Consider the following 57,671-nt stretch of genomic DNA (forward strand, 5'->3'; position numbering starts at 1 on the left):
CTACGGTAGAGCGAAGTGTCGGCGCGCTGCGTCCGCACAGCAGACCCGCACACAGAGCAGCAGAACACAGACAAGTTGGAGGACACGTGCCCAGGGACACCGAGAGCATCGAACGCGAGATCGAGAAGGCGCGTAACCAGCTCGCGAGCACACTCGACGAACTGACGGTCCGCACCAACCCGAAGCGGCTGGTCGAGAACACCAAGAAGACGGTGCTCGCCAAGCTCAACGAGCCGGCAGTGAAGTACGCGCTGATCGCAGTCGGTTCAGTGGTGGGAATACTCGTGGTCCGGAAGATCATTCGCTGACCCGAGTTGTCGAAGACAGAACATGAAGAAGGCCCCCACCTGGTGAGGTGGGGGCCTTCTTGCAAGTGCGCCCACAGGGACTCGAACCCCGGACCCAGTGATTAAGAGTCACTTGCTCTACCAACTGAGCTATAGGCGCTCGCTCTTGCGAGACAGAACATTAGCCGACAGGCTCAGGAGTTTGCAAAACGCGTGTTCATCGTGGTGACGATGGTTACATCGCTTCCGGAATTCACGAGTGTGGAGGGTGCGAATCCGGCCAGCGGACGGTGCTTTCCAACTGCTGTGCGACGGCGAGAATCGTCGGTTCACCACCGCTGCGCCCGACCAGTTGGACGCTCAGGGGGAGTCCGCGTTCGGAGAACCCGGCGGGCACAGCGGCCGCCGGGTTGCCGCAGACATTCCAGATCGAACAGTAGGCGGCGATCGGCAACGCCTTGCGGACTGCTGACAGAAGGCCGGTTCCTTCGAGTTGTCCGATCGGGCGTGGCAGCGCGGGCGTGGTCGGCATCAGGACCAGGTCGAAGGTGTCGAAGACCTGGTTGACCGTCGCTGCGATTCGCTCACCTTTGCGGTAAGCGAATTTCCCGACGCGCGCGGGAGCGGCTATCCGGCCGATGGACGCGAGTGCGCGCGTGCGCTTTTCGAGGAGCGCCGGATGATCGACGCGCAGTGCTTCGTCGCGGACGCCGCCGAGTACCTGCGGGAGAAATGCTGCAGTTGCGTCCGGGTACTCGGGGTCGTGTTCTTCGACGTGATGTCCCAACGCGCTCAACATCTCTGCGATCGAATGCACCGCGGCAACGACCTCCGGGGACGGGCGGACGCGCCGGACCGGACTCCGGGTGGACACTGCAATGCGAAGCGGCCCGGGCGCCGACGCGGCTGACTCGGCAAAGCTGGTGCGGAGCGTTTCGGCTGTGTAGTCGTCGGTCCCGGTGGTACCGGTGATCGCGTCGTACACGAGCGCGCTGTCCTCGACGGAACGAGTGAGAGGGCCTAGCGTGCCGAGTCCGCGCCAGAGGTTGCGGTTCGGCGCGGTGCTCACCCGACCGCGCTGCGGTTTGAGTCCGAACAACCCGCAGAACGCCGAAGGCAGTCGGATGGAACCGCCGCCGTCGCCACCGATTGCCGCTGCGACCATGCCTGACGCGACGGCCGACGCAGATCCTCCGCTCGATCCGCCCGTGGATACGCCGGTGTCCCAAGGGTTTCTGGTGTAGCCGTTTGCAGCAGTCTCCGTGAAGGGCCAGATGCCGAACTCGGGCATCGTCGTCTTGCCGACGATCACCGCGCCGGCCTCGCGCAACCGCCGGACGACCTCTGAATCGGCCGATGCGATGCGAGTTGCTGCCGCACCGCCGTACGTCGTCGGCGTTCCGGCGACGTCGTTCTCGTCTTTGATCGCGATCGGAACTCCGTGCAGTGGGCCCAGGCTGTGGCCGTCGGCCTGGCGCTGATCGAGACGTGTCGCTTCGTCGAGCGCTTCGTCTGCGAGAACTCGCACAAAAGCATTGAGCGTCGAATCGAGGCGTTCGATACGGCGAAGTGTGTTCTCGGTGAGCTCGCGGGCCGATAATTCTCCGGACCGGATCAGAGCGGCCTGACCCGCAACCCCGGCAAATGCCAGCTCGCTGCCCGGTGTGGTTTCGCGCTCGGTCATCAATCCTCCAGGCCGTGGTTCCGATAACTGTGAAGTCTATTCACCACAACCTGTCCACCACGACACAAAGAAAAATCCCCACCTTCCGAAGAAGGTGGGGACCTTTGCAAGTGCGCCCACAGGGACTCGAACCCCGGACCCAGTGATTAAGAGTCACTTGCTCTACCAACTGAGCTATAGGCGCTCGCTCTTGCGAGACAGAACATTAGCCGAATCGCCGGTTCGGGAGCAAATCGCCAGGTGAAGGCGTCACCGCTGTAGTCCGATCGGAGGAAATCCGCTGAAAGCGGTAACAAAACGGACGGTTCGGAGCGATTGATACTTGAACGTTACTGACGGCGTGGCCTTTCATGACCGTTGGTAACGAGCGCGCCTGGCATCATTGGTGCAGCGCAGTCATACCGCAAGTCCCACTTGCCTTCCGGTAAGTGGGATTCGCATGTGACGCGGAAGTTAGTCGGTGAAATTGTGAAGCGGAGTCGAACGATGAGTCGTCAAAGGTGGGGTCTGTCCGTGCGCGGGGGGAACGGTCGAGCGTCGAAGGGCGCGGCGATGATCGCGGCGTCTCTCGGTGCTCTCGTTCTGATGACCGCGTGCACGTCGGGCGGCAAGGACGTCAGTACCGAAGGGTCGGCGCCGATCGATTCCAATCCGCTCACCGAACTCATCAAGCCGAAACTCAGCTCGACCGCTGCCGACGGCGCTGTCGGCTTCTCGCCGGGCGACCCGGTCAAGATCAACGTCGCTGACGGCGCTCTGTCCGACGTGACGATGGTCAATCAGGACGGCAAGGCAGTTGCCGGCGCGATTGCTGCCGACGGTGCGTCGTGGACCACCACCGAGCCACTCGGCTACAACCGCAAGTACAAAATCGAGGCCCGCGCATTCGGATTGGGTGGCGCCAGTACGACGGTCACGTCCTTCACCACCAGCGCGCCCGGCAACGTCACCAAGCCGTATGTCTTGCCCAACGAGGGTGACGTGGTCGGCATCGGTCAGCCCATCGCGGTGCAGTTCGACGAGAACATCCCCGATCGCAAGGCTGCCGAAGCTGCGATCACCGTCACCACGACTCCGGCCGTCGAAGGTGCGTTCTACTGGGTCAACAATCGTGAGGTCCGTTGGCGTCCGGAGAACTACTGGGCACCGGGCACCAAGGTCGACGTGAGCGTCAACGTGTACGGGCGCAATCTCGGCAAGGGAGTCTTCGGGCAGGAAGACGCGAAGAGTTCCTTCACCATCGGTGATGCCGTCATCGCCACGGCGGACGACAACACCAAGCAGGTCACTTTCCAGGTCAACGGTGAGACTGTCATGACCATGCCCACCTCCATGGGCAAGGACAGCACTCCTACCGACAACGGCGTCTACATCATCGGTGACCGCTTCGCGAACATGATCATGGACTCGTCCACGTACGGCGTCCCGGTCACCTCGGCGCAGGGTTACAAGACCCCCGTCGACTGGGCGACCCGAATGTCCTACAGCGGCATCTTCTTCCACTCGGCGCCGTGGTCGGTCGGGCAGCAGGGCTACTCCAACACCAGTCACGGCTGCCTCAACCTGAGCCCGTCCAACGCCAAGTGGGTCTACGACAACACCAAGCGTGGGGACATCGTCGTCGTCAAGAACACCGTCGGCGGCACTCTCTCCGGCACCGACGGCCTCGGTGACTGGAACATCCCCTGGAGCGTCTGGAAGACCGGCAACGCGGACGTCTGAGTGCGTTCCTGAAGCGCTGAACGCCAGAATGCCCCCGACCGTCCGGTTGGGGGCATTTCTGCATCTGCACACCTTTTGTGAGCGAAAGTGCCTCTCGGTCTATCTGAGGCGACGGGAGGTACGTTCGCTCGGTGTCAGCGTCGACCGAACGCGTCCACTCCGGTCATCTCAGCGGACAGTGTCCACAATCTGCGTGCGTCGGCGGGATCGGTAGCCCAAGGTTTCACTCCGCCGACGCTCATGTCATCGGTCTGCGCGACGTCCGCGATGTTGCAGTCCTGGAGATACGCGCCGGAGTGATCGGCGAGTATCGGTGCCGTCGCTGCCCACACCGTTGTAGCGGCGCCCTGGGAGGGAGTCTTGAACCCCGGCACGGCGTCGCCATTCGACGTCGTCCATCCGAGATCGTGTTTCTCCAATGTGGAGAAGTGACGTTGAAGCGGAGTGAGGATGCTCCCGGGATGGACGGAGAACGCACTGATACCGCGTGAAGCACCGGAGCTCGCCAGCTGTACAGCGAATAGAGCATTTGCAGTCTTGGCTTGACCGTACGCAAGCCAGCGGTCGTAACCGTTGCGGAAATTTATGTCATTCCAACGCACTCCCGACAGAAAATGTCCCGCCGACGAGACAGCGACTACGTGAGAACCGTTTGCGGGCATGGCTGGCACAAGCAGGTTCACCAGTACAAAGTGCCCGAGGTGATTGATCGCGAATTGTGATTCCCATCCGGAGCCGACACGGAGTTCCGGGCAGGCCATGACCCCCGCATTGCAGATGATGATGTCCGGAGTGATCCGGGATTCGAGAATTTCTCGCGCACACGATCTGACACTGCTCGGGTCCGACAGGTCGCACGCTCGCACTTCGATACCCGGAAGGTCGGCCACCGCCCTCCGTGCCTGTTCTGGTCGGCGGGCAAGAACTACAACTCGCGCGCCGACCGAAGAAAGTGACTGCGAAATCTCATATCCGAGTCCGGAGTACCCGCCGGTGACCAAAGCCGTAGTGCCTGTTAAATCTTGTCCGGCAAGTACGTCGTCGGCAGTGGAGACTCGGGAGTATCCGGTGCTGATTTTGCGCTGGATGGAATTCATGACTGCGACCGTAAAATCTGGAGTGCACTCCAGGTCAAGGAAAGGTCGCCAGGTAATGCGCGAACTGTCAATCGGTGACGTCGCTGTCCAGACCGGAATCAGTATCGATTCCCTTCGATACTTCGAACGTGAGGAATTGCTCGTTCACGAGGTGGCGCGCTCGGCAGGTGGGCGTCGGGTGTACTCCGAAAGCGATGTCTCTTGGTTGAAGCTGTGCAATCGATTCCGAGACTCGGGTATGCCGATCGCAACGATCCGCGAATTCGCCGCTCTCGTCAGGTCAGGGCCGGGAAACGAGAAGGAACGGCTTTCACTTTTACAGTCGCATGAGGAGTTGATTCGATCCAGGATCGCTGCGATGCAGGAAAACCTGAACGTCATCCACGACAAGGTTTCGGCGTACGAGCGACATGTTCGCGAGGGGACCGTCGTAGGTGTCTGGGAGCCGCAACCGTCGCCCGAGTGATCGTCGGGTGGGTGATTTGCGGCCATTCCGGCCGCCCCGATGTGAGCGAAAGTGGCTTTCGGTCTATCTGAAGCGACCAGAGGTACGTTCGCTCAGCTCGGGCACGGGTTGCTCGGGAGCGCGCGATTTGTCGCGGTCGCCACCCCACCCACTTCGGGTGAACGTATCGCTGCCCCCGTCAGAGAAGGGGAGCGATACGTTCACCCGGCGGTGGAAGGGGAGATTGGGGCTGGCGCACAAACCAAAAGAACCCCCGAAAATGTCTTTCGACATCTTCGGGGGTTCCGCTTGGGTGAGCGACGGGACTCGAACCCGCGACAGCCAGGATCACAACCTGGTGCTCTACCAACTGAACTACGCCCACCATTGCCTCGGCCACCGGTTTGACCCGGCTGCTTTGACGAAAGAGATACTAGCGCGAAAGTCGGTCAGGAAGCCAATCGGCAGGTCAGGCGGGACCCAAGCCCTCTACGACGGCTGCAATCTCCGCGCTCGACGGTCCGGGCGCCGCGACGAATGCAGTGCCGCGGTAGTACTTGAGTTCGCGGATGGATTCCTTGATGTCGGCGAGTGCCCGGTGGGCGAGACCTTTTTCGGGCTGGCCGAAGTAGATTCGCGGGTACCAGCGGCGGGAGAGTTCTTTGATGGAGCTGACGTCGATCATCCGGTAGTGCAGGTATGTGTCCAGTGCCGTCATGTCGCGTGAGATGAATCCGCGGTCGGTGGCGATGGAATTACCCGCCAAGGGAGCCGTACCGGCGACGGGAACGTGCTTGCGGATGTACGCGAGCACCTCTTTCTCCGCCTCGGCGAGGGTGACCGTCGACTTACGAACCTCTTCGGTCAGTCCCGACTTTGCGTGCATCTTCTTCACGACGTCGGGCATTGCAGCCAACGCGTCGTCGTCGGCGTGGATGACGATGTCCACACCTTCGCCCAAGATGTTCAAGTCGCTGTCGGTCACCAGAGCCGCAATCTCGATGAGTTTGTCCGACTCGAGTCGCAGCCCGGTCATTTCGCAATCGATCCATACCAATTTGTCCTGCACCAGGAACACAGTAGTGCGCGCGGGCGCGGGATAAGGTCTGCGGTGGAAACTCGACGTGTGTGAGACGGCGTTCGGGTGATGACAAGAACTTCGCCGCATTGCAACGAGGAGGGCTTTTCGATGACCGTGGATCCGAAGGACGGAGCCGCGCCGCCGACGCCGGCGGAGAAGGCGAAAGCTGCCAAGGCTGCCGCTGCCGAAGCCGCTCGGATTGCAGCTGAAGCCGCTGCAGCAGCTGAGGAAGCAGAGAAGGAAGCGGCTGCCGCTGAGGCCGAAGCATCGGCCGGAGCCACCCCCGCTGCTCAGGCGCCCTCGGGTGCTGCCGCTGAAATCGCGGCGGGCTATTCATCCGAGGGGCGGGCACTCGAGCTCGGCTCGGTGGTGATCGACGGTGTGGCAGATCCCACCGCGCGGGTGCGGATTCCGTTGGCGACGATCAACCGTCACGGTCTGATCGCCGGTGCGACGGGTACCGGCAAGACCAAGACGTTGCAGGGGATCGCCGAGCAGCTGTCCGCCGCGGGTGTGCCGGTTGTGATGGCCGACGTCAAGGGCGATCTCTCGGGTCTGTCGAAGGCGGGGGATCCGAGCGAGAAGATGAAGTCTCGCGCAGTCGAGACGGGCGACGATTCGTGGACTCCCGCTGGGATGCCAGTCGAGTTCTTGTCGTTGGGTACCGACGGAATCGGTATCCCGGTGCGCGCGACCATCACCAGTTTCGGGCCGATCCTGCTCAGTAAAGTGTTGGGCCTCAACGAGACCCAGGAGTCGACTCTAGGGCTGATCTTCCACTGGGCCGACACTCAGGGCCTGGCCCTGCTGGACCTCAAGGATCTGCGTTCGGTCATCGCCCACCTGACGAGCGCTGAGGGCAAAGCGGATCTGAAGGGTATCGGCGGAGTTTCCTCCGCGACGGCGGGAGTGATTCTGCGCGCGTTGGTCAACCTCGAAGCCGACGGCGGTGACACCTTCTTCGGCGAACCGGAACTCGAAACCGAGGATCTGCTGCGTGTCGTCGGCGGTGCCGGTGTGATCACGCTGTTCGAACTCGGTGCCCAGGCGGCGCGCCCGGCAATGTTCTCCACCTTCCTGATGTGGGTGCTCGCGGACCTGTTCCAGACGCTGCCCGAAGAGGGAGATCTGGACAAGCCGAAGCTCGTGTTCATCTTCGACGAGGCGCACCTTCTGTTCGCGGACGCGTCGACGGCCTTCCTGCAGCAGGTGGAACAGACGGTCAAGCTCATTCGTTCCAAGGGCGTCGGCGTGTTCTTCTGCACGCAACTTCCGACCGACATTCCGAATTCGGTGCTGTCACAGTTGGGTGCGCGGGTTCAGCACGCCCTGCGTGCCTTCACGCCCGACGATCAGAAAGCCCTCAACAAGACCGTCCGCACGTACCCGAAAACCGAGCACTACGACCTGGAAAAGGCACTGACTTCACTCGGCATCGGTGAAGCCATCGTGACCGTACTCTCGGAAAAAGGTGCGCCGACGCCGGTGGCCTGGACCAAGATTCGTCCGCCGAGGTCGCTGATGGACACCATCGGCAACGACGCGATCAAGGCGGCAGCGTCGTCGAGTCCGCTGAATCAGAAGTACGGCCAGACCATCGACCGCGAGTCGGCGTACGAGAAGCTGACGGCCAAGGTGGCCGGTGCTCCGACAGCGGATCAGTCCCTGGATCTTCCGTCGCTGCCCGATCTGCCGCCACCGCCGCCGGCCGAGCCGGAGGGCCCCAACATCGCCGAGCAGATCTTGGGCAACTCGGCTGTCAAGAGTTTCCTGCGCTCGGCGGCTTCGGCTGCGGGACGCGAGATTTCGCGAAACATCTTCGGCACCGGTAGTCGCCGCAGGCGCTGAGGCTCAGGCGCCCGCGAGGTCAGATGCCGACCTCGCGGGCCAGCAGGTCGTTGATCGATTCGCGCCTGATCAACGGCCGCGCAATCCCGCCCAGCACGGCGACGACCGGCGGCCGGCCGACGCTGTTGTAGGTGGAGGCCATGCTGTGGTGGTATGCGCCCGTACACGGCACTGCCAACAGGTCACCTTCATGTAGGTCGGCGGGAAGCCTTGCTCCGACGGCAATTTCGTCGCCCGATTCGCAGTGGCGCCCGGCGACGGTGACTTCCTGGAGCGGTGCGCGCGAATGTCGGTTCACCAGTTCGACGTCGTAGTGGCTGTCGTACAACGACACCCGAGGGTTGTCGCTCATCCCGCCGTCGACGGAGACGAAGGTTCGTCCCCCGCTGATCGACTTGATGTTCTGTACGCGATAGAGCGTGACTCCGGCCCGCGCAGCGATCGCTCGGCCAGGCTCGAGCACGATTTCGGGGCGAGGGAAGCGGTTTCGGGTGCACGCGTCGTCGAGAGTTTCGTCGATGACGTGAGCGAGGAGGGTCAGATCCAATTGGGCATCTCCCGGCACGTAGGCGATCCCATGGCCACCGCCGAGATCGAGTTCGGTGAGGATGATTCGATGCGTGCGTCGTATGTCGTCCATCTGTGCGATCATCGTCTCGATCGCGGGGCGGAAGAGTTCGGGATCGTTGATCTGGGAGCCGAGATGGCAATGCAGGCCGATGAGCTGCAGGTGCGTCGCGTTGGCGACGACGGATACCGTATGTTCCAGTTCTTCGGAAAACGCTGGTAGGCCGAACTTTTGGTCCACGATGCCCGTGGACACTGCCTTGTGTCCGTGTATGTCGATGCCGGGTGTGACTCTGACCAACACCTTCTGTCGGTGGGTGCACACCGACGCGAGCCGTACCGCTTCGCTGGGGGAGTCGAGGACGATCCGGCCGACACCCGCGTTGACCGCCGCCCTCAGTTCGGAAACCGATTTGGCATTGCCGTGCAGGATGATTCGGTGGGGGTCCACGCCCGCGGCAAGCGCGACGGCGAGTTCACCGGCGGAACAGACATCCACCCCGAGTCCCTCGTCGGAGACCCAGGTAGCCATCGCTCGAATCATCAGTGCCTTGCCGGCGTACACGATCTCCGAGTCGGGGAAGATCTCTCGATACGTGCGGCAGCGGTGCCGCACGTCCGCCTCGTCGACGACGTACGTCGGTGTGCCGTACTGGTCCGCGATCTCTTCGAGGGAGACGTCGCCGATGCAGACACGCCCGCTGTGGTCGTGGCGAGTACTGATGGGCCACAACGCAGGATCCATACGCGGTGTCATTGCGCCGCGTAGGGAGGGGAAGATTTCGAGTAGCGTCACGTCGATCTCCTGAAGGTGACCCGCCGTGTTGCGGGCTACCTTCAGATCTACTCCCGAAGATCACCGGTGGGGCGAATCTTGACGCTTACTTGACGCGCCGCCGAACGAGGTTGACGCGGCCCTGACGGGCTCGACTCACTGTGCCTGTCGACTCACTGTGCTCGCCGCCGCCTCCATCCGAACCAACCGAGCACCGCGAGCAATGCCACTGCGGCGCCTCTGCCGATGACCGTCGATCGGTCGGCGGACACACCAACGGACGGAGTTCCGCCGGGGCTCGGGGCGTAACCGGCGCCGTACACGGACTCGACCGCCGCTTGGATGTCGAACCCGGTTTCGGTAGCCGGCCCGCAGCTGTGCCCCTCGTGCTCGGCGTCGACGTCGTACGGCGCAGAAACGAACATCAGCTGCTCGGTGCCGAGCACGTAGCTTGTGCCACAACCGTTCCCGTTCGCGAGTGTCCCCACCGACGTCACCGATGCCAGATCGCCTTTGTAGACCCGGCTGACGTCGAACAGGTAGGTGTCCTCGAACCCGTCCGAAGTTTTCTCCGTCGGAGTCCCGAGGAAAACGGTGCTGGAGACGCTCACGGCTTCTTCCGGGGTAGCCGATGATGCGCACGAACATGCATTCGCTGCCGTGGGCAGCAGTAAGGGCAACCCTCCGGTCAAAAGAAGGATTGCCCCGACTGCCAGTGTTCTTCGCATCGCCATTAACCGACTATATGGTCTGCTATGGCCTGCTCTGAGAAGTTTGAGTGAATCAGCCGCCAAGCTTCTTGTAGAACGTGCCCACGATCGGCGCAACGACGGCACGCGGGCTGTAACCGCCCGCGACGGACATCGCCTTGCTCAAGATGCCCGGTACGACGCGCATCTTGTTCTCGGCCAGGCCGTCGAGCGAGACCTTGGCGGTGTACTCGCTCGAGATCCAGAAGAAGTCCGGGACGAGCTTGTCGACGATCGACGCTTCGGCCGGGTCCGGGGTTTCGGTGCGTACGGGGCCTGGGGCGAGCAGGGTGACGTTCACTCCGGTGCCCTTGAGTTCACCTCGCAACGATTCCGCGAAGGTGTTCACGAACGCCTTGGTGGCGGCGTACGTCGCGTTGTTGGGGATCGGCATGTTTCCGGCCGCGGACCCGACCATCAGGATGGCTCCGGACTTGCGCGCGAGCATGCCCGGCAGCACGGCCAGCGTGAGATCGTGCACTGCAACGGCGTTGAGCTCGACCTGGTCGCGCTCGTATGTCGGGTCCAGCTCGGCGATCGGCCCGAAGGTGGCGATACCGGCGTTGTTGCACAGGATGCTGATGTCGCGGCCACCGAGTTCCTCGACCAGAACGGCACGCGCCGCGCTGTCGGAGAGGTCCGATGCACGGACCTCCACCTCGACGCCGTGCGCGGCGCGAAGCTTCTCGGCGAGGACCTCCATGACCTCGCCACGACGGGCAACGAGGATCAGGGAGTGTCCGCGTGATGCCAGATCAGCGGCCAGTGCCTCTCCGATGCCGGAGGAGGCGCCGGTCACTACGGCGCGGGCTGTGGTTGTGGGTGTCGGCAGGCTCACGATCAGTCAGCGTAGCCGGTCAGATCTTCGCGGCCAGTCGTGTGCCCTGTTCGATGGCACGCTTGGCGTCGAGTTCTCCAGCGACATCCGCGCCGCCGATGATGTGGGTCACCACGCCCGCGACGGTCAGTTCGTCCACTAGATCGCGAACCGACTCCTGCCCGGCGCAGATGACGATGGTGTCGACCTCGAGAAGTCGGGGCTTCTCGTGCTTCTCACCGAAGGTGATGTGCAGGCCGGCGTCGTCGATGCGCTCGTAGTTGACGCCCGAGAGCTCGTGGACGCCCTTGTTCTTGAGGGCCGCCCGGTGGACCCAGCCGGTGGTCTTCGCGAGGCCGGCGCCGATGCGTCCTGACTTGCGTTGGAGGAGGTAGACCTCCCGCTCGGAGAGCTCTGGTACCGGAGTGGTGAGAGCGCCCGGGGCCATTTCGGGTTCGGTGACGCCCCATTCCTGCTTCCACTCCTTGAGATGAAGAGTGGGGGAAGTGGGGTGCGTGAGGAATTCGCTCACGTCGACGCCGATGCCGCCGGCACCGATGACGGCGACGGACTTGCCGACGGGCTTGCCCTCTCGGACGACCTCGGCGTAGGTCAGCACCTTCGAGTTCTCGATGCCGGGGATCTTGGGAACGCGCGGCGTCACGCCGGTGGCAACCACCACTTCGTCGAAGGATCCGATGAGATCTGCTGGTGCGACGCGGGTTTCGAGCTTGACTGTCACTCCGGCCACGTCCAGCATGCGGGTGTAGTAGCGAATGGTTTCGGCGAACTCTTCCTTACCCGGAATGAGCTGTGCGATCCCGAACTGTCCGCCGATCTTGTCCGAGGCCTCGAACAACGTGACCGAATGACCACGCTGAGCAAGATTGAGTGCTGCGGAAAGTCCGGCAGGACCGGCGCCGACGACGGCGAGGTTCTTGGTCCGCCGGGTGGGGGAGAGGATCAACGTGGTCTCACGGCCCGCGCGCGGATTGAGCAGGCAGGAGACCTGCTTGTGAACGAAGGCGTGGTCGAGGCAGGCTTGGTTGCAGGCAATGCACGTGTTGATCTCGTCGGACGCTCCGCGTTCTGCCTTGTTCACCCAGTCGGGATCGGCGAGCATCGGCCTGGCCATCGAAATCAACTGCGCGTCACCGCGGTTGAGGATCTCTTCGGCAGTCTCGGGCATGTTGATCCGATTCGAGGCGGCTACCGGAATGTCGACGTGCTTCTCGAGCTTGCTCGTGATGTCCACGAAGGCTGCTCGGGGAACCGAGGTGACGATGGTGGGCACCCGTGACTCGTGCCATCCGATGTCGGTGTTGATGATCGTGGCGCCGGCAGCTTCGACTTCCTTTGCCAATGAGACGATTTCATCCCAGGTCTGACCGCCCTCGACCAGGTCTGCCATCGACAACCGGAACACGATGATGAAGTTCGGGCCGACGGCCTTGCGTGTGCGTCGCACGATTTCGACTGCCATGCGTCGACGGTTCTCGGAACTGCCGCCCCACTGGTCGGTGCGCTTGTTCGTGCGCTCGCAGAGGAACTGGTTGATGAAGTAGCCCTCACCGCCCATGATTTCGACGCCGTCGTAACCCGCGGACTTGGCCAGACGCGCGCAGCGAACATAGTTCCGGATCTGCCAACGCACCCCACGGCCGGTCAGCTTGCGCGGACGGAACGGATTGATGGGCGCCTTGATCGACGACGCGGAGACACTGAACGGCTGGTAGCTGTAGCGGCCGGCGTGCAGGATCTGCATGGCGATCTTTCCGCCCGTGTCGTGAACCGCCTTGGTGATCCGGCGGTGACGGCGCGCTTCGATGCGGTTGGTCAGCTTGGCACCGAAGGGCAAGAGCCAACCGGTGCGGTTGGGCGCGTAGCCGCCGGTGATGATCAAGCCGACACCGCCACGGGCACGTTCGGCGAAGTACTCGGCCAAGCGGTCGGTGTCCTTCGCGCGATCTTCGAGGCCGGTGTGGATCGATCCCATGACGACGCGGTTCTTCAGCGTCGTGAATCCGAGGTCGAGCGGTTCGAGCAGGCGGGGAAACTGTGTATCCGTCATGACTGAAGATGTCCTTCCGTGGCGTACTCGCCGGTGTCTTCGGTGGCGGGCTCGCCAGTGTCTTCGGTGGCGTACTCGCCGGTGTCTTCGGTGGCGTACTCGCCAGTGGGCAATGCGTCCAGAACTTCCTGGCACCAGTCGGTGAATCCTTCCTCGACGCGGATGCCGCCGCGAAGTACGAGGTACTGGTGCAGTGAAGAGCCGGAAAGCGCTGCTGGATTGGGGAAGTCACGCTTTTCGATGAGTCGGTAGACGTCGAGGCGGGCGGCGTGGCCGTCGCGGTGGCGAGCGACTTCGCGTCGTAGAGCGGGGAGATCGGCGTGCGCAGCGGCCCTGATCTTGATGGCCAACTCGTTGCGCAGGTGGTTCGGTTCGGACGGCTCTGCGATCCATCGGGTCAGTTCGGCGCGGCCGGCATCGCTGACGCGGTACATCTTCTTGTCCGGTCGGCCGTCCTGCGCGATGGCCTCCACCTCCACCCAGCCTGCCTCGTCCATTCGCTTGAGGACTCGGTAGATCTGCTGGTGCGTCGCGCTGTGGAAGAAGCCGATCGACTTGTCGAACCGGCGTGTGAGGTCGTATCCCGACGCATCCTGTTCGGAAAGGGAGACGAGCAACGCATGTTCGAGTGCCATGGAAAAAGTATCTATGCACTCAGGTGCGTATGCAACTAAGTGCGTACTAACTCGGGTGCATAGAGCGTCTTGTATGTCGACTTCGGAGAGAGGCGCCGAGTCGCCCGCGCGCAGTTAGGCTTCGCCGTATGAGCGCCGAGTCCACGAGCACGCAGGCAGAGCCACCCGCAGGCATCGGCGGTGCGGCCACGAAGAGTCAAGTGTTCGCATGGGGGCTGTGGGATTGGGGATCGGCCGCATTCAACGCAGTGATCCTCACGTTCGTCTTCTCGGTTTATCTCACCGACGCGGTCGGCGACGACCTTCCCGGCACGATTTCGGCAACTACGTGGCTCAGCTGGGCACTCGGAATCGCCGGCTTCTTCATCGCGATTCTCGCTCCGATCACCGGACAACGTTTCGATGCGTCGGGTAAACGTAAACTCTCGCTCGCGATACTGACCGGCATCACCGTGCTCTCGATGGCGGGCCTCTACTTCGTCGAAGACAACTACCGCTATCTGTGGCTCGGATTGGTTCTGCTCGCAATCGGTTCGGTGATCTTCGAACTGGCCGGCGTTCCCTACAACGCCATGATGCGGCAGGTGTCGACACCGGAGAATCTGGGTAGAGTCTCCGGCTTCGGCTGGGCCATGGGATATTTCGGCGGAATCGTGCTGCTGTTGCTGTGCTACTTCGGGTTCATCGTCGGCGACGGCGACACTCGGGGATTCCTCGGATTTACCACCGACGGCGGCATGAACATCCGGATGGTGGCACTGCTGGCTGCAGTGTGGTTCGCGGTCTTCGCGATTCCGGTGTTCTTCAAGGTTCCCGAGTTGCCCAGCCCCGCGGTCGATCCGGGAGCGTCCAAGGCCGGGTTCCTCGACTCCTATCGGGTGTTGTGGCGCGATCTGCGCGAACTCTGGAACGTCGACAGGCGCACGATCTGGTACCTGATCGCGAGCGCGCTCTTTCGTGACGGTCTCGCGGGCGTGTTCACCTTCGGAGCCGTGCTGGCTGTCAACGTCTACGGAATCAGTGCGGCCGACGTGCTGTTGTTCGGTGTTGCGGCCAACGTGATTTCCGCAATCGGTGCATTGGTGGCCGGACGTTTCGACGATCGGATCGGACCGAAACAGGTCATCACCGTCTCGCTGGCGTCGATGATCGTGGTCGGCGCGATCCTGATCGCGGTGTCAGGGCCGGTGATGTTCTGGATCTTCGGTCTCGCGCTCTGCCTCTTCGTCGGGCCCGCTCAGTCTTCGGCACGAACCTTCCTGGCGCGCATCACCCCGCCTGGTCGTGAAGGTCAGATGTTCGGCCTGTATGCGACCACAGGCCGAGCAGTGTCGTTTTTGGCACCGACACTGTTCGGCCTGTTCGCATGGCTCTTCGGTGCAGACCGTGCCGGCATCATCGGACTGCTGGTGGTTCTCGGCGTCGGCCTTGCCGCATTGTCGATGGTGAAGGCGCCGGAAGGGGACAGTGCGCTTCCCGTCAATCCTTGAAGTAGACCAACTGGTGTGTCGTAGCGAGCAATGCGCCGTCACTGCCCCAAATTTCGGCCGACTGATCGAAGTACCCGTTGCCGAACCGTTGGGTCCGCGCGGTTCCCAGCACGGAATTGTCTGCCTGTTCGGTCAGCGTCTGAGCGTCGGCGTGGAAGTAGATGGTCATCGAGACCGTCCCAGCCGGAGCCATCTTGCCTCGGCGCAAGAAAACTCGTGGGAAGAAGACATCGCACAGTGCGGTCAGCGACGTGAAGTCGAGAGCGCGTGCCGGTTGATCGCGCACCCAGAGCGTCGTTGTCGAGTCGGGATGCTCGCCCGACTCCAGGTCGGGGATCGCACCCTCGACAAAGCGCATCTCGTAGTTCTGTGCCCAGGCGATGAACTCGGGGAACGGCAGCAGCGTAACGTCTTCGGCCGACGGAACTTCCGGCATTGTGATCTCGGTAGACGACCAGGTTTCACGCCTGGTACCGAACACTGCCGTCGCGGTAGTGGCGACGGTTCCGTCCTGAGACAGTTCGATGGACCAGTGCTGCGTCGAGCGGTTGGTGCGCACCGGCCGGGCGGAGATCTCGAAGGCGCCCTCGGTGATCGGACCGGCAAAGTTGACGGTCAACGACAGCGGATCGCCGAGGCGTTCGGGGTGCTTCAGTACGGATTCGAGCAACGTGGCAGCGGTGACGCCGCCGAATGGCCCGACCATGTTGTTGTACGCCGGATTGGTCTCGCCGGTCGACAAGCCGGCGGTGAGTGGCGTCAATCCGACAGCAGCGTCGAAAGGATGGGGTGGTGCAACGGTCTCGGTCATCGCAGAACTCCTGGTGATGGAATCAATTCGGCTCTATGTATGACAACATACATAGAGTCGAATTCGTCGCGGCGATCAGGATCCTGCACGTGCGAGGATCGCCTCGGCCAACTCTTCGGCTCGCTCTTCCGGAATCCAGTGACTTCCGCCGTCGAGCACGACGAACTCGTAGGGGGCGTCCACGAATTCACCACAGCGTTCTGCGCCTGCGCGGCCGAGCGCTGTGTCGCCGGTGCTCCAGACATACGTGGTCGGCACGGTGGTGCGATCGATGTCGCCGAAGTCGCGGGTCATCGCGCGGTACCAGTTCAAGGCGCCGGTCAGCGCGCCCTCCCCGCTCAGGACACGAATGTGCTCGTCGGCGAATTCAGGATCGATCTGGCCGTCGAACATGGCGCGCAGCCGGCGAAAGTTGTCCTCCGACAACACTTCCTCGGCTTTGCCCTCCTGTCGGAGAAGTCCGATGTACGACGAGCGTTGTTTTTGGTCCTCGTCCTCGCGGAGTGCCCAGCCGAAGGCGGTGGGGTGGGGGACCGAGATCGCGGTCAGACTGCGGATCCGGTTCGGATGGCGACCGGCGACCTGCCAGGCGACCGCCGAACCCCAGTCGTGGCCGACCAGATGCGCGTCGGACAGGCCGAGTGCGTCGAGCAATCCGACGACGTCGGCTACCAGGTGCTCGATCTTGTAGGCATCCACCCCTTCGGGGCGTGCGCCGGCGGAGTAACCGCGCTGATTCGGTGCGATTACGCGGTAGCCCGCTGCGGTGAGCAGTGGTGTGACCTTGCCCCAGGATGCGGCGCTCTCCGGGAAGCCATGCAGCGCTACCAGCGGAATGCCGTCGTCCGGGCCCGAGATCAGTACGTCGAAGGTGAGGTCGCCAACGGGGATTTCGTATGTACTCGTGGAAGACATGACTCTCACCGTACGTCGAAAAGGTGAACCCGAGGTCAGTTTCGAGGTGGATTCCAGGTGGCCATTCCGAGCATGATGACTCGCAGTTGCTTCTCGGCTCGTGTGATGACGGCGGCTTCGTCGCGATACCCGGCGGTCCCGGCGTCCAGCAGTTCGACGACAGCACTGAACATCGTCGAGACGATCAGGTCGGCAGCCATTTCCAGATCGTCCGACGACCAGCTTTCCAGTCCGGCAATTCTGGAGAGGTCGATGGTCAGTTCGCTGACGAACAACCGCATTTCAGTGGCTATCGCACGTCGTACCTCACTGACGCCGCTGTAGCGTTCGCGGCAGAGGAACCGAAACTGTCGCTCGTGTGTATGCACTTGTCGCACAAGGATGCCCAGTGACGTAGCGGCGTCCTTGGTGCTGGGATTACGCCTTGCGTCGCGCAGCATCTGGCGCAACATGCGCATGCTCTCTTCGACGAGGACGACACCGACGTCCTCCAGTGAAGCGAAGTGGCGGTAGAACGCCGTCGGAACGATCCCGGCTTCCCTGGCTACCTCTCGCAAGCTGATTCCGGCGAAGCCCCGATCGGCCGAGAGGTCCATGGCAGTGTCCAGGAGCGCTTGGCGTGTGCGTTCCTTCTTGGCGGCACGACTTTCCGGCTCCCTGTTGTCGGGTTCCCTGCGCTCTGGGTTCACCGGTCCGGCCTTCGTCACGACGTCGAGTGTAGGTACAGGCATTCCGGCTCCTTTCGGCAACTCGTGTAACTCGGATCACATTCTTGTTGACATGTACTTGTGTGCACCTGTCACACTATCTTCGGTGAACATTTGTACACTGAATTCACGCAGTCGGGGGAAGCTAGCCCAGCAATCGATACACCCGGCAATCGAAGTACGAGGAGGGTCATGACAATCGCATCTGCTCCTGAGAACACGACACCGAAGTCCGCACCTCGGCGCGGACTGTCCTTGGTGGGACTGATCGAAGCCATGGCTGCTCCACATCAGATCGATCGGTACCTCGAGTTGGTCAACCCGATGGCGACCGTTCGTGACATCCGCGCGCAGGTTGTCGCCGTCGACCATCCGACGGCTGACTCAGTCACTCTCACGCTGCGCCCGACTCGCCAGTGGCGCGGTTTTCAGGCGGGCCAGTTCGTGCAGTTGGGCGTGGTGATCGACGGTGTTCGTCACACTCGCTGCTACTCGCCGGCCGGGGGTGCGTCTACGCGCAGTGGGCTGATCGAGCTCACCGTGAAAGCGCATCCGGGTGGCCTGGTGTCGCAGTATCTGTACGCCAACGCGGCACCCGGACTCGTTGTCAGCCTCTCGCAGGCAGACGGGGTGTTCTCCCTTCCCGTCGACCGCCCGCGTCGGGTGTTGTTGATCAGTGGCGGAAGTGGAATCACCCCGGTCATGTCGATGCTTCGGACGCTGGTGGAGGAGGATCACTCGGGCGAGATCGTGTTCGTGCATTACGCGAACACCGATGCCGACGTGGCATACACGCGCGCGCTGAAGACCATCGCCGAGCAGAACCCGAACGTGAAACTGGTACTCGTGTACACCGAAAGCGGTGGAGGTGACCTCGAAGGTTTCTTCGATCGCGGGCACCTCGACGCCGTGGCTCCGTGGATCGCCGATCCGGACACGATCGACGCCCAGGCTTATCTTTGCGGACCTCCCGGTCTGATGCGGGGAGTGCGTGAGGTGTTCCGTGAGGTCGACGTCGAGCACTTGCTCAACACCGAGGAGTTCGCGCCGGCGGTGGCCGAGCCGGGGGAGGCCGGCGGCGAGGTGTCGTTCACCAAAAGTGGGGTGGCGGCCGAGAACTCCGGCGAAACACTTCTCGAACAAGCAGAAGCTGCGGGCCTCAATCCCGAGTACGGATGCCGGATGGGAATCTGCTTCTCCTGCACCTCCGTCAAGAAGGCGGGCCGTACCCGAAACGTGCGCACCGGTGAGACAGACGACGAGCCGGACAAGAAGATCCAGCTGTGCGTCAGTGCTCCCGTCGGCGACGTCACCGTCGACATCTGAAGTCCCATTTTCCACACGACTGTCTGGAGACCGACATGTTTGGACTTTCACTTCCCACCCTCCCGTTCCTCGGCAACGGTTCCGATGCGAAGGACGACGCTCCCGTCGTCCTGACGTACGAGCAGGTCGAGGAGATCGGCCGCGAGTTGGACGCATTGCGCGATCGCACCGTCGCCTCGCTCGGGGCGGAGGATCGGGAGTACATCTACAAGATCATCAAGGCTCAGCGCGGGTTCGAGGTCGCAGGTCGCGGCTTGATGTACCTCGGCTTCCTGCCTCCGGTGTGGCTCGCGGCAGTCGGTGCATTGAGCGTGTCCAAGATCCTCGACAACATGGAGATCGGCCACAACGTCATGCACGGTCAGTACGACTGGATGCGTGAACCAGGGCTCAATTCCGAAGTCTTCGAATGGGATACGGTGTGCCCGGCCGACCAGTGGCGTCACTCGCACAACTACATGCATCACACGTACACCAATATTCTCGGCAAAGACCGTGACATCGGATACGGCATCCTGCGTATCGACGACGCGCAGAAGTGGAACCCCTATTACCTCGGTAATCCGGTCTGGGCCTTTGCCTTGATGATGCTCTTCGAGTGGGGCGTGATGATGCACGACCTCGAGATCGAGAACGTCATCCAGGGCAAACGCAAGTGGCACGACGTCAAGCCGCTTCTGAAGGGCTGGTGGAACAAGGCGGGCAAGCAGGTCCTCAAGGACTACGTCATCTTCCCGGTTCTCACGGGGCCGCTGTTCGTGACCACTCTCGCGGGGAATGTCACCGCCAACCTGGTCCGGAACGTGTGGACGTACTCGATCATCTTCTGTGGCCATTTCCCCACCGGTGTCCAGAGTTTCACCGAGGACGAGACGGCCGACGAGACTCGCGGGCAGTGGTACGTGCGTCAGATGCTCGGCAGCGCCAACATCGAGGGAAGCCCGCTCTTCCACATCATGTCCGGCAACCTCTCGCACCAGATCGAGCACCACCTGTTCCCGGACCTGCCTGCGCATCGTTATCCGGAACTCGCTCCCCAGGTGAAAGAATTGTGTGGGAAGTACGGTTTGCCGTACAACACCGGTGGGTTCTTCAAGCAGATCGGTTCGGTATGGGGCAAGATCTTCAAGCTCGCTCTTCCGCCCGGTTTGGTCAAGTCGACGACCCCTCCCGGTGTTATCGTCGAGCGCCAGCGAACTGCAGCCTGAGAGGCACACACTGATGGTCGGGAAATTCGAACGCCGCAAGGACACGGTCCAGGAACTGACCGAAAGTGCAGCCAACCACGTGGGCTCGATCGCGATGATCATCGCCGGGGCCGTTCGAGACGTGACGCGCGAGATCGGCGACTGGGTGTCCGACGGAATCGAGATGCGTGAAGCAGCGAAAAAGGCTGCAGCTGACGATCGTTCGGAGTCCGTGACCATCGAGCACGACGACAGCGATCCACCTGAAGACTGGCGTTGATTCACCGCGGCGGACGGACTGATCGCGCAACCGCGAGCCGTCTCGCCTGAACGACCACGTTGCCCTCCGTCACAGATGACGGAGGGCAACGTGGGTTTCGTGGACTGTTTCGGCGGCCGAAGACGCGGATCGAACACCGATCACAAGTGAGGTCCTAAGCAGCGCTGCCGAGGCTCGCCGAGTCGAAGCTGCCGAGCCCGGTGCTACCGAGACCGCTGCTACCGACTCCGCCCAGTGCGAGTGCATTGCTGCTGCCCGCGCTCAGTAGCTGGACGATGATGTTGATGACGATGGGGTCGCCGGTGAGCGGAATTGTAGGCACAGGGGGACCTGCTTTCTGTTTCGAGATGTGGTGAGAAGGTGAGCGGCGACGGGATCGTCGACGTGGTCAGGCGGGCTGTTTCAGCCACTTCCGGTGCTGCCGAGCGACACGATGGAGCCGTTGCCGAAGCCGAGTGCTCGGGAGAGTGAGCCGAAGTCGATGACCAGGCTGCCCAGGGTGTGCTGGTTTATCACGGTGGTTCCTGTCTGTGCCGCGACTGTGTGATGCGAGCGGGTAAGTCGATCAGGGAGCAGGCGTCGTGGGAGTTTCGCCGCCGCCGCCAATCGGAGAGTTGTCGGTGTAGAGGAAACTGCTGCCGGCGTTGAACATCTGTAGGACGGTGTTCAAAACGACGGCCAAAGCGCCTGTGGTTGGTGCGGCGATCATGTGCTTGCTCCTGGTTTCAGCGGTGGCGACGTGGTGGTCACCGTGGTCACCGCCATCACAGTGTCAGGCGGCTTGGAGCGGGCCCTGTGCGAGAAATTCTCTCGCACAGGGCCCGAGATTCGTCCTAGGAGACGCCGCCGCCATCCGTCGAGCCCGTGCCGGTGCTGCCCGCGTTGAAGAGCTGCAGGATGGTGTCGAAGAAGGCACCGAGGAGAGCGTTATCCTGGCCGTTGATCATGTGTTTCCCCTTAATTGTTACTGGTTTGCGCGGTGATTCGCACCACACTTTTATAGCCCGGTTCGGGGCGGAAAAGTGGGGTCCAGGCGCCACACGTGGACAGCTAATAGCGAGGATGTGAGTGTTCACATTTTCGCTGGACGATTGTCCACATCAGTGCTTGCGAAGGTCAGCGAGATCATGGCAGCGCGCAGTTTGAGCAGTTCAGAGGGCAGGGCCGGATCCAATCCGGTCAGGGTTGCGATGCGCTTGATTCGATTGTCGACGGTGTTGGTGTGCAGGCCGAGCGCCGACGCGGTGCGCTGACGATGCTGGCCGTTGGCGAGATGTATGGACAATGTCTGCAGCAGTTCCGGATTGCCGTCGAGTGGCTTGAGAAGATTGATCAAGCTGTCGCGGCCTGCGCCACCCCGAGTGAGTTGATACTCGAGCGCGAGGTCTTCCATTCGGTACGACCGCGCCGGCAGTCTCAGGCGCCGCACGAGTTGCGCCAATTCGTGAGTGGTTGCTTGGGCGGCGGCGATATCTCGTACCGCGGCGTTCTCGGCGATTGCTGTGATCTCCACCCCGACCGTCGCGCGTGCGCGTTGGATGACCTCGCACACTGTTCCCCAGTCGGGCGTGCCCTCGATCAGCACCAGACCACGTTGCGGTGCAGGAGCTTCGAGCAGTGCCGACCCGAAGTGGGCCGCGATTTTCGATTGAGCGACGGAGAGGTCACGGTAGGCCTGTATGCGCTGGTGGTTGCCGTTGCGTGCTCCCGGGCGGATGGGCGGCAGGTTCACCAGGAGCCGCAGGACGAGATAGCGGGGTGCGAGTTCAACGCCCATCTGCAACGCAAGCTGGGTGGGATCGTCGCCGTCCAGCATGGCCTTCACGAGGGCGCCGGCGGAGTATTCCCCGAGTTGGGAACCGGCTGGAAGAGCCGAGAGATAGCTGATCGAGATGAACGAGTGAAGCCGCTGCGCAAGTGCGAACAAGAACTCGTTGAGATCCCCGAGATTGGCGGAGTCCTCGGCGTCGGCCCGGCTGAGGATGAGGGTGCGAAAAGTGCTGATGCCCTCGTTGGTCAAGTTGAGGATCGCGCTGAGTGGCACGCCTTTCAATGCTTGTTGGACGGTCATCGTGTGAATGCCGTCCAACTCTTGGTCGGTGGGAAGTTTGCGGTGATCCAATAGCTGGATCCCCACTTGGAGCCCCTGCACGATCACCGCAATCAGTTCCCGACGTACTGCCTCCGTTTGGAGGGAAGTCAACGTCGGGTTGGCACGGGACAGGTGATCTACGAGATCGCTTGCCAGTGGGATGACGTCGTTGACCGCTGTGGAGGCGGGCTTGCCTCCCAACATGAGCGGTCCCGGGTTGTTCAGCAGCGCTGGGGACATGGGTGGCCTCCTCTAGACAGGTGCGTCGCCTGGCACAGGCACCCGGAGGCTCGGCGCGTTACGAAGCGGGGTACACGCTGAGGCCTTGTTCGGGGGCATACTCGCCGCTGAAATTTGCGGATCGAATTGCGCCAGGCGTTGTGATTTCTACCACATGAACGATCGTCCAACTGTGAAATGGACAAATGTGAAGATAAGTCCATATGCCCCACGCGCTGCGGACCTAAACAATCGTCCACTTACGGTGTTTTTCGACGTCAGAGCGGAAAACGGTTTCGGAGGACACCACGAGTTCCGTCTGGGATCATTGCCGCGCCTACGGTGCTCGTCGCGGGCGATTTGCTCGGAGCAAGCTCGAGGGCCCTGGGTCCTCGCGGACCCAGGGCCCTCGAGGCCTAGGTATTGATTCGACCAGTCCGATGTACGGGAACCGGTCCAGGGTGAAATCACCCTTTTTGTACTGCTGTCTGTGGTGCGGAAATCTCTAGATGACGCCCAGTGAAATCATGGCGTCGGCCACCTTCACGAAGCCGGCAATGTTCGCGCCGTGCACGTAGTCGCCGGGCTTTCCGTACTCGGCAGCGGTGTTGATGGTGCGCTTGTGGATGCCGCGCATGATTCCGGCGAGACGCTCGTCGGTGTACTCGAAGCTCCAGGAATCACGCGAAGCATTCTGCTGCATTTCGAGAGCGGAGGTTGCAACGCCACCGGCGTTGGCCGCCTTGCCGGGTGCGAAGGCTACGTTCGCGTCACGGAAGAGCTGGATGCCACCGGGGGTGGTGGGCATGTTCGCGCCTTCGGCAACGGCCTGAACGCCGTTGGCGATCAAGGTCTTTGCGGCATCTTCGTCGAGCTCGTTCTGAGTCGCGCAGGGGAGTGCGACCTCGCACGGCACGTCCCAGATGGAACCGTCGGCGATGAACTCGGCATGCGGAACTGCGTCGGCGTACTCGCTGATGCGGCCGCGGCGAACTTCCTTGATCTCCTTGAGGAGGTCGAGATCGATGCCCTTCTTGTCCACGATGTATCCCGAGGAATCCGAGCAGGCGATCGCGACGCCGCCGAGCTGGTGAATCTTCTGGATTGCGTAGATGGCGACATTGCCGGATCCGGAGATCACGACGTTCTTGCCTTCGAGGCCTTCACCCTTCGCCTTGAGCATTTCGGCGACGAAGTACGCGACGCCGTAGCCGGTGGCCTCGGTGCGAACCTGCGATCCGCCCCAGGTGATGCCCTTGCCGGTGAGGACGCCCGACTCGTACGTGTTGGTCAGCCGCTTGTACTGACCGAACAGGTAGCCGATCTCGCGACCGCCGACGCCGATGTCGCCGGCCGGAACGTCGGTGTATTCACCGATGTGACGCTGCAGTTCGGTCATGAAGGACTGACAGAAGCGCATGACCTCTGCGTCGGAGCGGCCCTTGGGATCGAAGTCCGAGCCACCCTTGCCGCCGCCGATGGGCAGGCCGGTGAGTGAGTTCTTGAAGATCTGCTCGAAGCCGAGGAATTTCACGATGCCCAGGTTGACGCTGGGGTGGAAGCGCAGGCCGCCCTTGTAGGGGCCGAGTGCACTGTTGTACTGCACGCGGAAGCCACGGTTGACGTGAACGTTGCCCTGGTCGTCGGTCCACGGCACGCGGAAGATGATCTGGCGTTCCGGCTCGCAGAGCCGCTCGATGAGTCCGGCGTCGGCGTAGCGGGGGTGGCGTTCGAGCACTACGTGAAGAGACTCGAAGACCTCTGCGGCGGCCTGATGGAACTCGGGCTCTCCTGCATTGCGAACCAAAACCTGATCGTAAATCTGCGCTACGCGGTCACGTACGGACACCGCTCACCTACCTCGTTGTGAGAACTCTTTTACATTTCCGTTACATACTAGGCGCCTTTATTGCTGTATCGGACAACTGTCCTGTGAAGGTGAAATCGGACACAGCTGTCACTTGTGTCAGTTGAACGGGCGATTTATAACAATTTGCTCAGCTTTCACTCTCTTAACACAGTCCAAATGGTTTGCTTCTGCGGTCGGGGATCACTGTGCCTGTGGTCCGAACGAGTCGAAAATGATCAGAGGGGCTGCACGTGCGTAATAAACACTCCATGTCGGCGATGTTGTCGATAGGCGTCGTCACGATTGCCGCGACGATTGCCGCAGCACCGTCTGCGTCGGCGATCGGTGGACCGTGTGGTTCGGGAGGAAGTGGTTCCGCCGGATCGATGACGGGTTCGCTCGGCTCGCTGACCGGATCGCTCGGTAGTGGTTCCGCCGGTACCGGCTCCCTCGCCAACGCGCTGCCTTGGATCACCGGCGCCCCCAACGGTGCTCTGCCGGTGCTGACCGGCCGGACCAAGGCGATCGAAATGGTCACTGGCCCAGGCAGTCCCAACAACACCATCGAGCGGTTCAACGTGTCGGGTACCGACCTCGGAATCATGTGGGACAACGGTCTTTCGGGGCCGGATCACGACGTGCTGATGGCATTCGGCGACACGGTGGGCGACTGCGACACCCCGGGTGACGACTGGCGCAGCAACGTGTTGTTCCGCAGCAACGACACCGCCATCGCCGACGGCATGAAGATCGACAGTTCTCCTTTGGACGGCCCCAATCATTCCAAGGAGATCATTCCGGGATTCGGCATTCCGGGCGAGTTCACCACCATCCCGACCGCTGGAATCTCTTACGGTGGTGTGCAGTACATCAGATTCATGTCCGTTCGGTCGTGGGACGAACCCGGAGCCTGGACCACCAACTACTCGGCTCTGGCTTTCTCCACGGACAACGGTGAGAACTGGGAACTCGATCCGGCGACAGTTCGCGCCAATACCGAAGGACTTGGCATTCCGGGGATTCCGGCAGTATCGCCGATCAATTCCAACTTCCAGCAGAGCGCCTTCCTCGACGGTCGGGACGGCTACATTTACGAATACGGAACTCCCTCAGGTCGTTTCGGTAAGGCGGTCCTGGCGCGAGTGGCCGGCGCCGACATCAGAAATCTCGGCGCCTACGAATACTGGGACGGCTCCGGTTGGAGTCCGCGAGATACCGATGCCGTTCAGGTCATCAAGGCACCGGTCAGTGAACTCGCAGTGCAGTGGAACGACTACCTGAACAAGTACGTTGCCATGTACACCAGTGCCGAGGGCAACCTGGTGATCCGTCAGGCCGACCAACCGCAAGGCCCGTGGAGTGGTACGCAGACCCTGTTGAGTGGAATCACGTTGCCCGCGTTGTACGGCGGATTCATGCACCCGTGGGCGAGCGGACAGTTCCTCGAATTCGTCGCCACCACGTGGGACCGTTACAACGTCATCTACATGCGGACCGATTTGAACGGACTCCAGATGGCGTCGTCGGATTCGCGCGATCGTCCTGACCCCGCGACCACCGGTGAGGCTCGCGTCCTCGAAGTCACGATGCCGGAAGACCGCTAGCCGAGCAAGATTCGACAACTATGGCCTGCAACTCGATCGAGTTGCAGGCCATAGTTCTGTGGGTAGTGATATTCGGGTGATGCTCAGAGAATGAAGAGCATTTCCTGATACGTCGGGAGTGGCCAGTGATCGTCGGCGACGATGGTTTCGAGGAAGTCGGCCGCTGCACGTACCTCTGCCATGGCGGGCAGGAGTGCGTCCTGTGCGTGCTTGGCCTGATCGAATGGCGACTCGCCGGCGTCGGTGTCGATTGCTGCGCGCAGGGCCGCGAGCGCTGTGCGCAGAGCCGCAACGGGCGCCGACACTTCTTCGAGCGGTGCTGAATCCGGTTCGAGGCCGGCGGACTTCAGTGCGACGAAGTTCTGCGCAACTTCCGTCTGGTGGCGCACTGCGGCCGGAAGGATCAGCGTCGTACCGATTTCGGCGGCCAGGCGTGCCTCGACGCCGATGCTCAGTGCGTACTGTTCGAGTCCGACCTCGTAGCGACTGTGCATCTCCCGGTGGTTGAAGACCTTGTACTTCTCGAAGAGTTCCATCGAGGATTCGGTGATCAGTTCAGGAAGGGCGTCCAGCGTCGTGCGAAGGTTCGGCAGGCCGCGAGACTCGGCCTCGATCTGCCAGTTCTCCGAGTAACCGTCGCCGTTGAAGACAACCGCACCGTGGTTGGTGATGATCTCGGTGAGCAGATTCTGGACGGCGGTGTCGAAATCGGCGCCGTCGGCGACCGCGGCCTCCAGTTCGGTGGCCATGTAGTCCAAGGCCTCGGCCATGATCGTGTTGATGGTGACCATCGGGCCGTTGACTGTTTGCAGCGATCCTGGCGCGCGGAACTCGAAACGGTTGCCGGTGAAGGCAAATGGGCTCGTGCGGTTGCGGTCGCCCGGGTCGGTCGGTAGGACGGGAAGGGTGTCGGCTCCGATCATCATGGTGCCCTTGTCCTTCGACGATGTCGCTGCGCCCTTGGCGATCTGCTCGAAGACGTCGGCCAGCTGATCGCCGAGGAAGATCGAGATGATGGCCGGGGGAGCCTCGTTGGCACCGAGACGGTGATCGTTGGTTGCCGATGCGACCGACGCGCGCAGGAGGCCGGCGTATTTGTGGACGGCCCGGATGACTGCGGCGCAGAATACGAGGAACTGGGCGTTGTCATGCGGATTGTCGCCGGGGACAAGCAAACTGCCGAGTTCGGAGTTGCCCAGCGAGAAGTTGACGTGCTTGCCGGAGCCGTTGACACCGTCGAACGGCTTCTCGTGGAACAGACATTCCATGCCGTGCTTCTTGGCGATTGTCTTGAAAGTGGTCATCAGCAACTGCTGGTGGTCCGCGGCGATGTTGCCTCGCTCGAACATCGGGGCGATTTCGAACTGGCCGGGCGCAACCTCGTTGTGCCGCGTCTTGGCGGGGATACCGAGTTTGAAAAGTTCCCGCTCCGTGTCCATCATGAATCCGAGCACACGTTCCGGGATCGCCCCGAAGTAGTGGTCGTCGAACTCCTGGCCCTTGGGCGGCTTTGCGCCGAAGAGTGTTCGGCCGGCGTTGAGGAGGTCGGGGCGGGCGAGGAAGAAGTGTCGATCGATCAGGAAGTACTCCTGCTCGGGTCCGCAGAACGACACGATGTGCTCGGGATCGGTATGGCCGAACAACTTAAGGATTCGTTCGGCGTGGAAACCCGTTGCCTGTTGTGAACGCAGCAGGGGAGTCTTGTGGTCGAGCGCTTCGCCGGTCATCGAAACGAACACGGTCGGGATACACAGTGTGTTGCCGTTGGGGTTTTCGAGAACGTAGGCCGGGCTCGTGACATCCCAGCCGGTGTATCCGCGAGCCTCGAATGTGTTGCGCAGCCCGCCGTTCGGGAAACTCGAAGCGTCGGGTTCACCTTGGATCAAGGTCTTGCCGGCGAACTCCGCCAGTGCACTGCCGTCGCCGACCGGCTCGAGGAAGCTGTCGTGCTTCTCGGCCGTCAACCCGGTCAGTGGATAGAAGACGTGGGCGTAGTGGGTTGCGCCTTTCTCCAACGCCCAGTCCTTCATCGCCGACGCGACCGCATCGGCGACCATGGGATCAAGCGGTTTGCCTTGCTCGATCGTCGACATCACCGATTTGTAGACGAGCTTGGGCAGTCGCTTCTGCATGACCACCTTGTTGAAGACGTTGGCTCCGAACACCTCTCCGGGTGTCTCGTCGGTCGTGAAACTGACCACCGGAGGTGTGTAGGCCTCGACGTCCTTGATCGCTTGCAAGCGAACTGCATTTCCACTCATGTGCTTACCCCTCGCCCGGGCCCAGGGCTGCGCTGCTGATTGCGAGCCCGACTTCGGCAAACCCTACGAACCTCCGGTATCGGGGGTGTTTCGTAGATATTGCGCCTGTCCGCAAACTTCGAGTCACAACGGAAATGTCGATCTGTCGGAGGTCTACGGCAGACTTCGAGCCGACGGGCTATTGCAGGACAGTCGAATCGGAGAGTCTTTGTGATCAGGGTGTTGGTGCCAACAACGGTGGAGCAGGGCGATCTCGCGGAAGTGCTTCGGTTGTACGACGAACTTGTCACCGAGACCCGAAAAGAGGTCGGCTGCATCAATTACGAGTTACTGCAGCGCACCGACAATCCCTGCGAGCTCGTGTTGGCGGAGGAATGGGAATCGCAGGAGCACCTCGACGCCCACACTCATACCGAGCACTTCGTCAGGTTGGTTGAGGCGCTGGCCAAGCTCGAGACGGCAGCGCCGGCGCAGATCTTCACGAAGGTTCTGTAGCGGCGGGATCAGGGCTCAGCGCCTGCTCATCTTGTAGACGCGAACGAGCGTGCCGTCCAATTCGGGGGCCACGGTGCCGCAGTGAAAGCTGTGGGTTCGTCGAGGTACTGGACCCCGTGCCTTCCGCCGTGAAAAGAAGTTTGAATCGAATAACAGGCGGCTGTGACGTCGACTTCGAGGGAACCGTCGACCACTGACAACACCCAGGTGTCGAATTCTTCGAGCAGTACAGCGGACCCCCTGTCGCATCCGTCGCAGGCACAGTCAGGAATGGACGCCATCGCCACAGGCGGGTTGCCCGCGGCGATCGTGACATTGAACGGGTGGGCGCTGTCGACCGGAGTGTGCGTGGTCAGCACGAGCGGAACCGCACCGTCACTCGAAGGCTCCAAAACGGTGTCGGCCCCGCCGGACTCCAAGGGACGGAGCGCCCATCGCACAGGCGGTACTTCTCGTGCCCAGCCGCGATCGACGAGGACCTTTGTCCACGCTCGAGCTCTTGCCACCACGATCAGGAACTTCTCCGGATCGGTACAACGCTCGTACGAGTCCTTGCGGGGTTGGACGTGGCCGCTGTATGGGCTCAGCCACCCTGGTGTCTGCGCGCCCGTGATGGCGAACGCGGCAGCGACGTCATCGAGTAGGTCGCATAGTTCGCGAGAGAGCCTGGAATCGTCTTCGCTCCAGCCATTTTCGCGGGCGGAGAGGACGTTGTTGTTGTAAGTCTCCCACCACGGCCTCGTCGGGTCCGTAATCATGACGGCAACGCTACTGGCAACTCTGACGATCAGTCTCCGATATATCCGGTCTCCGGGTTGACCTTGCTGAGGAAGTCGCGGATCGACGCACGGTGTTCATCGATAGTTTCGGGCTGAATTTCGTTCGATGGACTGTTCGCTCGGTCGAGGACACTGTAGTAGGAAACACGGTGAAAACTGGAAAACCCGTACCCCTCGTTCGGCCCCGATTTCCAGTCGTAGTCGGACGCGCCCGGCTCCCCGGGGCGGACCGTCACCGTGAAGATTTCTCCATCGACTTCCAGCGTGAATGGCCCATCATCTGCGATCGGACGGCTTTCACATGTCGACTCGTCCTGTTCCTCGAACGTCATGTGTCGACCCTGTCACAAGGGAAGGGCTACAACGATTGGTCGGGCCCGGTCAACGAGGCGGGACCGGTAGTCGGTTGGTGTGCGCCGGTGAACCGCTCGACGACGGATACAACGACGATCGCGAGTGCCAGGATTCCAACGGTCCGGGCGAGTGACTTCAGCGTCTTCGGGAGTGCCTTCTTCATGCGAGGCAGATTACTGCGGGCGACCCGCGATTTGTGGCCTACGTTTCGGACCGTATCGCGATCGCTCTGCGTGGAGGTCGATCATTGACGCAGTGTGGCCATTCGTGATGCAAATCTTGTGGTGCGCCTTCGTGAATCTCTTTCACGTAAGGATGCCCTGTTAGCGGCCCTCGCTCGGCAGGTTGAGATACCCGCTTCACCGGCCCCGCATAGCGAAGAACTGCTGCTCAAGGCGGACGAACGTAGCTATCGGCCTCAGCGTCGGCTGAGCGAATTCGAGGTGGAGTCGCTGGTGTCGGAGTACGAAGGAGGCAAAACTGCCCCAGAGGTGGCCGAGCAGTTCGGGGTCCACCGGCAGACCATTGCTCGCCTTCTGGCGAGCAGGGGCGTAGCGACGCGTTCGCGTGCTCGGATCGATACGAATTTGCTAGCAGAGCTAGCGTGGCACTACGAGCGCGGGAGGTCGACCATCGAGCTGGGACGGCAGTACGGCCTTGCTGCGAGCAGTGTCGGCAAAGCCCTGAAGAAGTCGGGTTTGACACTTCGTCAGCCAAAGTTCAACCGGTGGATGGCACGAGACGAGTAGGCGCGATCACGCAGCGTGGCTGTCGGCATTCTCGCTCCCGTGCTCGGTCGTCGTGGTGTCCGTCGCGAGAGTGACGAGAACCTTGGCCAACTGGTGAAGGTCTGGCTCTAAACCTCTGCGTTCGTCCAATAGTTCGAACGCAGATTCTATATGGGCTGTACCTGCGTGAATCGTTGCAACGCGGGCAAACGCATTTGCCCCTGCTTGGCCCGCGCTTCTTCACGATGTGAGTCCGGGCGAGGTGGGAAGCCTAAACTCAGAGCAAGGGCCGCCGACGGGGCATGCAAGTCCGGCCTAGATGCGAGCTATTTTGGCTAGACCCACACGAGTCAGGTGTGGCGAATCGGCCGCTGAAAGTTGATTGCTGGCCTCCCGGTCTGACCAGCGCGGATCTCCCGGCCTGGTCGCCGCCGCAAAGCCATCACCTACCGCGGAACAGTAGAACGACATTTTACAGTCTTCGAGCCGACTACGGGTTATCAGGTAACGCCCAGATCTAATCCCGCCAGCTCAAACCTTACCGGTGCTGCCTGGGAGCCACTGATCGTCGGATTGTCGGTAGTCACGTGTAGCATCTTGGTCGGTTGGGGGTACCCGACTAGTCAGTCGATGGAGGTACCAATCTTCAGTTCTCTTTTAAGAACACGATCATCGAGCATCGCGTGGTCGTTAAGGGAGCTTGCATAGATGCGGTAAGATTTCTACGTGCTCTGCATTGCACTCTGCGGTCTCTATCCGAATGCAGGATTGTATGGGGATTGTCATAGTAGCAACATGGCAGATGTTGGTGATTAGGGAGCTGCAACGCGGTTACAGTCTCTAAAACGCATCCTGGATCTTGCCGTCAAGCATCTGAATATATCTCATCGGGACCGAATCCTTGTCTAGTCGGCTCAGTACCTTATCGAGGTGTGACTCGTGAACTGCGAGCATAAGTAGCTTCTGCGCTCGAGTGGCTCCGACGTATAGAACACGACGCGGTTCGCCATCTCGATCTTCGTGCCATAGACAAACGCCCGACTGGTCACTGGTTCGCGACTCGTAGTCCTCTGCAACTATCATAGTTACAAACTCCTGTTGCAGGCCCTTATAGCTATGGATAGTTCCGTATTCGAGTGCCGACTTCCGTCTCCAAGAGGGTATGGAGGGCCATCTGTCACCTTTCGGAATTGTAAGGCTTCCGACCCAATCGAACGAGTTTGAGAGGAGCGCCTCCGTTAAATTGTTCTTGAACGATGAGGGCTTTTTATCGAAAGTCGTCGCCGTTGCAATGCGAAGAACTGAAGTTCGAAACTGTCTCTCGGAAAGCCCAATTTCTTCCAAAAATTCAATCAGCCCGAGGTCCTTTAGCTCTTTCTTCGCAGATTCATGAAGAATATTGGCAAGACCATGCAGAGCCGTTTGTCGTAGTTTTGCATCAGTCTCCTCATGAAGACACCGAATCCATGATGCGATGCGGACAAGTTTGCTTGTTGAGTTCAGTTCTGAAGTACTGCCGCCCGCAGCACTACGCACAGTATTCCAACTATGCGACAGGACGACAGTCTGGTCGCGCCGGTATCCCTCACTAGTCATGAGAAGCTCGATGCACGGAGCGATCGTTTTTAGGTCGGAGTACCCGAATACATATACTGGGGTCTTGCTATCCCTGTTCGGTCCGCGGGGAATATCAGTTGTCACGCTACTTGCACGCAGACTGTCCGCTATCGCGCATATAGCTGGCGTACTCCGAAAGTTTCCATCTAGTCGTTTTCCAGCAGGAGCTAGGGTAGTTAAATTTAGAGAGGACGAATTTACTTCTCGACGGAATTCGTAGATTGCCTGATCTGGATCCCCGACCAGAACAATCATGACACCGGCCTCATTGAACAGTTGCAGCAGATTGAGATCGTCACTTGAGCAATCTTGCACTTCATCGACAATCACCTCACTAAACCGACTACCGAGGAGAGTCACCAGTTTGGAGCGATCAGAAGAATCGGCAAGGATTGCGGCGGCAGCTTGCCGGGACGCTTCAGCGCTGTAGTAGCCGCGCATTATAAGTGTCTTTCTGACACGCGTTGCCTCAACTTCGAATTTTGATCGCTGAACAAAATTGAGATCTTGGATCTCTTTCTTCAACATATATGGAGCGGTTCGGCCATGTAGAGTTGATGTGCCGTTTGACTCGAAGTCGAACCAATCTAATGAGAAAACTCCACGGTTTCCCCTCAGCTGTACGGTTGCATTTGGAAGCTGTGACCAAGTGTCAACGAAGTGGGGGCGCACTTCTTGTCGAGATGTCACGAATGGAGTAACAACGAATCGATTCAGGAATTTATCGATCGTACCGACGAAGTTTGGTGCCGCAAGGAGGCCGGGGTCTTTAGAGCAGCGGACTTTTGCCTCATCGGCTGCTGCATTCGTGAAAGATAGCAGCGCAACGCCTTTACGTGGATGCATGTTTGGTCTAACGGCGAAGCGCTCAGCGATAGTTTGAGTCTTTCCCGCTCCAGGGCAGGCCTCAACTCGGATGGATCCGACGTGCTTTATCAGTTTCGTCTGACTATCGGTGAAGTCCAAGCTGTTATTCATCTGATGCAGTCTCTGAGCCAATGGCAAACCGAACCGCCTCCGCAAGATATTCTGGACATTGATATGTTCCTGGCTTCTCCAGCGCAATGGCGAAGTCGTGAGCAAACTGCCCTTTGCTGATGAATTTTTGAATAGTTTGCAGGCACACGTAAAACTCTCGCGGAGGATCGGAAGACTCGATGATAGTAGCTATTCTCTTTTGTGAACCAGTCTTCTGGGCTAGAAAAGCGGCGCTGAATACGTCCTTGTTTTTTTCGGCAGGATCGAGTAAGTCCGCTTCGAGTGTATGAGGTGCTTCAGCAATATGTACGATTGTACTAGCTCCGAGCTCATCAACGATTTTTTGTAGCGACGAAGCGCGGTTATAGGTAACTGCTTCATCTGCTTCATCATCATCGTCCGGTGTCGCCGATTTCGTACCGTCTTCCTGATTGTTTTTAGGTTTGTAGCCAGACTTTCTCTTCTTTTCCTCTTCTGTAAGCAAAGGATCCGCATCTGTCACAATAACCAGTCGCTCAACAAGTCGGCAGCCATTTACTTCCTGCAGCAAAAGGCGGATGTAGGGTTCGAAATCTACCATGCCAATATTGATGAGTGATACGCCACGAAATCTCCGTTGCTGCTCCTTCTCTATCTTCTCATCTTCGTCTTTCAGGATGATATTTCGCGCGAGTGCGGGGATGATGATTTGTTCAGCGATCCCTTCAACTAAGATCACGTGGCGAGCAAATAGTAGTTCAGCGCGGGTTACATCGAGATACTGATTTATTTTCCGCTTAGCCTTGGCATCTTCACCCAAAGTAATTCTAGCTAGAGGCAATGTCTTTGTCGCATGCGACGTGACAATTTTACCGGCTTCGTCAGTGGCTACCTGAGACTGGACGACGACGACAGGATCGAGGCCGGCGCTGCTTGCCAGGTTGGGCGAATGCGTAGTGGCGATAATCTGAATTCTGCCTGCCGGACCATCACTGTCATCTTTGACCGAACTCCGAGCTTGGTCTCTGAGGTAATCGAGGAGGACCGACTGTAATTGTGGGTGGAGATGTGCTTCCGGCTCCTCCACTAAAAATAGAGTTAGTTCAGATTCGTCTGCATTACTCAGTTCAAGGACGACAGATGCCAGAAAGAGCAGATTTGCGTACCCAAGCCCAGAGTTCGCGAGATCAGATGGAGCGACTAAGTGCTCGTTCATCTTGAGTCGTAGGCTGCGCGCTAAGCGTGCAAGCTTTATCGTGTCAAAAGAAACTGTGACGAATTGTTTGCGAACTGCATCGGTAAGAAGTGTCAGCTCGTTCTGCAGGTTGTCATTGGTCTCGGTAATGGCTTCATGGGTTTCTAGTTGTGCATACTTTGTTTTCGCAGAATCTATGAAGTCATCGCGAACCTCGGGCTTAATGAGGGTCTCCATGATCATGGACAGACGGTTTCCTGTTGCGGAGTCAAGTTCTCGATTTGCATCACGTAGGGGAGCTAAGTAGACATGGTTGATTTGATCCCTCTTGTTTGGCTCGGAGTCTGGCATACCGACCTTACCCGCTAGATTCTCAACCCGAGATTGACGGGGGTTTGCCTTGTCGTAGGTGTACTTGGTGCTATAAGTAGCCGTGCCATCGATGACATCCATTGCGCCAATGTAATGAGCCTTTTGAAATTCTGAAAGATTTGAATATTGAAGCTTTATATTGATTGGAGTGTCCGGTCGACTTTCCGAGACATCCTCACCCTCGAAGTACCGAGTTCTTCGCTTACTGAGTGGGGTAGTTGCTAGGCGAAGTGCCTCAATGATATTCGACTTTCCTGCGTTGTTCTCACCAACGAGTATGGTTACGTCACTCCGGAATTCAATCGAGGTATCGATACATGAACGGAAGTTGTCTATTTGCAAGGATTTCAAGAACATCGCACTATGGCTGGCGTTCGCTATCTGGGGCTCATCAGCTGTATTTACCATTACTTTAATTTTACCAGTCTCTGCGCTATATGAACGATGACAAATTGACAACGGCTCTGGTACGTCTGTGCAGGGGTCGCTCCGCTGTTCTTGATACGACGAAACCATGTACCGGTGACATCAACCCTTCCGCTACTTCAAACACTATTTACACTGGTCAGCACGCTAAAACAGACCGTACAGTAGGGGTCTGACATGTACCGGTGATAGTAAAAAGATCAGCGCATTGCCGCGCTGACCTCTGCAAACGTTCGAGCACTCGAACGTGCGTTCTATTTTTTTGGTACTCTGCGCGGGTGATAACACTCGTGCCCACCTAAACCAAGGGATCGAGCATGACGTACATCCGCCGAGCTGTGCGTATTGCATGATTCGGGACGGGTCGATCAAGACCTTTTTGTTCCAAGAACGTCTGTAGCCGTGGAGGTGGCGTGCTACTAGCGCAAACAGCACGCCAGAAGGTCATTAGCTGGACAATATTCGAATGGCGGAATTCTGCGAGTCCCTCCAGAAGCTCAAGATCCGCGAACGTAAGGATGGATGGTGGGAGCACATTGGGTGAAAACTCTTTGAACATCTCATGCGAGTGCTGGGAGATATCGAAGTCGACCATCTCTGTGTTGGGGAGACCCCCATTGGGTACAATGACCGTTGGTATAAAGCAAGTGTTTGCGCCCAGTCCTGTGTCCCCAAAGCTGCGTTCACGCAAGAACCTTATCGTTGACGCCAGTTGCTTGAACTTTCCCTTCAAGAAGATCCGCGTAACGTCGTCCCAATACTCGACTTCATCGGCAAGACCTTGAGCGAGCTTGAAATTCTGAGTGTGATTAGTTGCATCAATAACTAGGCAGGACGGCCCGGAGGCGACCGCCCAGTCGCATACTGAGGGAGTAAGCCCCTTTTTATCGGTCCATGCGTCCTGCATGTCTTGTTCGTGTACAACTGAAATGGTCTTCGCCCACGGTGGCACCGGAAATGCAGCTATGCGCTCCAGGGTGTTGCTGACTAATCGTTCAAACACGTCATTCATCGCGGATTTCAATTGATTGGCGTGGGCATTCTTACCTGCTTCCTTGAAGGATGCCCATGCTTGCATGTACACGTGCTCGCCAAAGAAGCGATCAGCCGCCCACTGCCTACGCAGCTGGATGACCGTGCGATCGTCGATCCGAAGGAACGGGAACTGGGTAAAAGTATAGCGCTGATTCTCGGTGGCCCCGCGCAGCCGATCCTTGGCAAGCAGCTTTCTATACTCTTGGATGGGCAACGACATTGTGCGGAACAAGTTGTCAATCGCCGCGGGCTTTGCTCCGCTGCTAGCAAGCTCTTCCCGGGTCACTGTGGCCAGCTTCTGGCGCCTGTCCTCGACCAAGACCTTCCCAAGTTTAAACATTTCCAACAGAGGGACACCTACTGCACCCTGGTAGGCATGTTCAGGACTTTCGCCTATTAACTCGTGAGGTGTCTTGTCGGGCCAGGGATGTAGCCACGTATCAGATGCGGTGGCGACAACACTCTCGACAACCAGAGACGAATTTGACTGAAGTCGCGCAACTTCGACTAGCGTGATCTCTCGCATCCGGCGTCGAAGCTCGTCGGTGTCAATTTCGTCGAACTCCTTTGCGACTCGCTTTTTCTCAGCTTCGGAGGGGTTCGACGATGTGAAGTACGGTGACTTGTCATGCTCGGAGTTTATGCTCAGCACAAGCTCAACCAGCATTTTGTTGTCGAAGGTTTCAGTATGCAGCTCGGCGTCCAGCGAACAGAATTCAATAATCTCGCGGATCAGTTGGGTCATCGAGGCTGGAGATAACACAGAGCGGCCTGTTCGATGAATAGTTCTTAGCCGCTCAGCCCATGGCGACTCAAGGCTTCGCATGATAGCTGCTTCGAATGGACGGGTAGTCTGGCTCAAAAGGGAATCGTCAAATCTGGAGTAAAGGGCTACGGCAACTGGCAGCGCCTCCAGAATTCCACACCTCTGCAGAATCGTAGCTCTGTCTTCAACCTCAAGTGGCTGTAGGCCTAGCTCGGACGCGACTATAGTGACGGGACCAGAGACCGGGGTGGCCGGACTGGCATCGTGAGCCGACGCAGTGGGTGCCGCTATCGTCTTCGGCCTCTTTGGTGGCCTGGATTTACTTTTTCGTCCTTTGCTCTTCGGCAACAGGCACTCTTTCACTCGTCGGTCGGTATCTACAGGTCTGCTTCCGAAGTCCGAAAGGTGCGGTGCGTCCACGACCGGATGAACGCACCGCCGAACTCACGAGCTACTTCTTCTTCGAGGGCTTCGCCTGAGCCAACGCGCTTGCCGCGATGCTCTTCGTCCGTGCGAACGAACGACCGTCGCTCAACGCTGCGGACGCCGCTTTGGCCACCTTCGGGCTCGTGACCTTATTCGAACTTTTGCCTGCCATCTCTCTTGCCTCGTCCCCCTCCGCTGTGGGACATGTCATCTATGTCGAGCACTTCCCCAGGCAAAGTCTTCCCCAATGCCCACGATCTCGATATGACATCCATGTGCTGCAGTCCAACCGGTCTTCGACGTTAGCCTTCCGTGTGTAAGGCGACGGTTGCGCAGGGAGACGAAACGGTCGGCCGATGGTCAATCATCGACAATCAAGTATCTGTCGACACCAGTCGAGCACTCGCTTCGACACGCCGACGCGAATGGGTGAGTGCGTGCCTACGGATCACGAAGTAGGGAAATGGGCTCCACCTTGAGGACCTCGGCGATTTTCTCAAGCGTTTGCAAGGTCAGGTTCCGCTCGCCGCGTTCCACTCCGCCCATGTAGGTCCGGTGTACGCCCATAACGTCCGCGAACGTCTCCTGGCTATAGCCGCGTTCCAGGCGGTACCTGCGCAGATTGCGCCCCACGACCTTCTGCAGCTCACCTTCCATGACAACCCGATACGCTTCCGGGTTGCTACTTGTAGGTCTACATACTTATAAGTAGCATTGCGGCTTCGGAGACGGTTGGAGAAGCGGTGGTCGTAAGTCAGGTGACCCTTGTTGCCCTAGCGTCGGCAATCGTGCCCGCTATCGTTTCCGCAAGTGAGAATTGGGAGGAACTCGCCCAATTCGGACCGCAATACTGGCGACTGAGAAGCGAGGCGGAACTTCAGCGCAAAATCGACGCGACAGCCGGCCCGGTGCCGGCGACCGAGTAGACCTTCGTTCTCCAGGTCGAGGGTGGCCGCTTGGTAGGTGAGTGTTCAGTGCATGGCATCGATTGGCGAAACAGACTGGCGCAGGTGGGGATTTGCGTCTGGAATCCAGACGACCGAAGGAAGGGTTTCGGAAAGGTCGGCGTCGAGTTTGCGCAAGCGTGGGCATTCGACCACCTCGGACTTCAGAGGCTTGAGGCTTGGATCGTGAAGGGCACCGACGCCTCGCAAGCACTGTTCGCGCATCTAAACTGGGCGCACGAGGCAACGCTGCGGTCGCGCTACCTCCATGCTGGCATTCATCTCGATGTCCATGTTCTCGCGACACTCGTAGGCGAGTAGACCGTGAAACCTATAACGATCTATGCGCTGACCTGCAATTTTGATACAATAGCCGTAAGCAATGGCAAATAATCAACCCTCATCGCTGGCCGTGCGACTCCGCAAAACAAAAGCAGCCTTACTTGTTGCGGGCCTGACGTTGACGGGTGTCCTCTTGATTGCCACGAATGGTTGGCTGTCTGGCCTCGATCTTGGCGCATGGAACTGGCTGCACTCTGTCCCATTCGGCGAACTCGGTGGAACGCTGTTCGGTGCTGGCTCTAAACTTCTGACATCCAGGCGGGCTAACCTAACCACGCAAAAATCTGCGCCTCTAGGCGCAGGTTTGAATGTGACTACTTTGGTGCCCCCGGCAGGATTCGAACCTGCGACCAAGAGATTAGAAGGCTCTTGCTCTATCCCCTGAGCTACGGAGGCGCGTGGAACATCATACTCGAGGGTTCGGGATGTGACGCGCGCCGCCCAACTCCGACGCGTTGTCGTAGTCGGTTCGCGAAGGTCCTACCCTTGAGGTATGGCTACACCCGACCTCGCGCCGACAGATTCCCCACCGGAGTCCACTCCGCACAGCGGTGCACCCGCTTCTTCGACCGCCATATTCGTGGTCAGTGGACTCATCGCAGGGCTCACCGCAGCCATTGTGGTGGGATTCTCCGCGTCGCAGGCACTGACTCTTCTGGGCATCCCGGATCCAGGCCCGATCACCACGTACGGCCTGCCCGCGATGCGGGCACTGGGGGAGATCGCCGCGGTCATCGCGATCGGGTCACTGCTGCTGGCCGCGTTCTTCGTGCCGCCGCAGAAGTCGGGCGTCCTCGACGTCGACGGTTATCGCGCCGTCCGAACCGCGTCGCACGCCGCGATCGTGTGGGCGATCTGTTCGTTCATGATGGTGCCTCTGACGCTTTCCGACACGTCGGGTCAGCCGTTTGCCGAAGCCGTCAAACCGGCGAACCTGTGGTCGGGACTCGATCAGGTCGAGATCGCCGGCGCTTGGCGTTGGACGGCCATCATCGCGGTTGTTCTGGCGATCCTGGCCCGACTGACACTGCGCTGGTGGTGGACTCCGCTCCTGCTGCTGATCGGTCTCCTCGGACTGATGCCGCTCGCTCTCACCGGTCACTCGTCTTCCGGCGGCTCGCATGACATCGCCACCAACAGCCTGATCCTGCACCTCGTGGCGGCTTCGCTCTGGGCCGGCGGCCTGTTCGCGCTATTGGCACACGCCCGACGTGGTGGCGATTACACCGACGTCGCCGCCCGACGCTTTTCGACGGTCGCATCCATCTGCTTCGTCGTCATGGGATTCAGCGGCGTCATCAACGCGATTGTCCGTCTGCCTCTCGACGACGTACTCACCACGACGTATGGACGATTGATCGTCGCGAAAACAGTTGCACTGATCATCCTCGGGTTCTTCGGTTGGGCTCAGCGGAGTCGGGCGCTACCGGCGCTGGCGGAGAACCCCAAGAGTCGCTCTGCCCTGATTCGATTTGCCGGCGCTGAAGGCATCGTGATGGCGGCAACCATCGGCCTCGCGATCGGCCTCGGTCGCACCCCGCCGCCCCCTCCGCTGTCGATTCCCTCGATCCCCGAGGTCGAACTCGGTTACAACCTTCCGGACCCGCCGTCGTTCATGGCCTTCGTGACGGACTGGCGATTCGACCTCATGTTCGGCACCGCCGCCGTTGCTGCGGCGATTCTGTACGGAATCGGCCTGCGCAAGCTGGCCAAGCGTGGGGATTCCTGGCCTGTCGGCCGAACCATCGCCTGGATGAGCGGTTGTGCGGTGCTCCTGATCGCCACGTCGTCGGGCGTCGGCAAATACGCACCGGCAGTCTTCAGCGTTCACATGGGTGCTCACATGGCGCTGTCGATGTTGGGACCAGTCCTGCTGGTTCTGGGTGCGCCGATCACTTTGGCTCTGCGGGCCCTGGATCCGGCAGGCAAGGACGGCGTGCCCGGCATTCGCGAGTGGATTCTGACCGCGCTGCACAGCCCGTTCTCGCGATTCATCACTCACCCGATCGTGGCGGCAGTTCTCTTTGTCGGCGGTTTCTACGCGCTGTATCTCGGCGGAATCTACGGTGCGACGGTCGACTCGCACAGCGCTCACCTGCTGATGAACCTGCACTTCATCCTCAGCGGCTATCTCTTCTACTGGGTGGCGATCGGAATCGACCCGTCACCACGCCAATTGCAGCCGGTGACCAAGCTGGCAATGGTCTTCGGCTCGCTTCCGTTCCACGCCTTCTTCGGCGTGGCATTGATGAGCACTACCGCCGTCATGGGCGGCGCGTACTTCCGTTCGCTCGGCCTCGGCTGGAACAACGACCTGATCGGCGATCAGCAGCTGGGCGGCAGCATCGCGTGGGCGACCGGCGAGATCCCGCTCATGGTGGTCATGCTCGCGCTACTGGTTCAGTGGTCGCGCAGCGATGGCAGGACAGCGCGCCGAACCGACCGTGCGGCCGAGCGTGACCACGACGCCGACCTCGCTGCTCACAACGCTATGTTCGCCGAATTGGCCAGGCGGGACCGCGAGGGGTGGAAACCGCGTGAGGCTGCTGACGCGGAGACTGCAAGCGAGGACTCTGCGGACGAGACACCCAGCGAGAAGAAATCCGACGAATCCTCCACTAGCACTTAGCTCCGACACTGCCCGGGCCGTTTGGCTCGGGCAGTGCTGTTTCTCCACAGCTGTTCCACCGATGCACAGGTGGAAATCGAAGATCCCGAGCCACGCGTTTGTCGTTCCACAATCGAAACTGCCGACGCAATGATCGGCCCCGCGGCAGTTGGCGGGTTCTGGAGTTCGAAGGGGGATCGGACATGTACGAAACGCATGCAACGGTTGTCGGAACCGTCATCACCAATCCGGTGAAGCGGCAGACCACCAATGGCGAAGAGGTGCTGAGCTTTCGGATGGCGAGCAACACGCGTCGCAAAGACGCGGTGACCGGAGAGTGGACGGACGGAGCGACCCTCTATCTCACGGTGAGTTGCTGGCGGCGGTTGGTCACCGGCGTCGGCGCATCCATCATGAAGGGTGATCCGGTCATGGTGGCGGGGGAGTTGCGCACCAACGAGTACACGACCAAAGAGGGTGTGCCTCGTTCCGATCTCGAGCTACGGGCGACTGCGGTAGGCGCGGACCTTGCTCGTTGCATCTCGAAGATCGAGCGTCAGAGTAAGCCGACGTCGGCGGAGAATGTCGAGGACGCAGTCGACACCGTCGCTGCGTGAGGACTCAGACCGAAGGTTTCGGGCAGTCGCGGGGCCGCGAGTCGTGCCCCGCGTCCACTCGCTCGAGAAGTTCGGTGAGAGTTGCTCGCTCCGATTCGTCGAGGTCGTCGAACACATCCGAAGATTCGCGTCGTTGAGCTTTTGCGACGTCGGCAGCGAGGGTAGCGCCGGCGTCGGTGAGCTCGAGTAACACGGCTCGCCGATCGTTCGGATCGGGAGTGCGGCGCACCCATCCGGCCTCTTCGAGGGAATCCACGACGTCGGTCGCCGACCGCGGAACGATGCGCAATCGCTCGGCAAGAAACCCGAGTCGAACCGGCTCGCCCACTCGGGTCAGTACTCGCAGCGCTCGGCTTTGCGACGGCGAGAGACCGAATGGTTCCAGCGCTGCCACCTGACGTCGGCGGATGAGCCGTGCCACGGACATCACGACGTCGGTGAGTTCGCGCTCTCGGGAATGCATGGCGTCAGTCTAGCGTTGTTGGTGTCAGCCTCATAGTGAGGTAACCTCATCAATATGAAACTAGGGTGAGAAAGCCTCCAGGAGGTAGAACGTGAAACCAGATCACATGCGAAACATCGAACGATCCGCTGTCGAGATCACTCCGGCGGAATCCGTACCGGCAAAACGCGTACTCGGACTGTTTGCGCCGTATCGAACTCAGATCGCCATCGTCACCGCGGTCATCACACTCAGCGCGATCGTGGCGCTGGGCAGCCCGCTGCTCCTACGCGAAATGCTCGACAAGGCGATCCCGGACAAGAACCTCGGACTCGTGAGCGTTCTGGCCATCGGCATGATCGCCATTGCCGTGATCACGAGCTGTCTCGGCGTGGCACAGACCTGGATGTCCAACAGCATCGGCCAGAAACTGATGCACCAACTGCGCGTGCGGGTCTACTCGCATCTGCAGAATCAGTCGCTCGGATTCTTCGCTCGAACCCGAACCGGAGAAGTTCAGTCGCGTATTGCCAACGACATCGGCGGTATGCAGTCGGTGGTCACCAACACGGCAACATCCATCGCGCAGAATGCAACGACCGTGGCAGCCACCATTGTTGCTCTGTTCCTTCTGGATTGGCGGCTTGCCATCTTCTCGCTGGCGATCTTGCCGGTGTTCATCCGTATCGCACGCAAGATCGGTGACGAGCGCCGCAAGATCTCGGGTAAGCGGCAGAAGCTACTCAGTGATCTGTCGGTCCAGGTGGAGGAATCTCTCTCCGTCAGTGGCATTCTCCTCGGCAAGACGACCGGCGCGAAGTCGGCTCTGACGGATCGATTCACCGAGCGTTCAGCGGAAGTCGCAGACGTCGAACTCCGGGCCATGATGGCCGGCAAGTGGCGCATGGCGACCATGTCGATCACCTTCGCAGCCATGCCTGCACTGGTCTACTGGTTTGCCGGTTTCACTCTCGATCACGGCAACACCATCACCGTCGGCACCCTCGTCGCATTCACCACGCTGCAAACACAATTGTTCCGCCCCACCATGATGCTGCTCAACACGGGCGTCGAGGTGCAGAGCTCGATGGCACTGTTCAGTCGCGTGTTCGAGTACCTGGATCTGCCGATCGACATCGCGGATCCGGAAGAGTCGAAGAGCTTCGACCGCACCAAGATGTCCGGCGAACTTCGGTTCGACCACGTCGACTTCTCGTATCCAGGAACCGACAGCAAGACCCTCGACAACATCGACCTCACGGTCCCGGCCGGCGGAACCTTGGCGCTTGTCGGCTCCACGGGTTCGGGCAAGACCACTCTCGGATACTTGGCCGCACGTCTGTACGACCCGACTGCGGGATCGGTGAGAATCGACGACGTCGATCTGCGGGACCTCGATCTGGCGACGGTCTCCGACCTGGTAGGTGTGGTGTCGCAGGAGACGTATCTCTTCCACACGACGATTCGTGAGAACCTTCGGTTCGCGAAACCCGACGCCACGGACGCCGAGATCGAGCAGGCAGCGCGCATCGCGCAGATCCACGAGTTCATTTCCGGTCTCGACGACGGGTACGACACCATGGTCGGCGAGCGCGGCTACCGATTCTCCGGCGGTGAGAAACAGCGCATAGCGATCGCGCGCACAGTCCTGCGGAATCCGCCGATCCTTGTCCTCGACGAGGCGACGAGCGCCTTGGACAATCGCACTGAACGTGCGTTGCAGGACGCGCTCGACGAGCTGATGGTCGGACGCACCACTCTTGTTGTGGCACACCGACTCTCCACGGTTCGAGATGCGGATCTCATCGCGGTCCTCGACCAGGGCGTGGTTGTGGAAAAGGGCACCCACGACGAACTTGTGCAACAAGGTGGGCGATACGCACAGTTGCTTGCGGCCTCGGGTAGCGACGCCGTCGAACTCCCGTCGGAACTGCAGACCGTGTGAGTGTAAGAAATGTCGGCCATTTCACTTCCGCAAGTTTCTAGAACGTGTTCTACTTTAATGGTCGTTGATCGACTATCAGTGGAGGCGGAAAGATCATGGGTCAGGTTCTGGACAACATTTCACAGTTCGCCGACGAGATCCGCGCCGACGGAGTCGAGGGCGACAAGCTGATGCGCTTGACGGACGGCAGCGCGAAGCGCTTGCGCGACTCCGGCGTCATCCGGATGTTCCAGCCGAAGGAGTTCGGTGGCCTCGAGGCGCATCCGCGTGAATTCGCCGAGACGGCAATGGCTATCGGCGCGATGGACGGTGCCACGGGCTGGGTCAGCGGCATCGTCGGTGTGCATCCGTGGGAGCTTGCGTTCTTCGACCGCAAGGCTCAGGAAGAGGTGTGGGGAACCGATCCCGATACGTGGATGGCGTCGCCGTATGCGCCGATGGGCGTGGCGAGGCCGGTCGAGGGTGGGTACATCCTCAACGGTCGTTGGTCGTTCTCCTCGGGTACCGATCATTGTGACTGGATCATGATCGGCGCGATGGTCGGTGACGAGTCCGGCAAGCCGTTGATGCCGCCGAAGCACCTGCACGTACTGCTGCCGCGTTCCGATTACGACATCGACCAGGACAGCTGGAATGTCGTGGGCCTGCGCGGAACCGGGTCGAAGGATCTGATCGTCAAGGACGCATTCCTGCCGACGTACCGCACCATCGACGCCGGAAAGGTGTACGACGGGACGGCGTGGAAGGAAGCGGGTCGTACGGAGACGTTGTACAAGTTCCCGTTCTCGTGCATTTTCCCGTTGGGGATCACCTCGTCGTTGATCGGTATCGCCGAGGGTGCGTTGGCGTGCAACATGGCGGCGCAGCGTGAGCGTGTGACGGTCAGTGGTGTTCCGATCAAGGAAGATCCGTACGTGCTGTTCGCGATCGGTGAGGCGGCGGCCGAGATCGCTGCTTCTCGGGCTGCGATCTTGGAGACGGTGGATCGTTTCTGGGACATGACGGAGAAGGGGCAGGAAGTTTCGTTCGAGCTTCGTGCGATCGGTCGGCGTACGCAGACTGCTGCGGCGTGGCGGGCGGTGCGTGCGGTGGACGAGATCTTTGCTCGTTCCGGTGGTGGGGCTTTGCAGTTGAGCACGCCGATGCAGCGGTTCTGGCGTGATGCGCATGCCGGTCTCGCGCATGCGATTCATGTGCCTGGCTCCATCTTCCATGCGTCGACGCTCTCGCAGCTCGGCGGCGAACCGCAGGGCATCCACAGGGCAATGATCTGAGCCGTCCTGGGGACACCCGGAGGTGTCCCCATCGCGGTTTTCGTGGGGGTCGATGAGCATGTCGACGAATCTGGTCGATGACCTCGGACTGTCCGCAGAACCCGCATCGGTGTGAGCGCCAACGCGCAATGTGGGTTATAGGACAAACACCGATAGGCTGGCGGTCATGGCTGAGTTCATTTACACGATGAAGAAGGTGCGCAAGGCGCACGGTGACAAGGTCATCCTCGATGACGTCACGATGAGCTTTTACCCCGGCGCGAAGATCGGTGTCGTCGGACCGAACGGCGCTGGTAAATCCAGCATCCTCAAGATCATGGCCGGACTGGACCAGCCGGGCAACGGCGAGGCATTCCTGGCTCCGGGCGCGACCGTCGGCATCCTCATGCAGGAGCCGGAGCTCGACGAGACCAAGACTGTTCGCGAGAACGTCGAGGACGGTCTCGGAGAGACGATGGTCCAGCTCAAGCGGTACAACGAGATCGCCGAGCTGATGGCTACGGATTACTCCGACGAGCTCATGGAAGAGATGGGCGAGCTGCAGGAGAAGCTCGATCACGCAGATGCGTGGGAGATCGACTCGCAGCTCGAGCAGGCTATGGACGCCCTGCGCTGCCCCCCGCCGGAAGAGATGGTCACCCACCTCTCCGGTGGTGAGAAGCGACGCGTTGCGCTCTGCAAGCTGCTGCTGAGCAAGCCCGACCTCCTGCTCCTCGATGAGCCCACCAACCACCTCGACGCCGAATCTGTCCTGTGGCTCGAGCAGCACCTCGCTGCTTACCCCGGCGCAATCCTCGCCGTGACTCACGATCGTTACTTCCTCGATCACGTCGCGCAGTGGATCTGTGAAGTCGACCGCGGACGCCTGTACCCGTACGAGGGCAACTACTCCACCTACCTGGAGCAGAAGGCTGCACGCCTCGAAGTTGCCGGCAAGAAGGATCAGAAGCTGCAGAAGCGCCTCAAGGACGAGCTCGCATGGGTTCGTTCCGGCGCCAAGGCCCGCCAGGCCAAGAACAAGGCTCGTCTCGATCGCTACGAGGAAATGGCGAACGAAGCCGAGAAGACGCGCAAGCTCGACTTCGACGAGATCCAGATCCCGGCACCGCCGCGCCTGGGTGACGTAGTCGTGGAGGTCTCGAACCTCGACAAGGGCTTCGACGGCCGCGTGCTGATCAAGGATCTTTCGTTCACGTTGCCGCGCAACGGAATTGTCGGCGTCATCGGCCCCAACGGCGTCGGTAAGACGACGCTGTTCAAGACCATCGTCGGTCTCGAGGAGCCTGACGCCGGTGAGGTCAAGATCGGTCAGACGGTCAAGCTGAGCTACGTCGACCAGAACCGTTCCGGAATCGACCCCAAGAAGACGGTCTGGGAGACCGTGTCCGACGGGCTCGATTTCATCGTCGTCGGCCAGACCGAGTTCCCCTCGCGCGCGTACATCAGCTCGTTCGGTTTCAAGGGCCACGATCAGCAGAAGCCGGCCGGCGTCCTCTCCGGTGGTGAGCGCAACCGCCTGAACCTGGCGATGACGCTCAAGCAGGGCGGCAACCTGATCCTGCTCGATGAGCCCACCAACGACCTCGACGTCGAAACCCTCGGCTCGCTGGAGAACGCTCTCGAAGAGTTCCCCGGCTGCGCCGTCGTGATCTCGCACGATCGCTGGTTCCTGGACCGGACCTGTACCCACATCCTCGCGTGGGAAGGTGGCTTCGGCGACAACGAGGCAGCTTGGTACTGGTACGAGGGCAACTTCGAGGGCTACGAGGCGAACAAGGTCGAGCGACTCGGCCCCGACGCCGCACGCCCGCACCGCGTGACTCACCGCAAGCTCACCAGGGACTGATCCGGTGTCCGACGTATACACAGCGCAGATCCAGGTCCGGTGGGGCGATTCCGACCGGTTGGGTCACGTCAACAACACGCGTTACGTCGAGTACATGCAGGAAGCGCGCATCCAGTTCCTGGAAGCGAAACTGGCGCCGCTCGGCGGCCGGCCGGGATACCTCGTGGTTCGAAAGATGACCGTCGAGTTCCTCAAGCCGGTCACCGATCGGTCCGGTCCCTTGAATGTGGAGATCTTCACGACTCACGTCGGGACTTCCTCGTTCACGGTTCGGCACGTCATCCGTGACAACGCGGGTGTCGAATGCGCTTTCGGCGACGCGTTGATGGTCGGATTCGACACGGTGTCCGAAAAGTCCAGACCGCTGGCGGACAGCGAACGCGCGGTGCTCGAAGCATCGCTTGTTCAGATGACGACATCGTAGATTTCGTTTCTCAGTTCACCCTAGGTACTGGTTGCCGCGGCTAGTCTCGAGTCAGAGATTGGTCGCGGCGATCAGAACCCACAAGGATGTGAGCCAGGAATGACAGACCGTGTACGGCAGCAGGGCACAGGCCTCGATGAAGCGACGTTGTTGACGCGTCTTCGCGAGGCCTTTTTCACGCATATCGACGAGGGTGACAGCGACGACGTCATCAACGGTCGATCGGATCGAGTCCTGCTCGCGCATCTTGCGCTCGGGAGGAAGCGGACCCCGGGCACGGCCGTATGGCGTGTGTACCGCCCGTCAGGATCCGAGGGTCTCGGCGCTGCCGTCCAGATCGTCACCGACGACATGTCGTTGCTCGTCGAGTCCGTTACCGCGATGCTCAACCGACAAGGTGTGGGAATCAGTCAATTCGCCCATCCGATCCTGACGGTTGAACGCGATGACTCGGGCAATCTGATTTCCTTGGGCGACAGCGGTATCCAAGAATCCTGGATGCACGTCCAGTTGGACTCCGAAGTCGAGGATTCCGCTCTCGATGCGATCGAAGCCCACCTCGGCAAGGTGCTCGCGGACGTCCGCCAGGTGGTTGGTGACACCCCGGACATGAAGGCATTGCAACTGCGCGTTGCCGACGAGTTGGAGAGTGCCGCAGAAACTGCCTCCGGGAGGATCACCCCCGAAGAATTCTCCGACACCGCCCGGCTGCTGCGGTGGATGGCGGACGGAAACTACGCCGTGCTCGGATACCGGCGATTCGAGGGCACGAAGGACGGTTCACGTACGGTAGCCGGCAGTGGGCTCGGCGTGCTGCGCTCCGATGCGGTCACCGAAGGCCCGATGAGTTTGCCTCCCGTCGCAGATCTCCCGGATCGACCGCTTCTGGTCCTGACGCAGGGATCGTTCCCCGCCACGGTGCACCGCGCTGTCTACCCGTACTTCGTGGGTGTCTCGATCCTCGACGACGAGGGAAACATCGTGGGGGAGCACAGATTCCTGGGTGTGTTCACCGTGGTCGCACTCCACGAGAACGTCCTCGCGATTCCTCTGATCGAGCGCCGCGTTCGCGAAGTCATCGCGCGTGCCGGTGTCGACCTGCATTCGTACTCCGGTCAGGCGATGCTCGAGGTCATCCAGTCGTTCCCACGCACCGAGTTGTTCTCGAGCGACGCCGAGACCTTGTTCGAGACCGTCCACGCCGTGCACAGCATCGGGCTGCGTCGACAGGTGCGACTCTTTGTCCGCGAGGACACGTTCGGACGCTTCGTGTCCTGCTTGGTGTATCTACCCCGCGACCGGTACACGACGCGGGTGCGACTGGCGATGCAAAACCTGTTGTGGCGCGAATTCGGACCAGGCACAGTCGATTACACCGCCCGGGTTACCGAGAACGATCTTGCGCTGTTGCACGTGACGATCCGGCGCGATCCGGACAGTGAGCCGGTTCATCTGGATGTCTCCGAGGCCAACCGCGAGCGAGTTCAGGCTCTGTTGACCGAAGTCAGTCGTAGCTGGGACGACCGCATCAACGACCTTGTTCGTGAAAGTCCAGGTGTGGATCCGGAACTGGTGCAGCGGTATTCGCGGGTGCTTCCCGATGGATACAAGGAGGACTTCGAACCGTCACGCGCGTTGGCCGACATCGCCAGACTCGAGGCGTTGGCGCCAGGCGCGATCGACGTACTGCTCTATCGTGCTGTGGACTCCGCGCCCGGTGCCTGGCGCTTCACGCTCTTCGTCGGCGGCGACGGTATCTCGTTGAGCCAGGTGCTACCGGTGCTGCAGTCACTCGGCGTCGAAGTTCTCGACGAGCGGCCGCACGTCGTGCAGCGACTCGACGGCGTTCAGTGCTGGATCTACGATTTCGGATTGTCGGTACCGGCGGATCTTCGGGCGTCGGTCGAGATCGACCTCGATGCGCAGGTGCCGCTCGAGACCAGTACCGCCCCGCTGACCGAGGTCCAGAAGCGATTCACGGCTGCATTCGGTGCAGTCTGGTTCGGCCGGGCAGAAGCTGACCGATTCAACGAGTTGGTGCTGCGGGCCGGAATGTCCTGGCGGCAAGCCGTGGTGCTGCGTGCTTACGCAAAGTATCTGCGCCAGGCCACATTTCCGTACAGTCAGTTCCACATCGAAGGAATCGCGCTTACACACCCGCAGACCGCGTTTGCATTGGTGCAGTTGTTCGAGGCGATGTTCGACCCCGAGAAGCAGGACGACATTCGCGTCGCCGAATTGGACGAGCAGTTGCGTGCGTCCATCGACGAGGTACTCAGCTTGGATGCCGATCGCATTCTGCGTGGAATGTTCTCCTTGGTGAAGGCGACCTTGCGTACCAATTTCTACGTCGTCGACGCCGATGGCCGCTCTCGCGACTACCTGTCGGTCAAGCTCGATCCCTCACGGATCAGCGAGTTGCCCAAGCCGCGGCCGGCTTTCGAGATCTATGTGTACTCACCCGAGGTCGAAGGCGTCCACCTGCGATTCGGCGCAGTCGCGCGCGGCGGGCTCCGCTGGTCCGACCGGCGCGAGGATTTCCGCACCGAGGTGCTCGGCTTGGTGAAGGCTCAGGCCGTCAAGAACGCGGTGATCGTGCCGGTCGGCGCCAAGGGCGGCTTCGTCGTGAAGAATCCGCCTCTGCCGACGGGTGATCCGGCCGTTGATCGAATGGCGACGCTGGAAACCGGCAAGGCCTGCTACACCACGTTCATCTCCGGATTGCTCGACATCACCGACAACGTGCACGCGGCTACCGGCGAAGTTGTGACGCCGGATCGAGTGGTGCGCAAGGACGATCAGGATCGCTACCTGGTGGTCGCCGCGGACAAGGGCACGGCGACGTTCTCGGATCTCGCCAATTCGGTTGCCGCCAAGTACGACTTCTGGCTCGGCGACGCGTTTGCCTCCGGTGGCTCCGTGGGATACGACCACAAGGGCATGGGTATCACCGCTCGCGGCGCCTGGGAAAGCGTCAAGCGGCACTTCCGCGAACTCGGGGTCGACACGCAGACGCAGGATTTCACGACGGTAGGCGTCGGCGACATGAGCGGAGACGTGTTCGGCAACGGAATGCTCCTCAGTCGGCACATCCGTCTGGTGGGCGCGTTCGACCATCGACACATCTTCCTCGATCCGAACCCGGATGCAGCGAGCTCGTTCGTCGAACGTCAACGACTTTTCGAGTTGCCACGGTCGTCATGGGCCGACTACGACAAGAGCCTGATCAGTGAAGGTGGCGGCGTCTGGGACCGCACGGTCAAGTCGGTTCCGATCGCCGAAAGCGTCCGGATCGCACTGGGTCTGGCCGAGGGGGTCACGAAGCTCTCGCCGCCGGAATTGATGCAGGCGATTCTGTCGGCACCGGTGGATCTCCTGTGGAACGGCGGAATCGGTACATACGTCAAAGCGTCGACCGAGACCAATGCGCAGGTTGGCGACAAGAGCAACGACGCCGTGCGTGTCGACGGTCAAGATCTGCGGGTCAAGGTGATCGGGGAGGGCGGCAACCTCGGCGTCACTGCTCTGGGAAGAATCGAGTTCAGCGCCAGCGGCGGTCACATCAACACCGACGCCATCGACAACTCGGCCGGCGTCGACTGCTCCGATCACGAAGTGAACATCAAGATTCTTCTCGATTCGCTCGTGCGTTCGCAGTTACTGCCCACGCAGGAACGGAATCCGTTGCTGGCGTCGATGACCGACGACGTGGCGGCGCTGGTGTTGGCGGACAACATTGCTCAGAACGCGCTGCTCGGAATCTCCCGCGTGACCGCTTCTCAGATGCTCGGTGTTCACCGCCGTCAGTTGACGGATCTGACCAAGGCACGTGGCCTTGACCGGAAACTCGAGGCGTTGCCGACCGACAAGGAGATCGAGCGTCGACTCGAGGCCGGTGTGGGTCTGACGTCGCCGGAATTGGCGACGCTGACGGCGCACGTGAAGCTTTCACTCAAGGACGATCTGCTCGCAACCGAGTTGCCGGACAACGATTTCTTCGCCCAGCAGATCCCGCAGTACTTCCCGACCGCTGTTCGCGATCGGTTCGAAACGGAGATCAAGGCACACCCGTTGCGGCGGCAGATCGTCGCGACGATGCTCGTGAACGAAGTGATCGACAACGGCGGAATCACGTACGCCTACCGCTTGGCCGAGGAGACCGGAGCGAGCAGTACGGACTCGATCCGTGCCTACGCCGCTGTGCGAGAGGTGTTTGCGCTCGACGAGGTGTGGTCGCGAATCCGCTCGGCGGGCGTCAGTGCAGAGATCGAAAACGAGTTGATCGTTGAGTCGTGCCGCTTGCTCGACCGCGCGTCGCGGTGGTTCCTGGCCAATCGGCCCCAGCCGATCGCCGTCGGCGCCGAGGTTGCGCGTTACTCGGCGGCGTATCGGGCTACGGCACCTCTGGTCCCGGGGCTGCTTGCGGGCCATCAACTCGACGATCTGCTGGTGCGGGCTCAATCGGTGATCGATCGCGGGGCTCCGGAAGCGTTGGCGCTGGACGTGTTCCGACTGCTGGATGTCTACTGCCTGCTCGACATCGCGGATATCGCCGACATCGCAGATCACGACATCGCCGAAGTTGCGGAGCTGTACTACGCCTTGGACGCGCATCTGGGAATCGACTGGTTGCTGAGCGCGGTCTCGGGACTCGAGCGCGGCGATCGTTGGCACTCGCTCGCGAGGCTCGCGTTGCGAGACGACCTCTACAGTTCGCTTCGGCAGCTGACGATGGAGGTTCTGGCCGGCGGCGAGCCGGGGGAGTCGCCGCAGGAGAAGATCGACGAATGGGAGTCGACCAACGCCTCGCGTCTGAGCCGGGCGAGGGCAGCTCTCGTCGAGATCTTCGAGTCTGGGACGCTTGACCTCGCGACGCTCTCGGTGGCGGCGCGTCAGGTTCGTAGCATGGTGCGCAGCATGGGCACCCGATCGGAGGTAGGACGTTGAGCGAAGGATTCCACGCCGAAGTTGTGGTTCGGTGGTCCGACATGGATGCCTTCCAGCACATCAACCACGCACGGATGGTGACGTTGCTCGAAGAGGCGCGGATTCCTTGGTTGTTCGAAGACTCGCGCCCGACGGTCACCCTGCGTGACGGGGCCGTGATTGCCGATCTCCATGTGCGGTACCGCGGCCAACTGCGGCACGACGATTCGCCGCTCGACGTCTTCATGTGGGTGGAAAAGGTGCGCGCGGTGGACTTCACCATCGCGTACGAGGTTCGCCCCCGCGGTGCGGATCTCAGTGTCCCGCCGTCCATCGTGGCGTCGACTCAGATCGCGGCCTTCGATATCGACACTCAACGTTTGCGTCGCCTCAGCGGGCCCGAGCGCGAGTACTTGGAGAGCTGGCAACGTGCATGAACGTGTACTGACCGTGCCCGAGGAGGCCGAGCGAAAGAACTTGGCCGGCTTCATCGGTCATGCCTTGCGTTTGGACGAGTCCACGGTCATCCGGATGCGTCGACGCGGAGATGCTCACCTGAGCGTTTGGGCGTCAACGGGTTTCGACGCTCTCGCTACGCGAACCGTGGCGGGCACCATCAACCCTGACGACACCTCGGCTGCCGGCGATCAGTTGCTCTCGGCGGTGGAGCAGGCGACAAGTGAGCTGATCGATCCGGGGTTCGCCATGGATTCGGCGTGGCGTGGGGCGTTGCCGCCGATGGACGGCTTCGAGCACCTGGACGACGTACCCGCCCGGGTGCTGATCGAACTGGCGCAGCGGGGCAACGCCTTGGCACTGGAGCATGGAAGTAGTCACGGTCCGCCGGCGTCGTTGCTCGATCAGGACGTGCTCGAGGTCAGTGGTCCGTCCGGCACGGTCGGGATCTCGATGCGAGTTATTTTTGCCTTGACCGCAATGGGATTCGTTCCGCACACCGGGTCCGAGGCGATGACCGCCGACATCGACCTCGAGCAGATCGACGCCTCGGAACTGGTTCGGGTGCGGGCGAGCAAATCCTGGGTGCGGCTCGATGCACGGTTCGGTTCGGTCTACCGTCACCGCGGTGGTTCGATACCGCTGATGGTCGCACGATAGGAGTTCAGGTGGCGGGTGCGGTGTTCTCTCAGATCAGCCACGCCGCAGCGTTGACGGGTAGTTGACCGTCGACGAGTGGTGCGCTGCTCAACAGTAGCTGCCCGCTCGGCAGCGCGATCGGCACCTCCGTGGTGTTGAGAGCACAGATCAGACCACCGCGTCGACGGAAAGCGAGGCAGCCGGGGGGACTGCCGTACCAATCGATGTCGGCGCCGGAGAACTCAGGCCTGGCGCTACGAAGTTCGAGGGCGGCGCGATACAGCGAGAGCATCGAGTCGACGTCCTCGATCTGCGCCTCCACCGTGAGCGTCGACCACTCGCGTGGCATCGGCAACCAGGTGCTCGCGCCGGTGGTGAATCCGAACGGGGGTTCGCTTCCTTCCCACGGAAGGGGCACTCGGCAGCCGTCGCGTCCTCGCTCGGCATGTCCGGATCGTTCCCAGACCGGGTCCTGTAGTGCCTCGTCGGGCAGTTCGACGTTCGGCAGGCCGAGTTCGGCTCCGTTGTAGATGAAGCTCGCGCCCGGAAGCGCCAGTTCGACGAGGATCATCGCCCGTGCGCGTTGCGTTCCGATCTCACCCCCGCCGTAGCGCGTGACTTCACGTTCGACGTCGTGATTCGACAGCGTCCACGTGGGCACACCCCCGACCTCGGCGACGGCCGCAAGAGAGTTCTCCACGGCCTCCCGGACGGACTCGGCGGAGAATTCGGTTTCTGCAAGTCGGAAGTTGAATCCGAGATGCAGTTCGTCTGGCCGGATGTATTCGCCGAACTTCTGGTTGTCCTTCACCCAGATCTCGCCGACGGTCATCGCCTCCGGGAACTCGTCCATGACCTTGCGGATGCCGCGGTGGATTTCGTGAACTGCCGGGTTGTTGAACCGCGGGTCGTCGTCGGAATTGCGCATGAGCTCGTTGAGCTCCCAGTCGTGGTCCGGCAAGCCGTCGGGCTTGGCCATTCCGTGGGCCACGTCGATGCGGAATCCGTCGATTCCGCGCTCGAGCCAGAAGCGCAGAGTCTTGGCGAGGTCGTCGAAGACCTCGGGGTTGTCCCAGTTCAGGTCGGGCTGTTCCTTGGCGAAGATGTGCAGGTACCACTGGCCGGGTGTTCCGTCGGCTTCGGTGACGCGGGTCCACGCCGGGCCGCCGAAGATGCTCGGCCAGTTGTTCGGCGGTTCGTTGCCGTTCTCACCTTTGCCGTCTCGGAAGATGTAACGGGATCGCTCCGCAGAACCGGGCGCCGACGCCAGGGCTGCCTTGAACCACTCGTGCTGATCACTCGTGTGGTTCGGGACCAGGTCCATCGTGACCTTGATTCCGCGTTCGTGGGCTGACGTGATCAGCGAATCCATCGTCGCCAGATCGCCGAACAGGGGATCGATGTCGCGAGGATCCGAGACGTCGTAGCCGTGGTCTGCCATCGGTGACTTCATCACCGGGCTCAACCAGATTGCATCGATGCCGAGCAGTTCGAGGTAGCCGAGTTTCTCCTCGACTCCGCCGAGGTCGCCGATACCGTCGCTGCCCGAATCGGCAAAAGAACGCGGATAGATCTGATAGAAGACCGCCTCGTTCCACCACGGGGCTTCGGGCCGGCTTACAGAGGACGAATCCGCGGGGGTGCTCACAGCAGTTCATAGTGCCAAACGTCTGGCACTCTCACGACTTGGACACGGCAAAAGCGTGACTCTTTACCTAGCCTTGGTGTACTTTGCATTCACGCGGTGACACCATGTGGCAACTTTGGTGTTACTGCTGGGGGAGAAGTATTCGGGAATTCAACCAAGGGGGCTTGGCCTTGACTTTGTCGGCAATCGAAGCGGTCAGTTTGGATCATGTACTGCTCGAAGATGATCCGATCAACCGCGACTGGATAATCTTCGGCACACCGGTTGCACGGTCAGCGCAATGGTCGGCGAGTAAAGACGGGACCACGACTACACACGTCTGGGATTGCACGAAGGGTCGCTTCCGCTGGTACTTCCACGCGGACGAAATCGTGCACATCATCGAAGGGTCGGTCACCGTTCAGGCCGACGGAATCGCCGAGCGAACCCTGAGTGTCGGCGATGCCGCACTCTTCCGTGCGGGCAGTTGGTCGGAGTGGGAGGTCGAAGAGTACGTGCGCAAGCATGCAATCTTGAGTTCGCCCCTGCATCCCACGGTGTCGTTCGGGGTACGAGCAGCCCGCCGGGTCGCGCGCGTGTTCAGGCCGAAGGCTAAGTAGACGGTCAGATAGCGGAGTTCACCATGGACGCGGCAGCCATCTCCATGTAGTCGATCAACTGCTTGCGGTGCACCGGGCTCAGAGTCTTCTCGTCGATGGACGCGATGGCGACGTGCATGCACCGCAGCCACGCATCACGCTCGATCGGGCCGATCACGAATGGATTGTGGCGCATCCGCAGACGCGGGTGTCCACGCTCCTCCGAGTACGTGTGCGGTCCGCCCCAGTACTGCTCGAGGAACATCCGCATCCGCCGCTCGGCCGGGCCGAGGTCGGCCTCGGGGTAGAGCGGGCGCACAACCTCGTCCTTCGCGACTTCTTCGTAAAATCGCGCGGTGAGCTTGTGAAACGTCTCGGCTCCGCCGACGGCGTCGTAGAAGGTCTGCTGCACGTCGTGCTGTACGTCATTCATGGCAAGTTCCATTGTGCCTGACGGCCGTAGTGGTCGGTTTCCGGGTCGACGACGGTTGTATCGAGTCGGAGTGCGTACCCATTCACCGGAAATTCACCGGCCGTCCTGGCAATTTTGTTCGAAATGGGAGTGCGTAACGCGATCATCCGTGGTCAACTTGGGGGCAGTCTCCCGGAGGTCGTATGAAGAACCGACATGCTGCACGCAATCACCGACAACTCCAGCCCACTAGCGCGCGGAACGACCACGCGTTAGGGGCTGTTCTGGAAGTTGTTCCTGACGGGTTCGCGCACACTGCCGACCCACTCTTTTCCGACGAGCATTCTCACCTCGAGATGTTCCCTCCCGATCGCGTCGTCCCCGAGTGGGTGAAACGTCGGGTGCTACTGCTCAACGTCACGTACGAACCGCTGACCGCCCTTCCTGCCAGGCGCGCGGTCGTACTGATGGCCTGCGGCAAGGCCGATACCGTCCACGAGGACGAACAGGGCCCGGTAGTCCATTCCGCGGACTGGTCGGTGCAGGTTCCCTCGGTCATTCGATTGCGCACCTACGTGCGCGTTCCATATCGCGCCCGCATCCCCATGACTCGTGCCGCGCTGATGCATCGTGACCACTTCCGATGTGCGTACTGCGGAGCCAAAGCCGAAACCATCGACCACGTCGTTCCTCGCAGCCGAGGTGGCGGGCATTCGTGGGAGAACTGCGTCGCGTGCTGTGCCCCCTGCAATCACCGCAAGGCCGACAAGATGCTCAGCGAACTCGGATGGACCCTCCGTGCGGAATTGGTCCCGCCGTCCGGACCTCACTGGCGTCTGCTCGCGGCGACCAAGGAATTGCATCCGGCGTGGATGCCGTATCTCGGCGTGGGCGCAGCCTG

48 protein-coding genes, 4 tRNA genes and 2 pseudogenes (1 of these 54 only partly in view) are annotated in these 57,671 nt (G+C 60.8%); 23 read left to right on the plus strand and 31 right to left on the minus strand.

What is annotated here, in order from left to right; all coding sequences use genetic code 11:
* Nucleotides 1–86 precede the first annotated feature (86 nt).
* Nucleotides 87–308, plus strand: a complete 222-nt coding sequence (locus G4D79_RS16055) for a DUF3618 domain-containing protein (protein ID WP_007733292.1) — start codon at nt 87–89, stop codon at nt 306–308.
* A 66-nt stretch (nt 309–374) separates the two neighbouring features.
* Here G4D79_RS16055 and G4D79_RS16060 read toward each other — a convergent pair.
* From G4D79_RS16060 to G4D79_RS16070, 3 genes are all read right to left on the minus strand, one after another.
* A tRNA-Lys gene (locus G4D79_RS16060) sits at nt 375–447 on the minus strand.
* Between the two features lie 93 nt (nt 448–540).
* Nucleotides 541–1,971, minus strand: a complete 1,431-nt coding sequence (locus G4D79_RS16065) for an amidase (RefSeq protein ID WP_058038874.1) — start codon at nt 1,969–1,971, stop codon at nt 541–543.
* A gap of 111 nt (nt 1,972–2,082) precedes the next feature.
* Nucleotides 2,083–2,155 (minus strand) — tRNA-Lys (locus tag G4D79_RS16070).
* 368 nt (nt 2,156–2,523) lie between these two features.
* Here G4D79_RS16070 and G4D79_RS16075 point away from each other — a divergent pair.
* A complete protein-coding gene (locus G4D79_RS16075) occupies nt 2,524–3,693 on the plus strand; it encodes an Ig-like domain-containing protein (protein WP_374223443.1) in 1,170 nt (389 codons plus the stop codon).
* A gap of 134 nt (nt 3,694–3,827) precedes the next feature.
* Here G4D79_RS16075 and G4D79_RS16080 read toward each other — a convergent pair whose 3' ends face one another.
* Nucleotides 3,828–4,790 carry an oxidoreductase gene (locus G4D79_RS16080; protein ID WP_214514245.1) on the minus strand — a complete coding sequence of 321 codons (963 nt, stop codon included), beginning with the start codon at nt 4,788–4,790 and terminating at the stop codon, nt 3,828–3,830.
* Nucleotides 4,791–4,845: 55 nt separating this feature from the next.
* Here G4D79_RS16080 and G4D79_RS16085 point away from each other — a divergent pair, with 55 nt between their 5' ends.
* On the plus strand, nt 4,846–5,256 hold the full coding sequence (locus tag G4D79_RS16085; protein ID WP_099698696.1) for a MerR family transcriptional regulator: 411 nt from the start codon (nt 4,846–4,848) through the stop codon (nt 5,254–5,256).
* A gap of 291 nt (nt 5,257–5,547) precedes the next feature.
* On the opposite strand, the gene G4D79_RS16090 is transcribed toward G4D79_RS16085, so the two are convergent.
* Nucleotides 5,548–5,620: transfer RNA gene (locus G4D79_RS16090), tRNA-His, on the minus strand.
* A gap of 84 nt (nt 5,621–5,704) precedes the next feature.
* Nucleotides 5,705–6,304: an oligoribonuclease gene (gene orn / locus G4D79_RS16095; protein WP_024487359.1), complete on the minus strand. Its 600-nt coding sequence runs from the start codon at nt 6,302–6,304 to the stop codon at nt 5,705–5,707.
* A 120-nt stretch (nt 6,305–6,424) separates the two neighbouring features.
* Between orn and G4D79_RS16100 the strand changes: the two genes are divergently transcribed.
* A complete protein-coding gene (locus G4D79_RS16100; RefSeq protein WP_099698697.1) occupies nt 6,425–8,164 on the plus strand; it encodes a helicase HerA-like domain-containing protein in 1,740 nt (579 codons plus the stop codon).
* Nucleotides 8,165–8,183: 19 nt separating this feature from the next.
* Here G4D79_RS16100 and lysA read toward each other — a convergent pair whose 3' ends face one another.
* The 5 genes and pseudogenes from lysA to G4D79_RS16125 form a co-directional block, all read right to left on the minus strand.
* The gene (gene lysA, locus G4D79_RS16105; protein ID WP_099698698.1) at nt 8,184–9,527 is read right to left on the minus strand and encodes a diaminopimelate decarboxylase; all 1,344 of its coding nucleotides are present in this window, start codon (nt 9,525–9,527) and stop codon (nt 8,184–8,186) included.
* A gap of 152 nt (nt 9,528–9,679) precedes the next feature.
* Nucleotides 9,680–10,117 carry a hypothetical protein gene (locus tag G4D79_RS16110; RefSeq protein ID WP_099698699.1) on the minus strand — a complete coding sequence of 146 codons (438 nt, stop codon included), beginning with the start codon at nt 10,115–10,117 and terminating at the stop codon, nt 9,680–9,682.
* 172 nt (nt 10,118–10,289) lie between these two features.
* Nucleotides 10,290–11,093: a mycolate reductase gene (cmrA, locus tag G4D79_RS16115; RefSeq protein WP_099698700.1), complete on the minus strand. Its 804-nt coding sequence runs from the start codon at nt 11,091–11,093 to the stop codon at nt 10,290–10,292.
* 19 nt (nt 11,094–11,112) lie between these two features.
* Nucleotides 11,113–13,143 (minus strand): NADPH-dependent 2,4-dienoyl-CoA reductase, encoded by a 2,031-nt coding sequence (locus G4D79_RS16120; protein ID WP_099698701.1) that lies wholly within the window; start codon nt 13,141–13,143, stop codon nt 11,113–11,115.
* Nucleotides 13,144–13,253: 110 nt separating this feature from the next.
* Nucleotides 13,254–13,778: pseudogene (locus G4D79_RS16125) on the minus strand (PadR family transcriptional regulator); the annotation flags it as partial.
* Nucleotides 13,779–13,906: 128 nt separating this feature from the next.
* Here G4D79_RS16125 and G4D79_RS16130 point away from each other — a divergent pair.
* Nucleotides 13,907–15,268: an MFS transporter gene (locus G4D79_RS16130; protein WP_099698702.1), complete on the plus strand. Its 1,362-nt coding sequence runs from the start codon at nt 13,907–13,909 to the stop codon at nt 15,266–15,268.
* Here the strand turns inward: G4D79_RS16130 and G4D79_RS16135 are convergent.
* From G4D79_RS16135 to G4D79_RS16145, 3 genes are all read right to left on the minus strand, one after another.
* Complete coding sequence (locus G4D79_RS16135) at nt 15,258–16,079, minus strand: acyl-CoA thioesterase II (protein WP_007733332.1); 822 nt, start codon at nt 16,077–16,079, stop codon at nt 15,258–15,260. The two genes, G4D79_RS16130 and G4D79_RS16135, sit on opposite strands and share 11 nt — an antisense overlap.
* A gap of 75 nt (nt 16,080–16,154) precedes the next feature.
* Nucleotides 16,155–16,994 carry an alpha/beta fold hydrolase gene (locus G4D79_RS16140; RefSeq protein WP_003945355.1) on the minus strand — a complete coding sequence of 280 codons (840 nt, stop codon included), beginning with the start codon at nt 16,992–16,994 and terminating at the stop codon, nt 16,155–16,157.
* Between the two features lie 35 nt (nt 16,995–17,029).
* Nucleotides 17,030–17,725: a TetR family transcriptional regulator gene (locus G4D79_RS16145; protein ID WP_003945327.1), complete on the minus strand. Its 696-nt coding sequence runs from the start codon at nt 17,723–17,725 to the stop codon at nt 17,030–17,032.
* 168 nt (nt 17,726–17,893) lie between these two features.
* On the opposite strand from G4D79_RS16145, the gene G4D79_RS16150 reads away from it, so the two are divergent.
* From G4D79_RS16150 to G4D79_RS16160, 3 genes are read left to right on the plus strand one after another with little or no spacing between them, the layout of a single operon-like run.
* Nucleotides 17,894–19,027 (plus strand): ferredoxin reductase, encoded by a 1,134-nt coding sequence (locus G4D79_RS16150; RefSeq protein WP_042923877.1) that lies wholly within the window; start codon nt 17,894–17,896, stop codon nt 19,025–19,027.
* A 35-nt stretch (nt 19,028–19,062) separates the two neighbouring features.
* Nucleotides 19,063–20,235: an acyl-CoA desaturase gene (locus G4D79_RS16155; protein ID WP_064689260.1), complete on the plus strand. Its 1,173-nt coding sequence runs from the start codon at nt 19,063–19,065 to the stop codon at nt 20,233–20,235.
* Nucleotides 20,236–20,248: 13 nt separating this feature from the next.
* Nucleotides 20,249–20,494 (plus strand): hypothetical protein, encoded by a 246-nt coding sequence (locus tag G4D79_RS16160; protein ID WP_003945295.1) that lies wholly within the window; start codon nt 20,249–20,251, stop codon nt 20,492–20,494.
* Nucleotides 20,495–20,648: 154 nt separating this feature from the next.
* Here G4D79_RS16160 and G4D79_RS16165 read toward each other — a convergent pair whose 3' ends face one another.
* The 4 genes from G4D79_RS16165 to gdhA form a co-directional block, all read right to left on the minus strand.
* Nucleotides 20,649–20,816, minus strand: a complete 168-nt coding sequence (locus G4D79_RS16165; RefSeq protein ID WP_003945367.1) for a hypothetical protein — start codon at nt 20,814–20,816, stop codon at nt 20,649–20,651.
* Nucleotides 20,817–21,059: 243 nt separating this feature from the next.
* Nucleotides 21,060–21,203 carry a hypothetical protein gene (locus tag G4D79_RS16170; RefSeq protein ID WP_003945326.1) on the minus strand — a complete coding sequence of 48 codons (144 nt, stop codon included), beginning with the start codon at nt 21,201–21,203 and terminating at the stop codon, nt 21,060–21,062.
* 363 nt (nt 21,204–21,566) lie between these two features.
* Complete coding sequence (locus tag G4D79_RS16175; RefSeq protein ID WP_003945374.1) at nt 21,567–22,826, minus strand: CdaR family transcriptional regulator; 1,260 nt, start codon at nt 22,824–22,826, stop codon at nt 21,567–21,569.
* A gap of 484 nt (nt 22,827–23,310) precedes the next feature.
* Nucleotides 23,311–24,654, minus strand: coding sequence for an NADP-specific glutamate dehydrogenase (gdhA, locus tag G4D79_RS16180; RefSeq protein WP_099698703.1), 1,344 nt, complete (start codon nt 24,652–24,654; stop codon nt 23,311–23,313).
* 269 nt (nt 24,655–24,923) lie between these two features.
* Between gdhA and G4D79_RS16185 the strand changes: the two genes are divergently transcribed.
* Entirely contained in the window at nt 24,924–26,258 is a 1,335-nt protein-coding gene (locus tag G4D79_RS16185) for a DUF4185 domain-containing protein (protein ID WP_021344745.1), read from the plus strand.
* Nucleotides 26,259–26,341: 83 nt separating this feature from the next.
* Here the strand turns inward: G4D79_RS16185 and G4D79_RS16190 are convergent, their stop codons facing one another.
* Nucleotides 26,342–28,519 carry a glutamine synthetase III gene (locus G4D79_RS16190; protein ID WP_099698704.1) on the minus strand — a complete coding sequence of 726 codons (2,178 nt, stop codon included), beginning with the start codon at nt 28,517–28,519 and terminating at the stop codon, nt 26,342–26,344.
* A gap of 225 nt (nt 28,520–28,744) precedes the next feature.
* Between G4D79_RS16190 and G4D79_RS16195 the strand changes: the two genes are divergently transcribed.
* Nucleotides 28,745–29,014 carry a putative quinol monooxygenase gene (locus G4D79_RS16195; protein WP_231917368.1) on the plus strand — a complete coding sequence of 90 codons (270 nt, stop codon included), beginning with the start codon at nt 28,745–28,747 and terminating at the stop codon, nt 29,012–29,014.
* A gap of 26 nt (nt 29,015–29,040) precedes the next feature.
* Here the strand turns inward: G4D79_RS16195 and G4D79_RS16200 are convergent, their stop codons facing one another.
* From G4D79_RS16200 to G4D79_RS16210, 3 genes are read right to left on the minus strand one after another with little or no spacing between them, the layout of a single operon-like run.
* Nucleotides 29,041–29,772: a DUF6226 family protein gene (locus G4D79_RS16200; RefSeq protein WP_235867991.1), complete on the minus strand. Its 732-nt coding sequence runs from the start codon at nt 29,770–29,772 to the stop codon at nt 29,041–29,043.
* A gap of 29 nt (nt 29,773–29,801) precedes the next feature.
* Nucleotides 29,802–30,125, minus strand: coding sequence for a hypothetical protein (locus G4D79_RS16205; protein ID WP_021344742.1), 324 nt, complete (start codon nt 30,123–30,125; stop codon nt 29,802–29,804).
* 26 nt (nt 30,126–30,151) lie between these two features.
* Nucleotides 30,152–30,310 (minus strand): hypothetical protein, encoded by a 159-nt coding sequence (locus G4D79_RS16210; RefSeq protein WP_003945304.1) that lies wholly within the window; start codon nt 30,308–30,310, stop codon nt 30,152–30,154.
* Between the two features lie 94 nt (nt 30,311–30,404).
* On the opposite strand from G4D79_RS16210, the gene G4D79_RS16215 reads away from it, so the two are divergent.
* The gene (locus G4D79_RS16215; protein WP_143542728.1) at nt 30,405–30,896 is read left to right on the plus strand and encodes a Hin recombinase; all 492 of its coding nucleotides are present in this window, start codon (nt 30,405–30,407) and stop codon (nt 30,894–30,896) included.
* A gap of 819 nt (nt 30,897–31,715) precedes the next feature.
* Here G4D79_RS16215 and G4D79_RS16220 read toward each other — a convergent pair.
* The 5 genes from G4D79_RS16220 to G4D79_RS16240 form a co-directional block, all read right to left on the minus strand.
* A complete protein-coding gene (locus G4D79_RS16220) occupies nt 31,716–33,470 on the minus strand; it encodes a UvrD-helicase domain-containing protein (protein ID WP_099699115.1) in 1,755 nt (584 codons plus the stop codon).
* Nucleotides 33,463–35,424, minus strand: a complete 1,962-nt coding sequence (locus G4D79_RS16225; protein WP_180279736.1) for an ATP-dependent endonuclease — start codon at nt 35,422–35,424, stop codon at nt 33,463–33,465. Before G4D79_RS16225 ends, G4D79_RS16220 begins: the two co-directional genes overlap by 8 nt.
* A 316-nt stretch (nt 35,425–35,740) precedes the next feature.
* Entirely contained in the window at nt 35,741–37,222 is a 1,482-nt protein-coding gene (locus tag G4D79_RS16230; protein ID WP_099699117.1) for a hypothetical protein, read from the minus strand.
* A gap of 472 nt (nt 37,223–37,694) precedes the next feature.
* A complete protein-coding gene (locus G4D79_RS16235; protein ID WP_235868073.1) occupies nt 37,695–37,841 on the minus strand; it encodes a hypothetical protein in 147 nt (48 codons plus the stop codon).
* Between the two features lie 269 nt (nt 37,842–38,110).
* The gene (locus tag G4D79_RS16240) at nt 38,111–38,326 is read right to left on the minus strand and encodes a helix-turn-helix domain-containing protein (RefSeq protein ID WP_099699119.1); all 216 of its coding nucleotides are present in this window, start codon (nt 38,324–38,326) and stop codon (nt 38,111–38,113) included.
* Between the two features lie 296 nt (nt 38,327–38,622).
* On the opposite strand from G4D79_RS16240, the pseudogene G4D79_RS34550 reads away from it, so the two are divergent.
* Nucleotides 38,623–38,934: pseudogene (locus G4D79_RS34550) on the plus strand (GNAT family N-acetyltransferase); the annotation flags it as partial.
* A gap of 341 nt (nt 38,935–39,275) precedes the next feature.
* Here the strand turns inward: G4D79_RS34550 and G4D79_RS16250 are convergent.
* Nucleotides 39,276–39,351: transfer RNA gene (locus tag G4D79_RS16250), tRNA-Arg, on the minus strand.
* Between the two features lie 97 nt (nt 39,352–39,448).
* Between G4D79_RS16250 and G4D79_RS16255 the strand changes: the two genes are divergently transcribed.
* Nucleotides 39,449–41,584 (plus strand): cytochrome c oxidase assembly protein, encoded by a 2,136-nt coding sequence (locus G4D79_RS16255; RefSeq protein WP_099699153.1) that lies wholly within the window; start codon nt 39,449–39,451, stop codon nt 41,582–41,584.
* A 182-nt stretch (nt 41,585–41,766) separates the two neighbouring features.
* On the plus strand, nt 41,767–42,180 hold the full coding sequence (ssb, locus tag G4D79_RS16260) for a single-stranded DNA-binding protein (protein ID WP_007733347.1): 414 nt from the start codon (nt 41,767–41,769) through the stop codon (nt 42,178–42,180).
* A 4-nt stretch (nt 42,181–42,184) separates the two neighbouring features.
* Here ssb and G4D79_RS16265 read toward each other — a convergent pair whose 3' ends face one another.
* A complete protein-coding gene (locus G4D79_RS16265; protein WP_003945320.1) occupies nt 42,185–42,643 on the minus strand; it encodes a MarR family winged helix-turn-helix transcriptional regulator in 459 nt (152 codons plus the stop codon).
* Nucleotides 42,644–42,749: 106 nt separating this feature from the next.
* On the opposite strand from G4D79_RS16265, the gene G4D79_RS16270 reads away from it, so the two are divergent.
* The 7 genes from G4D79_RS16270 (at nt 42,750) to G4D79_RS16300 (ending at nt 54,153) form a co-directional block, all read left to right on the plus strand.
* On the plus strand, nt 42,750–44,567 hold the full coding sequence (locus G4D79_RS16270; RefSeq protein ID WP_054801009.1) for an ABC transporter ATP-binding protein: 1,818 nt from the start codon (nt 42,750–42,752) through the stop codon (nt 44,565–44,567).
* Between the two features lie 95 nt (nt 44,568–44,662).
* The gene (locus tag G4D79_RS16275; protein WP_214514246.1) at nt 44,663–45,841 is read left to right on the plus strand and encodes an acyl-CoA dehydrogenase family protein; all 1,179 of its coding nucleotides are present in this window, start codon (nt 44,663–44,665) and stop codon (nt 45,839–45,841) included.
* A gap of 166 nt (nt 45,842–46,007) precedes the next feature.
* Entirely contained in the window at nt 46,008–47,687 is a 1,680-nt protein-coding gene (gene ettA / locus G4D79_RS16280) for an energy-dependent translational throttle protein EttA (protein WP_007730925.1), read from the plus strand.
* A gap of 4 nt (nt 47,688–47,691) precedes the next feature.
* On the plus strand, nt 47,692–48,111 hold the full coding sequence (locus G4D79_RS16285) for a thioesterase family protein (RefSeq protein WP_003944475.1): 420 nt from the start codon (nt 47,692–47,694) through the stop codon (nt 48,109–48,111).
* 99 nt (nt 48,112–48,210) lie between these two features.
* Complete coding sequence (locus G4D79_RS16290) at nt 48,211–53,058, plus strand: NAD-glutamate dehydrogenase (protein WP_099698196.1); 4,848 nt, start codon at nt 48,211–48,213, stop codon at nt 53,056–53,058.
* Nucleotides 53,055–53,474, plus strand: coding sequence for a thioesterase family protein (locus tag G4D79_RS16295; RefSeq protein ID WP_003944573.1), 420 nt, complete (start codon nt 53,055–53,057; stop codon nt 53,472–53,474). Before G4D79_RS16290 ends, G4D79_RS16295 begins: the two co-directional genes overlap by 4 nt.
* Nucleotides 53,467–54,153 (plus strand): hypothetical protein, encoded by a 687-nt coding sequence (locus G4D79_RS16300; RefSeq protein WP_099698197.1) that lies wholly within the window; start codon nt 53,467–53,469, stop codon nt 54,151–54,153. Before G4D79_RS16295 ends, G4D79_RS16300 begins: the two co-directional genes overlap by 8 nt.
* Before the next feature lie 28 nt (nt 54,154–54,181).
* Here the strand turns inward: G4D79_RS16300 and G4D79_RS16305 are convergent, their stop codons facing one another.
* Nucleotides 54,182–55,780, minus strand: a complete 1,599-nt coding sequence (locus G4D79_RS16305; RefSeq protein ID WP_099698198.1) for a glycoside hydrolase family 13 protein — start codon at nt 55,778–55,780, stop codon at nt 54,182–54,184.
* Nucleotides 55,781–55,950: 170 nt separating this feature from the next.
* On the opposite strand from G4D79_RS16305, the gene G4D79_RS16310 reads away from it, so the two are divergent.
* Complete coding sequence (locus tag G4D79_RS16310) at nt 55,951–56,379, plus strand: cupin domain-containing protein (protein ID WP_228232653.1); 429 nt, start codon at nt 55,951–55,953, stop codon at nt 56,377–56,379.
* A 4-nt stretch (nt 56,380–56,383) separates the two neighbouring features.
* Here G4D79_RS16310 and G4D79_RS16315 read toward each other — a convergent pair whose 3' ends face one another.
* Nucleotides 56,384–56,791: a globin gene (locus tag G4D79_RS16315; RefSeq protein ID WP_003944464.1), complete on the minus strand. Its 408-nt coding sequence runs from the start codon at nt 56,789–56,791 to the stop codon at nt 56,384–56,386.
* Nucleotides 56,792–56,973: 182 nt separating this feature from the next.
* On the opposite strand from G4D79_RS16315, the gene G4D79_RS16320 reads away from it, so the two are divergent.
* Nucleotides 56,974–57,671: the 5' portion of an HNH endonuclease gene (locus G4D79_RS16320; RefSeq protein ID WP_003944465.1), read on the plus strand. It continues 1 nt past the right edge of the window; the window shows 698 of its 699 coding nt (coding positions 1–698); it begins with the start codon at nt 56,974–56,976; the stop codon is cut by the window's right edge — 2 of its three bases fall inside, at nt 57,670–57,671.

The organism is Rhodococcus sp. WY5, from assembly GCF_018588185.1.
In the GTDB taxonomy this organism is placed as follows: Bacteria; Actinomycetota; Actinomycetes; order Mycobacteriales; family Mycobacteriaceae; genus Rhodococcus_F; species Rhodococcus_F qingshengii.

Bases quoted from the DNA above. Each gene is read 5' to 3' on its own strand.
- G4D79_RS16065 (WP_058038874.1), bottom strand. From the start codon at position 1,971: ATGACCGAGCGCGAAACCACACCGGGCAGCGAGCTGGCATTTGCCGGG.
- G4D79_RS16075 (WP_374223443.1), top strand. From the start codon at position 2,524: ATGATCGCGGCGTCTCTCGGTGCTCTCGTTCTGATGACCGCGTGCACG.
- G4D79_RS16080 (WP_214514245.1), bottom strand. From the start codon at position 4,790: ATGAATTCCATCCAGCGCAAAATCAGCACCGGATACTCCCGAGTCTCC.
- G4D79_RS16085 (WP_099698696.1), top strand. From the start codon at position 4,846: ATGCGCGAACTGTCAATCGGTGACGTCGCTGTCCAGACCGGAATCAGT.
- G4D79_RS16100 (WP_099698697.1), top strand. From the start codon at position 6,425: ATGACCGTGGATCCGAAGGACGGAGCCGCGCCGCCGACGCCGGCGGAG.
- G4D79_RS16120 (WP_099698701.1), bottom strand. From the start codon at position 13,143: ATGACGGATACACAGTTTCCCCGCCTGCTCGAACCGCTCGACCTCGGA.
- G4D79_RS16130 (WP_099698702.1), top strand. From the start codon at position 13,907: ATGAGCGCCGAGTCCACGAGCACGCAGGCAGAGCCACCCGCAGGCATC.
- G4D79_RS16135 (WP_007733332.1), bottom strand. From the start codon at position 16,079: ATGACCGAGACCGTTGCACCACCCCATCCTTTCGACGCTGCTGTCGGA.
- G4D79_RS16140 (WP_003945355.1), bottom strand. From the start codon at position 16,994: ATGTCTTCCACGAGTACATACGAAATCCCCGTTGGCGACCTCACCTTC.
- G4D79_RS16145 (WP_003945327.1), bottom strand. From the start codon at position 17,725: ATGCCTGTACCTACACTCGACGTCGTGACGAAGGCCGGACCGGTGAAC.
- G4D79_RS16150 (WP_042923877.1), top strand. From the start codon at position 17,894: ATGACAATCGCATCTGCTCCTGAGAACACGACACCGAAGTCCGCACCT.
- G4D79_RS16155 (WP_064689260.1), top strand. From the start codon at position 19,063: ATGTTTGGACTTTCACTTCCCACCCTCCCGTTCCTCGGCAACGGTTCC.
- G4D79_RS16160 (WP_003945295.1), top strand. From the start codon at position 20,249: ATGGTCGGGAAATTCGAACGCCGCAAGGACACGGTCCAGGAACTGACC.
- G4D79_RS16170 (WP_003945326.1), bottom strand. From the start codon at position 21,203: ATGATCGCCGCACCAACCACAGGCGCTTTGGCCGTCGTTTTGAACACC.
- G4D79_RS16175 (WP_003945374.1), bottom strand. From the start codon at position 22,826: ATGTCCCCAGCGCTGCTGAACAACCCGGGACCGCTCATGTTGGGAGGC.
- G4D79_RS16185 (WP_021344745.1), top strand. From the start codon at position 24,924: ATGTCGGCGATGTTGTCGATAGGCGTCGTCACGATTGCCGCGACGATT.
- G4D79_RS16190 (WP_099698704.1), bottom strand. From the start codon at position 28,519: ATGAGTGGAAATGCAGTTCGCTTGCAAGCGATCAAGGACGTCGAGGCC.
- G4D79_RS16200 (WP_235867991.1), bottom strand. From the start codon at position 29,772: ATGATTACGGACCCGACGAGGCCGTGGTGGGAGACTTACAACAACAAC.
- G4D79_RS16205 (WP_021344742.1), bottom strand. From the start codon at position 30,125: ATGACGTTCGAGGAACAGGACGAGTCGACATGTGAAAGCCGTCCGATC.
- G4D79_RS16210 (WP_003945304.1), bottom strand. From the start codon at position 30,310: ATGAAGAAGGCACTCCCGAAGACGCTGAAGTCACTCGCCCGGACCGTT.
- G4D79_RS16220 (WP_099699115.1), bottom strand. From the start codon at position 33,470: ATGAATAACAGCTTGGACTTCACCGATAGTCAGACGAAACTGATAAAG.
- G4D79_RS16225 (WP_180279736.1), bottom strand. From the start codon at position 35,424: ATGGTAAATACAGCTGATGAGCCCCAGATAGCGAACGCCAGCCATAGT.
- G4D79_RS16230 (WP_099699117.1), bottom strand. From the start codon at position 37,222: ATGACCCAACTGATCCGCGAGATTATTGAATTCTGTTCGCTGGACGCC.
- G4D79_RS16235 (WP_235868073.1), bottom strand. From the start codon at position 37,841: ATGGCAGGCAAAAGTTCGAATAAGGTCACGAGCCCGAAGGTGGCCAAA.
- G4D79_RS16240 (WP_099699119.1), bottom strand. From the start codon at position 38,326: ATGGAAGGTGAGCTGCAGAAGGTCGTGGGGCGCAATCTGCGCAGGTAC.
- G4D79_RS16255 (WP_099699153.1), top strand. From the start codon at position 39,449: ATGGCTACACCCGACCTCGCGCCGACAGATTCCCCACCGGAGTCCACT.
- ssb (WP_007733347.1), top strand. From the start codon at position 41,767: ATGTACGAAACGCATGCAACGGTTGTCGGAACCGTCATCACCAATCCG.
- G4D79_RS16265 (WP_003945320.1), bottom strand. From the start codon at position 42,643: ATGCATTCCCGAGAGCGCGAACTCACCGACGTCGTGATGTCCGTGGCA.
- G4D79_RS16270 (WP_054801009.1), top strand. From the start codon at position 42,750: ATGCGAAACATCGAACGATCCGCTGTCGAGATCACTCCGGCGGAATCC.
- G4D79_RS16275 (WP_214514246.1), top strand. From the start codon at position 44,663: ATGGGTCAGGTTCTGGACAACATTTCACAGTTCGCCGACGAGATCCGC.
- ettA (WP_007730925.1), top strand. From the start codon at position 46,008: ATGGCTGAGTTCATTTACACGATGAAGAAGGTGCGCAAGGCGCACGGT.
- G4D79_RS16290 (WP_099698196.1), top strand. From the start codon at position 48,211: ATGACAGACCGTGTACGGCAGCAGGGCACAGGCCTCGATGAAGCGACG.
- G4D79_RS16315 (WP_003944464.1), bottom strand. From the start codon at position 56,791: ATGAATGACGTACAGCACGACGTGCAGCAGACCTTCTACGACGCCGTC.